Consider the following 53,010-nt stretch of genomic DNA (forward strand, 5'->3'; position numbering starts at 1 on the left):
TCGCTCTCACCGTGTCGCACAAGCACCAAAGTCGCCATGCGGACAAGCCTATCGAGCGGGCTTGCGTGCCACACCACACAGGAAATAGGGGCCCACGTCCTTGAAGGGAACGAGGTCGGGGTGGTCGGGGCGCCATTCGGGCAGGTTGACCACGCCTGGCTCGACCAGGTCGAGACCGTCGAACAGCGCGGCGACCTCCGTCGAGTGCCGTGCGGTGAACTGGGCGGAGGCGCCCTGGTAGACCCGTTCGACGGCCGGGGCCGCTTCCGGCCGCAGATCGTGGCAGACGTGCGAGATCGCCAGGTAGCCGCCGGGCACGAGGGCGTCGGTCAGGGTGGCGACGACGGGGGCGGGGTCGTCCTTGACGAAATGGACGATCGCCAGCAGCAGCACCGCGACCGGCCGGGAGAAGTCCAGGTGGGTGGCGGCGTCGGCGAGGACGGCGGCGGGCGCCCGCAGGTCGCCCCGCACGATCCTGACCTGCGGGGTGTCCTCCAGGAGGGCGCGGGCGTGCACGAGCACCTGGGGATCGTTGTCGACGTAGACGACCCTGGCGCCGGGGCCGGCAATCTCGTGGACGTTGCTCCGCGTCGGCAGGCCGGTGCCGATGTCGAGGAACTGGGTGATCCCCTGCTCCCGCAGGAATCGGACGGCGCGGCCGAGAAAGGCGCGGTTCTCCCGGGCTCCGACGGGAATGTGCGGCACGATCTCCAGCACCTTCTCCGCGGCCGCACGGTCGGCGGCGAAATTGTCCTTGCCGCCGAGAAAATAGTCGTACATTCGCGCGACATTCGGAATATTCGGATCAAAGCTCACAGGCTCGGCCACAAATCTTGATCGTACGATATTCAAGCATCATGATCACCCCTGGCGCGTGCCTCGCCCCACGCTTCTCCACGACGAACCTTGTGGGCCTGCTGGTCGCTCGGCCGGTGTTCGCGCTGGGCGCGACGGGCCGCGGTGCCGTTCGTGGTCTCGGGCGTGGCGGGACCGCGCGTGGCCGCCTTCGGCCTGGCGATCAGGACGCGGGTGGTGCCGAACTCGCGGGCGACCGCTCAGGATCGGCGAAACGAGCGAACGCCCGCAGGTTGGCCAGCGACTCGCCGCGCTTGGCCCGCCACTCCCACTCACGCCTGATCGAGGAGGCGAAGCCGAGCTCCAGCGCGCGGTCGAACCACTCGTCGGCGTAGGTGAGCACGCAGCCGAGCACCGTGTCGATCTCCTCGTCGCCGACCGCGGACAGCGGGATCCTGCCGACGAGGTAGACGTCGCCGACGGGGTCGACGGCGAAGTGCACGCCGTACATGGCGCCGTTCCTGCCGAGCAGCCACTTGTAGAACTCGGCGTGGTTCTCGTCGGGCCGGCGGCAGAAGAACGCCTCCACGTGGAGGGCGTGGTCGCCGACGATCAGCCAGGTCATCGTGGCCAGCTTGTGCTGTCCGGGCAGCTTCACCAGGAAGGCGCCCTCGCGCGGCTCCTCGAAGGAGACCTCGGCGGCCCTGAGCGCGGCTTCGACCACATCCCTCATACGGCAAGCCTAGACATCGCGTGCAGATGCGACACCGCGCCGCCGTAGACGTCCATGAGCCGCGCGGCCGTGGCCGACCAGCCGAAGGCGTTGGCGTGGTCCCTGGCTCCCCGCGACAACTCGTCGCGCCAGCGCGGCTCGGTGACGAACCTGCGCAGGACACCGGCCCAGTCGCCGGGGTCGTGGCCGTCGACGAGCACCCCCGACACCCCGTCGCGGACGGCGGTGCGCAGCCCGCCCACCGACGCGGCCGCCACGGGCGTGCCGCACGCCTGCGACTCCAGCGCGACCAGCCCGAACGACTCGCTGTAGGAGGGCACGACCGTCACGTCGGCCGCGCGGTACCAGTCGGCCAGCTCCTGCTGGGGCGCGGGCGGGACCAGCCGGACGACGTCGGAGATGCCCAGCTCGGCGGCCATCTCGGTGAGAAGCGACGGGCGCGCCAGGCCGTTGCCTGAAGGTCCGCCGACGGCGGCGACGACGAGCCTGCCGCGCAGCGACGGGTCCTCGATCAGCATCCTGGCCGCGGCGCGCAGCAGCACGTCGGGGGCCTTGAGCGGCTGGATCCGGCCGACGAACAGCAGCACCCGGGCATCCTGCGGCAGGCCGAGGCGGTGGCGCGCGGCGCCCTGGGAGGCGGGCTGGAAGACGGTCAGGTTGACGCCGGGGTTGACGACGGCGACGTGGTCGGAATGCGCGCCGTACAGGTCGATGAGCTCGCCCGCCTCGGCCTCGGTGTTGGCGACCAGGCGGTCGGCGACCTGCACGACCTGCTCCTCGCCCAGCACCCTGGCCTGCGGCTCGGGCTTGTCGTCCTCGGCCAGGAGCAGGTTCTTCACCTTGGCCATGGTGTGCATGGTGTGCACGAGTGGCACGCCCCACCGCTCCTTGGCCAGCCAGCCGACCTGGCCCGACAGCCAGTAGTGGGAGTGGATGAGGTCGTAGTGGCCGGGATCGTACATCGCCTCGGTGCGCAGCACGCCGGAGAGGAACGCGCACAGCTGGCCGGGAAGTTCGGCCCGGTCGAGCTCCTCGTAGGGACCCGCGGTGATGTGCCTGACGAGGACGCCTGGAGCAAGCTCGGCCACCGGCGGCAGATCACGCGCCGTCTGCCTGGTGAAGATCTCCACCTCGACGCCGAGCTGAGCGAGTCGCTTGGCCGTCTCGACGATGTAGACGTTCATCCCGCCGGCGTCGCCGGTGCCCGGCTGGTCCAGGGGGGACGTGTGCATGCTCACCGTCGCGACTCTGTTGACGCGTCGCCTCAACAGATATCACCTCCAGAGCGCATACAACGGGCGGAAACCTTCCGACATTCCCGCCGCGCGTCCGGCTTTCGCCGTGCTGGCAGGATGAGCCCATGACGAAGACGGCAGTGGTGACCGGTGCGAGCAGCGGCATCGGGGAGGCGACCGCGCGGCGGCTGGCCGCCGAGGGGTACGAGGTCGTGGCCGGCGCCCGGCGCCGGGACCGGCTCGACAAGCTGGCCGCGGAGGTCGGCGGCATCACGCCCGTGACGCTCGACGTCACCTCCCAGGAGTCGGTCGACGCGCTCGCGGCGACGCTGGAGCGGTGCGACGTGCTGGTCAACAACGCGGGCGGCGCGCTCGGCATGGAGACGGTGGCCGAGGGCCTGGTCGAGGACTGGCAGCGGATGTACGACACGAACGTGCTCGGGTCGCTGCGCGTGACGAAGGCGCTGCTGCCGAAGCTGATCGACTCCGGCGACGGCGTGCTGGTGATGCTGACCTCGACCGCGGGCCTGGTCTCCTACGAGGGCGGCGGCGGGTACGCCGCGGCCAAGCACGCCCAGACCGCCATGGTGGAGACGCTGCGGCTGGAGCTCGTCGCCCAGCCGGTCAGGGTGGTGGAGATCGCGCCGGGCATGGTGCGCAGCGAGGGCTTCGCGGTGACCCGCTTCCGCGGCGACGCCGAGGCGGCCGCGAAGGTCTACGAAGGCGTCGCCAACCCGCTGACCGCCGACGACGTGGCCGACGCCATCGCCTGGAGCGTCACCAGGCCCCCGCACTTCAACGTCGACAGGATGGTGATCCGCCCCCGCGCCCAGGCCGCCCAGCACAAGGTCCACCGGGTCCTCGACCGGTGAGAGGCGTGTCCCGGGGACCGGGAAGCGCGCGCGTGGTGGCGGTTCGGTGAGACCGGTCGGCAACGTCACCAGGGGGACGACGGGCGTCAACCGGCTCCGTCGCGCCGACAGGTGGCTGGCCGCCGTCCACGGCCGCCTGCTGCGCGGCGCCGACCGCCCCCTGGTCGTCGACCTGGGGTACGGCGCGTCGCACACCACGACGCTCGAGCTGTTCACCCGCCTGCGGCGGGTCTCCCCCACGGTGGAGGTCATCGGCCTCGAGATAGAGCCCGCCCGCGTGGCGCTGGCCAAGCCCTACGAGCGCGAAGGGCTGTCCTTCGCGCTGGGCGGCTTCGAGCTCCCTGTCCCCCGCCCGCCCACGGTGATCAGGGCCTTCAACGTGCTCAGGCAGTACGGCGAGGCGGAGGCCTGGCGCTACTGGGACGTCCTGACGTCGCGGCTGGCACCGGGCGGGATCCTCGTGGAGGGGACGTGCTCGGAGGTCGGGCACCGGGCGGTGTGGGTGTGCCTGTCGGCGGAGGGGCCGCGGACGCTGACCCTGTCGGCCCGGTTCAACGCCTTCGCCACCCCCTCGGACCTGGCCGACCGGCTGCCGAAGACCCTCATCCACCGCAACGTTCCCGGCCAGCCCGTTCACGCGTTCCTCCGCGACTTCGACAGGGCCTGGGCGATCGCCGCGCCGTACGGGGCGAACGGGCTGCGCCAGCGGTGGCTGAAGGCGGTCGAGCTCCTCGCGGACGGCTGGCCGGTCTGTCGCACGCCGCCGCTGGGCGGAACGGCGCGGTGGCGACTGGGTGAACTGTCGATCCCGTGGTCGGCGGTGAATCCGGTCGGCCGATAACCTTCCCCTCATGCCGCGTTTCGTGATTTCTCCGGAAATTTCGCCCGAGTTGTTCGACGACCTTCTCGAGTGCTGGGTCGACGTCACCAACGCGGGCGGCGCGGTCGGCTGGGTGCCGCCGGTGACGGCCGACGACATCAGGCCCACCGCCACCACGACGTTCGCCGCGTGCGCGGAGGGCGGCCCCGACACGTTGGTGGCCGGCTTCGACGACGACGGGCGGGTGGCCTGCTGGGCGGTCCTGGTCTCCACGGGCCACTCGCTGATGACGCACTGGCGCACCGTGATGCGGGTGATGGTGCATCCCAAGCACCAGGGCAAGGGCTACGGCGGCGAGCTCATGCGCGCCGTGGCCGAGGCGGGCACGCGGCTGGGCCTGGAGTCGCTCCGGCTGACCGCCAGGGGCGGGCTCGGCCTCGAGCACTTCTACGCCAGGCACGGCTACCGCGAGGTCGGCCGGGTGCCGCGAGCGATCAGGGTGGCCGACGGCGACGAGCGCGACGAGATCTTCATGGTGACGTTCCTGCCGGAGAACGCGTGACGTCCCTCTCATCCTCGGGCCGGATCCCAGCTCGACAGCGTGTAGTACTACGCTGGTGAGTGTGAAGGGTCTTGGCGAGCTCGAACGCAGCATCATGGACATCCTCTGGGCGCAGAACGCCCCGCTGACCGCCCGCGAGGTGGGCAGGCTCATAGAGGATCGCGACCTGGCCCCCACCACCGTCATGACCGTGCTCGACCGGCTCACCCGCAAGGGGTTCCTCGAGCGGACGCGCGACGGCCGGGCATGGAGATACGAACCAGCCGAAACCCGTGACAGCTACGTCGCCGAGCTTATGCTGGAGGCGTTGGACATGACGGGCGACCGCTCGGCCGCCCTCACCAGGTTCGCCCAGGCCGTCTCGGGGTCCGAGGCGGAGATCCTGCGCAAGGCCCTCACGGAGCTGGAGGAAGAGTGATCACGGCGGCGGCGTTGGCAGCGCTCGCCGCGGCGTGCGCGATCGGCGCCTGGCGCTTCACCGCCGCCCGCTGGACCTCCCGCGCTCCCCGCCTCGCCATCGCCCTGTGGCAGTCGCTCGGCGTCGCCTGGGGTCTGGCCAGCACCGGGGCGCTGCTCGCCTTCGCCGTCATGCCGTACGACAGGGGTGTGATCCAGGGGCTGCTCGCCTTCGCCGCCGGTGAGCGGCCCGGCGTGCCGTGGGACCCGTTCCACGCGCTCGCCATGGTCGCGGGGCTGACCATGCTGGCCGTCCTGGTCGCCGTGCTGCTCGCAGCCGGCGTGCAGACGCTGCGCGCCAGGCGCCGCCACCGCACGCTGCTCGCGCTGATCGCCCGCGAGGAGCCGCGCATCCCTGGGGTGCGCATCCTCGACCATCCCGGCGCCGCCGCCTACTGCGTGCCGGGCCTGCGCTCGCACGTCGTGGTCAGCTCGGGCACGCTCGAACTGCTGTCGGAGGACGAGCTGACCGCGGTGCTCGCCCACGAGTCGGCCCACGTCCGCGAGCGCCACGACCTGGTGCTGCTGCCGTTCGGGGCGCTGCGCAGGGCGCTGCCGTTCTCGAAGGTCGTGCGCGACGCGCAGGCCCAGGTGGAACTGCTGGTCGAGATGGCCGCCGACGACCGGGCCCGCCGCTACTGCTCGCCGCGCCGCCTGGCCACCGCCCTGCTCCGTTTCGGTACGGCAGGCGCCATCCCGGCACCCCACGGCATGCTCGGCGCCGCCCACTCCCAGGTGATGGCCAGGGTCGACCGGCTGATCAAGCCGGCTCCCGACCTGCCGCGCTCCGGGCGTTTCGGGCTGATCGCCCTGAGTGTGATGTTGGCCACCTCCGCCCCCTTCCTGTGGGCGTTGCCCTTCTAACCTCGCCGTTTCCTGCTTGCAGGTGTTAGCCGCTTCGTTTGCAATTGCAAGCACATCGGGGCAGACTGACGGTATGGCACTACCCAACGTCGGCTCGATCGGTGAGTACATCCGCGAGCAACGGCAGCAGGCGAAGATCTCGCTGCGCCAGCTCGCGGCGGCGGCAGGGGTCTCCAACCCCTACCTCAGCCAGATCGAGCGGGGCCTGCGCAAGCCGAGCGCCGAGATCCTGAACCAGATCGCCAAGGGGCTGCACATCTCGTCGCAGGCGCTCTACGTGCAGGCGGGGCTGATCGAGGACCGCGAGCCCCCGAGCGACGTGATCACCGCGATCAGGGCCGACAACCTCATCACCGAGCGGCAACGCCAGGTGCTGATCGACATCTACGAGTCGTTCCGCAAGGAGAACCGCGCCGGGGACGAGCAGACCTCCCAGAATGCTCGCCCCCAGCACGATTCCGCGACGGACGACGAGCAGCCGCTGCCAGAGGAATTCCTCGCCGCGCTCGCTCCATACGCGGCGGATTCATCCAGCTCCTCGAACAACGGCACCGTCACCCAGGAAACCAAGGAAGGTTAACCCATGACGCTCGCCACCGAGGTCAAGAAGCTCACCGACTCCAAGCCGTTCTACGCGGTCGCCGGTGCCGGCGACTACGCCGTCGAGAAGCTCCGCGAGCTGCCCGAGCGGCTGCAGAAGCTGGAGTCGCGCCGCTCCGACTTCACCAAGGACCTGCCGGAGCGGGCGCGCGAGGCCCGGCTCAAGGCCGAGGATTTCGCCCGCGAGTTCCCCGAGAAGGCCCGCGACTACGCCGACCAGCTGAGCGCCAGGGCCACCGAGGTCTACGAGGAGTTCGCCACGCGCGGCCGCAAGGTCGTCAGCAAGGTGAGCGGCGAGGCCGCGCTGGAGCTCGAGGAGGTCTCCGAGGCCGCCGAGCCGCCGGTCGCCACGCCGGTCAAGAAGACCACCCGCGCCCCCAAGGCCGCCCCGAAGGCCTGACCCCGCGTGTTCAGGACCCCCGCCCGTCCCCGGGCGGGGGTCCTCGCGTTCCCTGGGCCGGTCAGCATTCCCCGGACGTCCGGGCGCCTTGGGCGGCTTGCCGTACTGGAAACAGGTTTCAGGGTGAATGGACTAGGGTGGTTGGCGACATCGCGGCACTGGGCGGAGTGGACATGATCACCTTTGGCCTTGACCTCATCTTCGCGATTCTCGCGATCATCGCGTTCGGCATGTCGGTGTGGGCGCTCGTCCACGCGCTCCGCACCCCGACCAACGCCTTCATCGCGGCGGGCAAGCTCCAGAAGAAGTGGTGGCTGCTGATCCTCGGCCTCGGCACGCTGTTCTCCTTCGCCACGGCCTGGGGCTACTTCGGCGCCAGCGGGCTGGCCAGGCTCAACATCTTCGCGATCGCCTCGGTGATCGCCGCCGGCGTCTACCTCGCCGACGTCAAGCCCGCCGTCCAGGGCATGGGCAAGGGCGGCGGCAACGGCCCCTACGGTCCCTGGTAGAGCGGCGGGCGCCCGGCTCCCGGTCCACCGCTTCCACGAAGGTCGCATGTCCAGAGAACTGATCGGTGCCGAGATGCAGGCCTTCCAGTCCGCCGTCGACGACTTCGACGCGGCCGCCGCCCGCGCCCTGGGCGTCAACAGGACCGACATCCGCTGCCTGGAGATCCTGCTGCGGCACGGCGAGATCACCCCCGGCATCCTCGGCCCCGAGCTCGGGCTGACGACCGGCAGCGTCACCGCCATGCTCGACCGGCTGGAGAAGCTCGGCTACCTGACCCGCTCCCCCGATCCCGGCGACCGCCGCAGGGTGGTCGTCCGGCCCACCGAGAAGGTCGCGGCCATCGCGGAGGAGCTCTACGGCCCCTTCGCCGTCGAGGGCGAGACGATCCTGTCCCGGTACACCGACGAGCAACTGGAGACGATCGCCCGCTTCCTGCGGGAGTCGCGCGAGCTCTACCAGCGGCACGTCACGAGGGCACGGGAGTGGCCCGCAGGGCGTTGACCAGCCACTGCGCCAGCCTGTCGTGCCCTTCGAGCGTGGGGTGCACGCCGTCGGGCAGCAGCACGTCGGCCCGGTCGCCGGAGATCCAGCGCTGCCGGAGCGGGTCGAGGAAGGTCACCTGTTCGCGGCCCGCCACGTCGGCGAGGGCGTCGCGGACCAGGTAGGCCTTGCGCGGGGCGCGGTCGATCCAGATGGGGCCGATCATGACGATCCTGGTGCGGGGCCAGACGGCCTTGACGGACCCCACGAGCCTGGCGGCGGCCCGCCGTACCGAGGAGGCGGCCCATCGGTGGTCGTTGTGGCCGCCCGAGATGATCAGCACGTCGGGGGCGGGCCGCCAGGCCAGCTCCGCCGTGAACGACTGCGCGAAGCTGCGGCCCACCCGGCCAGGATTGACGAAGCCGGTGCCGCCGGCGCCCGCGACCACCGGCTGCCAGCCCAGCCGCCGCGCCGCCTCGGTGGCGTAGGTCTCCCATGGGTGCACGGGCCCGGATCCGACGGTGAAGCTGTCGCCGACGACCATCATCACGGGTGTCGTGTCCTGCACGACGGGCACGCGCGCGGGCGGCTGCGAAGCCGCAGCACCATTGCACCCCGCAATAGCGGGACATATCCCGATTACCGTGGCGGCCGATGCGAGCAGACGACGACGCAGCAGGCCGCGCATGACCACCTCAGGGGTTCTAGGCTGCCGACATGACCTTCGATCTCCACGGGCGCACGCAACGGCTCGAACTCTCCGACCAGAACCTGCGCTCGTTCGAGGCGGTCGTCCTGGACTCGTCGCCAGAGGGGATCGTCTTGAGCAAGTCGGCATTCTATCCGGGCGGCGGCGGCCAGCCGGCCGATCAGGGAGTTCTTCTCTGGCAGGGGGTGGAAACCCGGATCGCCGGGGTACGCAAAGGCGACGATCTCTACCTGATCCCGGCAGAGGGCGATCCCGTCCCACCCGTCGGCACGGTCGTCGCCGGAGCCGTGGCGGACGAGCGGCGCTCGGCGCTCATGCGCACCCACTCCGGGCTCCACGTGCTGTGCGGGGTGGTCTTCCGCGACTACGGCGCGCTGGTCACCGGCGGCAACATGGAGGAGTTCTCCGCCCGGATGGACTTCAACCTGCCCGAGGTGCCACCGGGCTTCAAGGAGGCGGTCGAGGCCGCCTGCAACACCGAGATCGGCGCCGACCGGCGCATCGACGTGCGGGTGCTGCCGCGCGCGCAGGCGTTCGCGATTCCCGACATCATCCGCACGGCCACCAACCTGGTGCCCGAGCACGTGCAGGACGTCCGCATCGTCGACATCGTCGGCCTCGACACCCAGGCCGACGGCGGCACCCACGTCGCCTCCACCAAGCAGATCGGCCGGATCAAGGTGGCGAAGATCGAGAGCAAGGGCAGGGGCTTCCGCCGCCTGCGGATCACGATCTCCGACTGAGCCGGTCGGCCAGCTCGCCAAACCCGTTGCGCCTGGCCGCCCCCGCCGCGTCCAGCGGCTCCCAGTCGGGCAACCAGGCCGGGTCGGCGCCGCGGTGGAGGAGATACTCGGCGATGTCGCGCTGCCCTCCGTGGGCGGCGAACCAGAAGGCCAGGTCGAGATCGTACGGCTCGACCATCCGGTCGAGCAGCCCGAGCGCCGCCGCCTCGTGCGCCGCCACGGACGCGCCGCGTTCGACCAGGCGCCGCGCGGCCTTCCACTGCCCGAAGGCCACCGCGTCGGTGATCGGCGTGCCGTCCGCGATGACCGCGCCCGTGGCCTCGATGTCGGCGCCCGCGTCGAGCAGCGCGTCGAGGGCCTCGACGTCGTCGTTGCTGGCCGCCCAGTGCAGCGGCGTCTCGGTGTGCGGGCCGGCGAAGCGCGCGCCGACGTCGGCCCCGTGCGCGACGAGCAGCTCGATCGTGCGCCGGACGCCGGGGCGATTGCCGGGCCAGTCGGTGGCCACGTGCAGCAGCGAACGCCTGGTCCCGTCGCGCCCTTCCAGCCACTCGCGGGCGAGCCCCTCATGGGCGGTCAGCAGGCGCTCCAGCTCGGCGGCCTCACCGGCGTGGATCGCCGCGACGACGGCGACGGCGATCGGGTCGTCAACGTCCATGCCGGCCATTCTCGATCATGACGGGTGTCCCGTCGAGCCCCGGCCCGGGCCGTCAGAGGGAGCGGAACTGGCGGGTCGAGGAGATCGCGCCCGACGTCGTGGTGGTGAAGGTCCGCATCGAGCCCGCGAACTTCGACAGGTCCCACTCCGCCGGCCCGTGGTACCAGTAGAGGTTGTCGGCCTCCTGCCCGTCGCCCGTGACCGAGGCGACCACCCGCGACCAGTGCTCGACCCCGTCGAAGATCACCGCGTACGGCAGGTAGCGGGAGAACAGCTCGACCCGGTGCTGCTCGGGCACGGCGCCGAGGTCGCCCGCCAGCAGGTACTGCCGGAACCCCAGCGTGTGGGCCAGCGCGGCCGACCCCTTGGCGGTCTTGGCCGGCATCGACTGCCCGCCCACCGCCAGGGCCGCCCCCGCGATGACGACCGCCAGCCCCAGCAGGCCGTACGTGGTGAACCAGGCCAGCGCCACGGTCGCGGCCACGCCCAGGAAGCAGAGCACGAGGCCGATCGTGGTCCAGCGGGTGCGGACGGCGTCGGGACGGCGCGCGAACCAGCCCTGCTGCACGACGTCGGCGTAGAGGGCGTCGCGCACCTCGCCGAGGTGGGCGTGGAAGGAGCCGGACAGCTGCGACAGCAGCACCACGTCACGCCCGTCGAAGATCGCGTCGTACAGCGCCTTCTCGTACGGCATGAGCGAGCCGACGGGCGCGTTCGGCAGCCTGACCAGCAGCCAGTCGGGCGCGTCGTAGGTCTGGCGGGGCTGCTCGTCGATGCGCAGGTAGCCGCGGACCGCGAGGTCGACGATGGTGGCCGTCACGTCGATCACGTCGGCCTGCTCGTCGATCAGCGTGCCGATCTGGCCGGGCCGTACGCCGTCGGGCGGGGTGAAGTGGCCGTCCTGGACGGCGGCGACCGCGCCCCCTTCGTGGCCGACGACGCGGGCGTCGCGGCCGCGCGTCCACCACAGCAGGCCCACCCCGCCCAGCAGCAGCACCAGCAGCCCGGCCAGGGCGCCCCCGGTGACCAGGTCGAGCGTGAACGCCGAGGCCAGCGTCCAGCGCCGCGCCAGGATCGGCTCGCCGCCGCTGGAGCCCTGGGGGAAGCCGACGACGACGGTCAGCGCCTGGCCGGCGTTGAGCCGCTGCTGCTCGAAGTCGGCGCGCGCCCCGGTGTGGTCCATGGAGGCGGACGTGCAGCCGATCGCCGAGGTCAGGTCGCCGGCGAAGCACGACAGGTTCTGGATCGAGGCCGGGCCTGTGACCTTGACCGTGGCCTTCTCCACCGGGACGTTCCAGCCGCCGACGGCGAACCAGCGCAGCTCCTCGTCGCCGCCGGCCTGGGTGACGGCGCCGGTCACGTCGTAGGAGACGGTGCCGTCGCCCTTCATGGTCAGCACGTCGCCCGCGAGCGTGCCGCCCTTGACGTTGGAGATCCGGTAGAGCCGGTCGAAGGAGTCGTCGTAGCGGGTGCGGCTCAGGAAGGTCCGCTTGACCTCGCCGCCCGCGCCGCTGATCTTCTCGCTCACATGGAGCACGCCGCCCTTGCCGAGCTCGATCGTCACCTCGTCGGTGATCGCCCCCGACGGCGCCGTCATGGAGAGCGCGCCGAGCAGGAAAGCGGCCAAGGCGACCTTGATACCCGTCATGGCGGCCGATCGTAGCGGTTGGCACAGACGCTCTGAATGGGTACGCCCTGACCAGGGGGAATGCGATGGTTCGGGGTGTGAGGGCGATTCACGGCGCCGCGCGGCAGGCCTGTACGCGCGGGCCCGGACGGGGTTTCATCGTCGGTACGGCACGACCGCCCACGCCGGAGGTGTCCCGATGACACTCCCGCCCTACCAGCCGATGCTCGCCAAGGCCGGATCGCTGCCGGTCGCCGGCGACTGGGGCTACGAGATGAAGTGGGACGGGGTCAGGGCGGTGGCCTACGTCGAGGACAGGGCGGTCAGGCTGGTCTCGCGCAACGGCAAGGACGTCACCGTGGCCTACCCAGAACTGCGCATGCTGGGCGGCGCGGTGGGCGGCCACGACCTGGTCCTCGACGGGGAGATCGTCGCCTTCGACGCCGCGGGCCGCCCTTCGTTCGCCGCCTTGCAGCCGCGGATGCACCAGCGCCACCCGGCGAAGATCGCGGAGCTGGTCAGGTCGGTGCCCGTGACGTTCATGCTGTTCGACCTGCTGCACATCAACGCGGTCAGCGTGGTCGGCCTGCCGTACACGCAGCGCCGGGAGGTGCTGGAGGAGACGGTCACGCCGGGTGCGCGCTGGCAGGTGCCCGTGTGGTTCCACGGCGCCGGCCAGGACGCGGTGGCGGCCAGCAAGTCACTCGGACTCGAAGGCGTGGTGGCCAAGCGGCTCGGCTCGCCCTACCGGCCGGGGCAGCGCTCGGCCGACTGGACCAAGGTGAAGAACTTCGCCACGCTCGAGGTCGTCATCTGCGGCTGGAAGCCGGGTGAGGGCCGCCGGGCGGGGACCATCGGATCCCTGCTGCTCGGCGTGCACGACGCCGAGGGGCGGCTGGTCTTCGCCGGGCACGTGGGCACCGGCTTCACCGACCGCATGCTGGCCGATCTGGAGGCGCGGCTGCGGCCGCTGGAGCGGCCCGACCCGCCCGTGGCCGGGGTGCCGCCCGAGCACGCCCGGGGCGCGCACTGGGTGGAGGCGGCGCTGGTCGGGGAGGTCCGCTACGCGGAGTGGACGCCGGACGGGCGGGTGCGGCACCCCTCGTGGCGCGGCCTGCGCGAGGACAAGCGGCCGGAGGAGGTGCGGGTCCCCCAGGCCTCGTAGGAGGAGTTCGCGGGAGGCCGCGCGGGGTGGTTCACAGCCGGATCAGGCCGCGCTCGACCGCCGCCGTGACGGCCGCCGTGCGGGTGTCGACGCCGAGCTTGCCGTACACGTGGACCAGGTGGGTCTTGACGGTCGCCTCGGTGATGAACAGCGCCTTGGCGATCTCCTTGTTGCCCGCCCCCTTGGCCAGCAGCCCGAGGATCTCGATCTCCCTGGCGGTGAGGGCGGGCCCGGGGTCGCGCATGCGGCGCATCATCCGCGTCGCCACCTTCGGCGACAGGACGGTCTCGCCCCTGGCCGCCGCCTTGATGGCCTGGAACAGCTCGTCGGGCGGGCAGGCCTTGAGCACGTAGCCGGTCGCCCCGGCGTCGATGGCCCTGACGATGTCCGCCTCGGTCTCGTAGGTGGTCAGCACGAGTACCTGCGGGGCGTTGGGTAGCGCGCGGACCAGCCGCGTGGTCTCCACGCCGTCGGCTCCTTCGCCGAGCTGCAGGTCCATCAGCACGACGTCGGGCTGCCTGAGGGCGATCCCCCTGACCGCCTCCTGCGACGTGCCGGCCTCACCGACGATCTCCATGTCGGGCTCACCGCCGACCAGGGCCGCGATTCCCGCCCGCACCACGGGGTGGTCGTCCACCAGGAAGAGCTTCACAGCGGAATCCTCGCAGCCACGGCCGTGCCCTCGCCCGGCACGCTCTCGACGACCAGGGTGCCGCCCACCTCGGCCAGCCGGTCGCGCATGGCGCGCAGGCCGTACCCGCGCCCCGGCCCGGAGACGGCCTGGTCGAAGCCCACACCGTCGTCGAACACGTCGAGCGTCACCTCGCCCTCCAGGTAGGACAGCGTGACGACCACCCTGCTCGCGTGGGCGTGCTCGCGCGCGTTGGCCAGCGCTCCCTGCGCCACTCTGAGCAGGACGGCCTGCGTCTTGGGGTCGAGGGGATACTCGGCCCCCTCCTGGCGGAAGTCGTCGCTGATCGCCTTGAGCGCGTCGGGCAGCGACCGCGAGGCCAGTTCGGCGGGACCGAGGTCTCTGACGAGGCGCCGCGCCTCCTCCAGGTTGTCGCCCGCCAGGGCCATGGCCTGGCGCAGGTACCCGCGGGCACGGTCGGGGTCGGCCGTCCACGCCCGGTCGGCGGCCTGCAGCAGCATGCGCTGGCTGGTCAGGCCCTGGGCGATCGTGTCGTGGATCTCGCGGCTGAGCCGTTCCCTCTCCTCCAGGACGCCCGCGCGCCGCAGTTCCCAGAAGATGACCACGGTCATCGCGGCCACCGCGACGGGCGCGAGCACCTGGCTCGGATCGAACCGGTCGGCCAGGTAGATCTGGGAGACGATCACCGCGGCCGTCAGCACGGTGGCGGCCACGATCGCCAGCGGCGGCGACAGCAGCCGCAGGCACATGAAGAACAGCGGGATCGCGCACCACGAGAACGACGGCGCCATCTCGACCAGCACCAGCCAGAGCAGGAGCACGGCGGCGAGCCAGACCAGCCGGCCGCGCTGGCCGAGCGGCCGCCAGAACACCACGCCCGCGGCGTAGACGGCGCCGAGGACGGCGGCCAGGCTCACGTTCGTGATGCTCTCGCCGTTGAGCCCGTGCCTGACCAGCAGCCTGGAGGCCGAGGCGGCCAGCAGAAGGAAGAACCCGACGTGCATGGCCCTGTTCAGCCAGACGCGTTCCACCGCTCCTCCTGTCGTCACATCAGCCTTTCGGTTGACGTACGGCTCCGCCGTTTTCTTCCCCCGGTGCCGACCGTTCGCGGGATGAGCCGCCCTTTTCCGGGAGGCATGGTGGTGGTATGGACCCAGTTGTGTGGTTGAGCCGGCGAGCGGTGCTGGCCGCGGCGGCCGCCCTCGGGCTCGCGGCGTGCGGCGCGGAATCCCGACCACAATCCTCGCGTCCTTGCATGAAAGGATCAAATGTGCTCAACGGACAACTGCTCACCGCCGCCGCCACGGGTGACGCCGCCGCCGTCAGAGAGGCCGTCACCGAGGGGGCCGACCTGGAGGCGCGCGACAGCCAGCGGCGCACCGCCCTGCTGCTGGCAAGCGCCGCCGACCACGTGGAGGTCGCCGAGATCCTGGTCGCCGCGGGCGCCGACCCGAACGCCCTCGACGCCCAGCACGACACCCCGTGGCTGGTCACCGGCGTGACGGGCAGCGTGGCCATGATGCGGGCGCTGCTGCCCGCCAAGCCCGACCTGACGGTCAGGAACCGCTACGGCGGCGTCTCGCTCATCCCCGCGTGCGAGCGGGGGCACGTCGACTACGTGCGCGAGGTGCTCAAGACGGGCATCGACGTCAACCACGTCAACGACCTCGGGTGGACCGGACTGCTGGAGGCGGTCATCCTGGGCGACGGCGGGCCGCCGTACCAGGAGATCGTCAGGCTGCTGCTGGCCGCGGGCGCCGACCCCGAGCTGGCCGACCGCGACGGCGTGACCGCGTTGCGGCACGCCGAGAAGAAGGGGCAGCACGAGGTGGCGGAACTCCTCCGGCAGGCCTGACCTCGGCAGCGGCGGCCGCTCAGGCGCGCAGCCGTACCTCGCCGACGGGACGCCCGCCGCCCAGCAGCGGCGGGACCGCCAGCGCGTCGAGCTCGGGCGCCTCGAGACCGAGGGCGCGCAGCGCGGCCACGGTGACCGGCACCCGCGCCCGCGACGTCCCGTCCTCGACCTTGACGGTGCCCGCGCGGCCGTCGGCGAAGGCGAAGGCGTCGAAACCCTCGGCGCCCGCCTTCACCATCAGCCCCGGTACGGCCCGCATCAGCGCCACCTCCGGCCGGGTGGTGCCCGAGGTCCACTCGGGATGGGCGATCACGGCCTCGTAGACGCGCCGCTCCGGCGAGCCGGGACCGCCCAGCGGGAAGGCCCTGAACGCCCTGGCCACGCCCACCATCGAGACGAAGAACAGCGGCGCGCCGCAGCCGTCCACGCCGGTCGCGGCCACGCGCTCGCCCGTCAGCTCCTCGACCGTCTCCCTGACGGCCCGCTGCAGCGGATGCGCGGGGTCCAGGTAGGTCTCCACCGGCCAGCCGTTGACGGCGCAGGTGGCGAGCATGGCGGCGTGCTTGCCCGAGCAGTTCATGTAGACGCGCGCCTTGCCGGTCACGCTCCTGTCCTCGGGGTGGTCCTCGGGGCAGAGAAGGGCGCTCTCGTCGAGCCCCGCGCCGGCGAGGATCTTCCTGACCCCGTCGACGTGGAAGGGCTCGCCCGCATGGGAGGCACAGGCCAGCGCGAGCAGCTCGCCGTCCAGGTCGAGGCCGCGGCGCAGCATGCCGAGCGCCTGGAGCGGCTTCATCGAGGAGCGCGGCGAGGCCAGCGCGTCGACGGCGCCATGGACACGGACCGGGGTCCCGTCGGCGGCCACCGCCAGCATCCGGACCTGGTGCGTGGACTCCACGAACCCAGACCGGACAACCTCCACAACAAGCGACATTTCCCCTCCCTTTCGCGACGAGTGTAGCCGCGGCCCCGCCGGGCGCGCGGAGGGCCGCGCTCCTGGACGCCACGGCGGTGGGCCACAATGGGGTGTCATGCGAGCAGTCGTCCAGCGGGTCAGCCACGCCTCCGTCGTCGTCGAGGGCCGGACGGTCGGCGCGATCGACGAGCCCGGCCTGATGGTCCTGGTCGGCGCGACCCACACCGACACCCCCGCCGAAGCGCGCAAGCTGGCCGCCAAGCTGTGGGGCCTGCGCATCCTCGACGGCGAGAAGTCCTGCTCGGACATCGGCGCCCCGCTGCTGGTCATCAGCCAGTTCACCCTGTACGGCGACACGCGCAAGGGCCGCCGCCCCACCTGGCAGGCCGCCGCGCCGGGACCGGTCGCCGAGCCGCTGGTCCAGGCGGTCGTCGACGAGCTGAGGGCGCTCGGCGCACACGTGGAGACCGGCAGCTTCGGCGCCGACATGAAGGTCTCCCTCCTCAACGACGGCCCGATCACGCTGGTCATCGACCTGTGAGCAGGTAGGGCCAGCCTCACCTTTTTCCCGGATGGCTCGCCCATGTCCGGAAGGCGCCCCTCCCCCTACCGTTGATCGCATGACCATCTGGCAACGGATCCGCTCCTTATGGGGAGCGGCGACCTGGCTGCGCACCCTGCACGTGGCGATGGGCCTGCTGGCCGGGGCCCTCACGGCAGGCGTGATCATCGCCCTGGTCTTCGCGTCGGTGCTGCTGGTCTGGACCGTGGTCGTGCCGGTGATCGCCGTCGGCGTGCTGTTCTGGGCGCTGCCGTACCTCACCGCCCTGCAGCGGTCCCGCTTCTCCGCCTACCTGGACGTCACGATCGCGCCGGTGCCGCGGGCGTGGCCGCCCCGCAACCCGCTCACCTGGCTGGTCGGCCAGGCCAAGGCGCTCAGCACGTGGCGGCAGATCGCCTACCACCTGCTCTGCCCGCTGCTCAACGGCCTGGGCGCGACCGCCCTGCTCATCGCCTGGGGCGGCACCATCACCCTGGCCATCCTGTCGGCCCGCACCTTCGCCCTGGCGGCCTACTGGTGGCTCGGCGTGCTGTTCGCGGTGATCGCCGTCGGCCTGTTCGTCGCCGGACCCCTCGTGGCCAGGGCGTTCGCCTGGGTCGACATCATCGCGGGCAAGGCGCTGCTCGGCCCGAGCATCAGCGACGAGCTGGCACAGCGGGTGGAGACGCTGCGGGAGAGCCGCGCCGAGGTGATCGACGCGGCCGACGCCGAGCGCCGCCGCATCGAGCGCGACCTGCACGACGGTACCCAGCAGCGCCTCGTCTGGCTCGCCATGAACCTCGGCATGGCCCGCGCCACCCTCACCGACCTGCCGGAACCGGCCCGCCAGGTGATCGCCCAGGCCCACGAGGAGGCCAAGCAGGCGCTCAAGGAGCTGCGCGACCTCGTCCGCGGCCTGCACCCCGCCGTCCTGACCGACGAGGGCCTCGACGCGGCCCTGTCCGGCCTGGCCGCCCGCGCGCCCCTCCCCGTACGGCTCAGCGTCGACGTCGCGGACCGTGCCTCGCCCACGATCGAGGCGGTGGCGTTCTTCGTCGTGTCGGAGGCGCTCACCAACATCGCCAAGCACGCCGAGGCGGCCGACGCCGCGATCACGGTCGTCCGCAGAGGTGATCGGTTGCGGGTGACCGTCCAGGACGACGGGAAGGGCGGGGCCGCGCCCGAGCGCGGCACCGGCCTGCGCGGCCTGGCGCAGCGGGTCGGCTCCGTGGACGGACGGCTGCGAATCGACAGCCCGGCGGGCGGACCGACGACGATCGAAGTGGAGCTTCCATGCGAGTAGTGCTGGCCGAGGACTCGGTGCTGCTGAGGGAGGGCCTGACCTGGGTGCTCGGCTCGGCGGGCATGCAGGTCGTGGCCGCGGTGGCCGACGCCGAGGAGTTGCTGCGCGCGGTCGAGCAGCACGCGCCCGACCTGGTGATCACCGACGTGCGGATGCCGCCCTCGCACAGGGACGAGGGGCTGCGCGCGGCCCTCGTGCTGCGCCGCCAGCGGCCGGGGCAGCCGATCGTCGTGCTGTCGCAGTACGTCGAGGAGCGCTACGCCAGCCAGCTGCTGTCGACCGAGACGACCGGGGTCGGCTACCTGCTCAAGGACCGGGTCGCCGACGTCACCGAGTTCGTCGCCGCGCTGCGCAGGGTCGAGGCGGGCGGCACCGCGCTCGACCCCGAGGTGGTCGCCCAGCTTCTGCTGCGCGGCCGCAGCGACCCGCTCGACCAGCTCACCCGCAGGGAGCGCGAGGTGCTCGCGCTCATCGCGGAGGGCCGCTCCAACACCGGCATCGCCGAGGCGCTGGTCGTCTCGGAGGGCGCGGTCGGCAAGCACATCAACAACATCTTCGCCAAGCTCGGCCTGTCCGGCGCCGACGACAAGGACCACCGGCGGGTCCTGGCCGTCCTGCGCTTCCTCAAGGTCTGAAGGGGGCTCGCCCATGCGGAAGCCGTGGTCATCGAAGTCGGACGAAGGCTCGTCAACGCGCACGGTGTGGCTGGTCGTCGGCGGTCTGTTCGCCTTCGGCTCGATCGTCGGCGTCGGGACGGCGTTCGGCCTCAACATCCCCGCGCCCGACGCGTCGGCCGAGACCTCCCTGATCTCCACCCGCACCAGGGAGGTCACCGAGAACGTCTACGAGCTCACCACGCCGGAGGTGGTCCTCGACGCGTCGGGCGAGGTCGACGTCAAGGTCGTCCAGGGCAAGCACGGGGAGCTGGCGATCAGGCGGGAGTCCACGTGGAGCGTGGGCTCCCGCCACCAGGAGGAGTCGTGGAACGGCCGGTGGTTACGGGCCGTCTTCGTCTGCGAGACGCCGGGGTGCGGCGCCGTCTACACGCTCGCGGTCCCCGAGGGCACCACGGTGATGCTGAACGGCACGCCCCGCTCGCTCACCTGCCCGGCCGGCAAGTGCGTCCAGCTGTGACACCGTGCGCGCGTGCGGCCCGCCCGTGCCGGACCGGGAGGGCCGGGCACGGCGCGCCGTACCGGACAGGGCGGGCGGTCAGCGGATGCGGCGGCGGAGCGCCGGGTCGATCGACACGTTGCGGCCCGCGTCCGGCGGCACGACGACCTCCTGGCCGGCTGCGACGCCGCCGGCCAGCAGCGGCGCGTCGACCGGCACCGTCCGCTTGACCAGGGCCAGCGCGATCGGCCCCAGCTCGTGGTGGCGGGCCGAGGACCCGACGAAGCCCACGTCCTGCCCGTCGAGCACCACCGGCGCGCCGTGCGGCGGCAGGGTGTCGACGCTGCCGTCGAGGTGCAGGAACACCAGGCGGCGCGGCGGGTGCCCCAGGTTGTGGACGCGGGCGACCGTCTCCTGCCCGCGGTAGCAGCCCTTGGTCAGGTGGACGGCCGCGCCGATCCAGCCCACCTCGTGCGGGATCGTCTTGTGGTCGGTGTCGAGCCCGAGCCGCGGCCGGTGCCGCTCGATGCGCAACGCCTCGTAGGCCCACAGCCCGGCCAGCGGCCTGCCCAGATGGTCGCCGAGCTCGGCACGCGGCACGAGGACGTCCTCGTCGGCGGTCGACAGGACGGCCAGCTCGTCGGCGAGCGACACCTCGACCCTGAGCATGAACCGCATGCGGTCGAGATAGTCGATCAACGCGGCCGACGCGCCAGGCTCCACGTGGGCGAGCACGGCCGCGCCGTCGTCGACGAGCGTCAGGTGCTGCTCCACCCTTCCCTGCAGGTCGAGGAGCAGCGTCTGGGTCCACACGCCCGGCTGCAGGGTGTCGAGCTTCTGCGAGGTGAGGTCGTTGAGCCATTTCAGCCGGTCGGCACCGGCGATCCGCACGATCTCACGGTTGCTGCGGTCGACGACCGCCTCGCCCTTCAGCAGCGCGCGCTGCTCGGCGAACAGGTCACCGTAGTGGGCGGCCACGTCGGCGTCGGGGGCCTCGGCCGCGACGGCGCCGGGGAGATCCAGCAGAGGGCTACGCATGCCGTCAGGCTACCCGGCAGGTGCGGCACCGGCCGAAGACGGTCAGGTGCCGGATGTCGGTCTCGAACCCCATCTCGTGGTCGAGCCCCTTGACCAGGCCGTCGGTCAGCTCCAGGCGGACCTCGCTGACCTCGCCGCAGACCCTGCACACCAGGTGGAAGTGGTCGGCCTCGGTGGCCAGGTGGTAGGTCGGGGCGCCGTGGTTGAGATGGGTGTGGGTGACCATGCCGAGCTCTTCGAGCAGTTCGAGGGTGCGGTAGACGGTGGAGATGTTGACCCCGCGAGCCGTCTGCCGGACCTTCGCGCAGATCTCCTCGGGCGTGCCGTGCTCGAGCGCCTTGACCGCCTCGAGGACCAGCTGACGTTGCGGAGTCACGCGGTAGCCCTTGGCCCGGAGCTCCTCGTGCCATGCGGTCTCGGTCATGTCCCGAGTCTACGGCCGCCGGATAATCGCTTGCCCGTTACCGAAGCCGCCGCATAACTTGAAGGCACGCGGAAAGGAGGTGGTCCAAACAATGGTGATTCATAGTTGGGCTAGCGAGGTGGCTGTCCGCTAGCGACGCGGAACCATCCGGACCAGGTCTGGAGGTCTCGCGACGCGAAGGCGAATCCGAGGCAGCCACCGGGGCTCCGAGCAGCCGGACGGCAGGGTGCGGCCCTGCCTGTGGTCCATCCGGCCCGCCTGACCGCAGGCGGAGAAGGCTCGGGGCCCTTTCCCATGTCCGGGCCCGCGAGCCGTCGTCCTCCGCGAACGCGTCAGTGCTCGCCGCGCGGCTGGACGCCCATCCTGGCGCACGCCTCGTTGTAGAGCCTGACCACCGCGAGCCGTACCTGGGGGCGCTCGGTCAGCGTCTCACCCCACGGCACCCGCACCCGCTCGCCGCCGTCGATCGTGAACTCGATCGCCTCGGCGTCCACGTCACTGGTCGTCGCCGTCGTCGCCGCCGGACGCCCGCCGAGCGCCCGCACGATCAGCAGGCCGTCGGCGGCGTGGTCGTCGTTCATGTGCCGCTTGATCGCCTCGACGACGTCAGGGGTGAAAGGGCCGCTCATGCCACCTTCTTCAGCTCGGCCGACATGTGAGAGGTCAGCGCGACCCCCTCGGCGGCCATGTCGTAGGCCCACATGAGGTTGCCGTTGACCAGGCCGTAGAGGCGGTGCCCCGCGGTGTACTCCTTCGCGGTCGCGGTGCGGGCGACCACGTCGGTGCGCAGCTCGATCTTGTGGAACACGACCTCGCCGACGTAGATCTCGACGATGCCCGTCGGGTGGGAGAGCAGCACCTCCAGCTGGCGGTCGGGCTGCTGGCGCCAGTAGCCGGTCTCGGTGGCCAGCGGGCGCACCTTCCCGCCCGACTCGTCCAGCAGCCACGTACGGCTGACGTAGGTCAGGAACGGCTTGCCGTTGTGGCCGAACTCGATCTCCTGGCCGAAGTTGAAGCTCTCGATCGTCGGGTAGCCGCCGACTCCCGCGCCCTCCCACCTGCCGAGCAGCCAGGCGATGGGCTCGAGGTCGGGATGCACTTCAGGTTCTTCCATGTCTCGCAAGCCTAGGCCGTCCACGGGGTGTCCCGCCTGCGCCGGCGTACCGGGTGCGGACGTCCGGGGCGCTTCGGTCTAGGCTGACCCTCATGGCACGATCACTGGTCATCAAGGTCACCGCGGGAGCCGACGCCCCCGAGCGATGCAACCAGGCCTTCACGGTCGCGGCCGCCGCGCTGGCGAGCGGTGTCCCCGTCTCGCTGTGGCTGACGGGCGAGGCGTCCTGGTTCGCCCTTCCCGGCAGGGCCAAGGAGTTCAGCCTGCCGCACGCCGCCCCGCTGGAGGACCTGCTCGACGCCGTGCTCGCGGCGGGCCGCGTCACGGTCTGCACCCAGTGCGCGGCCAGGCGCGACATCACCGTCGACGATCTCATCGACGGCGTGCGGATCGCGGGAGCGCCCACGTTCGTCGAGGAGGCCGTGGCCGAGGGCGCGCAGGCCCTCGTCTACTGACCGCCGGCGCCCCCGCGCGCCGTCAGCGCGACATGACCGCGTCGAGCCGCTCCTTGCGCAGCCGGTCGTACCAGGTGTCGTCGATCGGCGCCAGCGAGCCGCCCGTCGCCCAGCCGAGCAGCAGGTCGGCCAGCGCCGGGTTGCGGGCCAGCGCCGGCCCGTGCAGGTAGGTGCCGACGACGTGCCCGGCGAAGCAGCCCTCGAACCCGTCGCCGTTGCCGGTGCCGGCCAGCGTCCGCGACAGCGGCTTGACGCCGGGGCCGAGGCGGGTGACGCCCATGTGGTTCTCGAACCCGGTCAGCGTCGGCAGGTTGAGCGAGGTGTCGACCTCGGCCACCAGCTCGCCCACCGCCCGTGCGGGGCCGCGGGTGCTGGCGATGTCGAGCAGCCCGATGCCGTCGACCGGCTGCCCCTCCTCGCCGCCGAACGTGCTGCCCATGATCTGGTAGCCGGCGCAGACCGCCAGCATGGCCGCGCCGCGGGCGATCGCCCGGTGCAGGCCGCCGTCCTTGCGCAGCCGCTGGGCCGCGAGGATCTGCGGCCGGTCCTCGCCGCCGCCGATGAGGTAGATGTCGCCGCTCTCGGGGACCGGGTCGGACGAGCGGACGTGGATCGTCTCGACCGTCATGCCCCTCTTGCGGGCCCGCTGCTCGAGGACGAGCACGTTGCCCTGGTCACCGTACGTGCTGAGCAGGTCGGGGTAGATCCAGACCACGCGCAGGGCGCTGTCAGACGGCACGGCCGAACTCCGATCGGATCTGCTGGAAGGCGGTGTAGTTGGCGATCACGTCGAGCCGCCCCGGCGGCATCGCGTCGAACGCCTGGGCGAAGCTGTCGTACAGCTGGAACGGCACCTCGGCGACGTCGAGCCGGAGCGCCAGGTCGAGACGGCGCTCGCCGGTGACGTGGACGGGACGGCCGCGCAGGATGCGGTAGTCGACGTCCCACAGCCAGGAGGTGTCGCGTCCGTCGGGGCCCTGCGCGTTGACCGACAGGATGATCGGCAGCGAGGGGTCGGAGACGTCGAACGCCTCCAGCCAGCCCGCCGGGTTCTTCGACAGCAGCAGCCGCGCCGCCCTGCCGTCACGCTCGACCGTGGTGTAGCGGCCCGCGACCGAGGTGACCTCGCGCAGCCTGGGCAGCGCCGACTGCACGTGCAGCCCGAACGCCTCGGCCACCGCGAGCGCCATCGCGCCGTTGGAACGGTTGGCGAGACCGGGCAGCTGCAGGTCGAGCACCCAGCGGTGGCCGCGCGGGTCGATCACCGCGTCGTCGTCGAGCACCCAGTGGGGCTCGGGCCGGTGGAAGGTGCACTCCCGGCACGCCCAGTCGGCGCCCTTCCTGTCGAGCGGACCGCCGCACTCGGGGCAGCTCCAGGAGTCCTCCTTCCAGCGCTGGCCGCCGGCGACCCAGGTGACCTTGGCGGCCGTGGAGGCGCCCCAGGTGACCAGCGGGTCGTCGCAGTTGGCGATCACGTGGGTGGGCTTGCCCGACAGCGCCCTGCGCCACTTCTGGGCCAGCAGCCAGATCTCGGCCGCCCGGTCCATCTGGTCGCGGCTGAGGTTCATCAGGCACACGACGCCTGCCCCGGTGGTCTCGAGCACCTCGGGGAGGTACTTCTCGTCCACCTCGAGCACGCCGTACGGCGCCGACTTGTGGGCAGACAGCGCCGAGACGTGGCCGGCCGGCATGTTGGCGCCGAACGCGTTGGTGGCCACCTCGCCCAGCTCGGTCAGCGCCGAGGTGATGAGACGGGTGGTGGTCGTCTTGCCGTTGGTCGCGCTGACGAGCACGAGCTTGCGGTCCCTGGCCAGCTGTCTGAGCAGGTCGGGCTCGAGGACCAGGCCGACGCGCCCGCCGATCACGGACCCGTCACCACGCCCGGTGACCCTCGACAAGGTGGCGGCGGTGCGCCCCAGGGCACTCGCGAGCTGGGCCCGCAGCGGAAGCTGGGTCATGCTGACCGATCCTAGTCGAACCGCGTCCGCCGTCACCCTACGGACGGCGGACGCCTTCGTTCCCCGGACCGGGCGTCAGGCGGGCGGCTGCACGGGGAGACGTCAGGCGGGCGGCTGCACGGGGAAGGCGATCTCCGCGGGCCCGTCGCCGTCGAAGGGCAGCACGAAGCGGCGCGGCCAGGACAGCACGCCCTCCAGCCACCCCGCGCCCATCGTCTGCCCCACGTGCCTGAGCCGCGCCGCAGGCTCCACCCCGACCGCGACCGTGCCGATGTCCCGCTGCAGCCCCGCGTTCTCGTCGTCGCCCAGGATGACCCGCCAGGCCAGCGCCCTGTTGTGGTCCATCTCCATCGACAGCGGATGGTGCCGCAGCGCCTTGGCCCGATGCCCGAGCAGCTCGCCCGCCGAAGGGCCGCCGAGCAGCGCGTACTCCATCGGCGGCGCGGGGGTGCGCAGGTCGGGCGCGGGCCTGCCGTACGGGAAGAGCCGGTCGACCTCGTGCAGCCACCGCACCTGCGGGATGACCCACGAGGGTCCGGGCCGCTCCCCTCCCGGCTCGACCGCGCCGAGCAGCCGGCCGGCGCTCTCGGCCGCCTTCTCGGTCAGCAGCGCGGGGTCGAACCAGCTGCGCAGCGACCAGGCCCGCCGGGTGACGGACCGCTCGACCAGCGTCGCCAGCAGGCACTCCCTGCGCCTGGCGGGCAGCTCGTTCCACGCCGCCGCCAGGTGGCGCGGCACCCCCGGCAGCGGCCGGTTGGTGACGTAGGCGAGCACGACGGTGTCGCTCCACAGGCGCAGCCACGCCCATTCGGGCGCGTCCGCCAGCAGGTCGGCCTCCCGCAGCTCGACCAGCGTGCACGCCTGACCGGTACGGCACTGCGCCCCGCACGCCGCCGACCTGCGGCCCCTGATGGGCGGCGGCGGCCCCGCGACGGTGTGCTCCCTGTCCTCGCCCAGCGGCACCTGGATGCGCAGCGGCCGGTCCATGCCGTCGGCGAAGACGGCGGCGACGCCCGGCCGCAGGGAGACGACCTGGCGCGACTGCTCGTCGTCGAGGTTCATCGCCGCCCCGACCAGGGCCCGGTCGTCGGCGGCGGGCAGCCGGTGGACGACCTTCAGCGCGGTGTTCTTGACCACGTCGGGGATGAGCTTGGTGGGGATCTGCTCGGCCACGACCAGCCCGGAACCGTAGGCCCTGATCTCGGCGAGCATGCCCGCCAGCAGCTCCACCGCGTGGGTGGCGGCCCGCCCCGTGCCCCGGTCGCGCAGCAACCGGTGCGCCTCCTCGATCACGATGACGTGCCGGAGACCGCCGGCCTTCTCGTGCCGGGCGCGCATGCGCAGGTGCTCGACGATCCTGATGATCAGCGTGCCCATGAGGAACGCCTTGTCCTCGTCGTTGGCCACGTCCTCGATGGCGAGCACGACGTTGCGCCGCAGGAGCCCGCCGATGTCGGCGGGATGCCCGCCCTCGAAGAAGCGCCCGGCCGAACCCACCCGCAGCGAGCGCAGCCGCAGCGAGATGAAGCCCTCGACGTCGGCCTGGACCTCCCGCCCGTAGCCGATCTCCTGGATGACGTCCATGGCGTGCTGCTGGAGCTGTTCGAGCGTCGGGACCGAGGGCGGCACCTTCGAGCCCGGCACCGCGCCGCCGGTGACGACGTCCCAGCCGTTGGCCTCGTAGACGCGCTGCAGGGCCATGGACATGATCTGCGGGAACGGCTCCTCGGCGTCGAAGGCGGCCATGAACAGGGCCCTGACCATGTCGATGTGCGCCTGCACCGGGTAACCCGGCTCGGGTTCGAGCGGGTTGACGCTGAACGGCACGGCGTCGGGAGCCGACGGGTTGATCACCGTGACGGGCTCGGCCACGCGTCCGGCCATGGCGGCGTACTCGGACTTGGCCGGTTCGATGGCCAGCCAGGGGATCTTCACCGCGCTCAGCCGTTCGAGCAGGTGCCGCACGGTCTGCGACTTGCCCGAGCCCGTCGCGCCGGTGACGAACGCGTGCCGGTTGAGCGTGGCGAGCGGCACCCCGAACGAGCCCACCGCCCGGTCCTGCCCGTCGAGGACGGCGCCCAGGTCGAGCTCCCCGGTGGCCTCGGAGGTCACGTCGAAGTACCCGGCGTCCAGCACGCGCACGCCGGGCACCTCGCGCCTGGGCAGCCCGGCGAGCGCCGCCAGCGTCCCCGCCGTCGCCGCGAACGGCACGGCCGCGCCGTCGCCGGCGTCCTGCGTGGTCGCCGCGAGCGCCTCCCGCAGCGCGCAGGCGGCGGGCAGGGCGCTGCGCAGCCGGTAGGGGTGGTGGCCCAGCTCCACCGAGCCGACCAGCACGGGGGCGATCTGCCGCAGGTCGTCGGGGGTGGCCGCGCCGGCCAACACCCTGACGTTCCACAACCCCGCCTCGCGGAAGGCGTCGAGCTCCTGCATGCGGCGCTCGGCCCGCTCCACGTCGAACCTGGAGCGCTCGGAGGCCTCGCCGTACTGCCTGAGCACGTTGAGCTGGGTACGCAGGTGCGCGACCTCGGTGTCGAGCAGGCCGGTCGGCTCGGCGACCACCAGCCAGGCGAACGGCCTGGCCATCAGCGTGACCAGCGTCGACTCGAACAGCGTCGGCTCGGCGGGGCCTGCCTCCCGCCGGTTGTGCAGCGGCGGCGCCTGGCGTCCAGGGCACGGCACCCACACCAGGTCGCCGAGATCGGCCAGGTAGTCCTCGGCCAGGCGCTCACCGCGCGCCCCTCCGGGGAACAGCAGCGGCTCGACGGAGGCGCGCGGCGACAGCGGGCCCGCGTTGGTGACCAGTTCGAGGGGGGCACCGCCGCCGCGCGACACCCAGCCGATCACGAAGGGCCGGTCCTGCTGCGCGGCCGAGAGCACGGCGGGCAGCACGGCGACGAAATCGGACTCCGCCGAGGAGACCCGGGCGGGTGCGGCGATGGACTGGATGCGATACCACGGACCACTCAGCACGTCGTTACCTCCTGGGCTGAGAAACGTGTGCGTGGAACCGTTGCGGGTTCCTTGGGACGACAGAGAAGGAGGAGGGTCTACGGCACACGTTTCCCTTGAGAAAGTCCGCCGATGATCAAGAGGTCACCCGGCACTTGACCATCCCCTTACCCCTTCTTCCGCCAGTCGAGGCGTGGCGGCGGCGGGCCCAGGTTGGGCGGCGGCTCGTCGGGCGTGGCGGCCTCGCCCATGTCGAGCACCGCGTCACGGGCCTCCTCGAGCTCGGCGAGCGTCGTCCTGGGGAAGGTGAGGATGGCCGGGTTCGCGTCAGCCAGCCGTACGCGGCGGCCGTCGGCGGTGGCGTCGGTGACGATCACGGACGTGGTGGGCAGCTGCTGCAGCTGGTGCGGTTCGACGAGGAACTCGCGCGAGCGCTGCAGGACGCGCTCGGTCTCGCCGATCTTGTCGGCGGTCCTGCCCCACTCGGTGGACTCGGTGATGTCCTCCTTCAGATCCGTACGGCTCTCGCCCCGCTCCTCGACCCCCTCCTCCACCTGGTCGATCGTGGAGGTGTAGCGGGCGCCGTCGAGACCGGCCACCGACGCGCTGATCGTCTCGGTGAGCTGGGCCAGCTCCAGGCGGTGCTCGGTGCCGACGTGCTCGCTGGCCACCCGGGCGTCCTCGGCGTTGCCCAGGCGCATGAACGCCACGGCCGCGTGCCCTCGGCCCAGCCGTTCCCGCACGGTCGGCGTCAGCGACCGGTAGGTCAGCACCAGCCCGGTCCGCGACGTCTCGCAGGCGTCCATGAGGCGGTCGAGCACGTCGCCGCGCAGCTTGTCGGCGCCCGCGACGATGATCGTGTGGTACCAGGGGCGGTCGGAGGCGGGCGACTGGCGCAGGATGTGGGTGAGCGCGGTGGCCACGTAGGTGCCTAACACGCGGTTGCCGAACACCCCCGCCTGCCGGTCCATGCTCACCACCCGCAGGCGGGCCGGCGGGAGCCGTACCGCCTCGGTGCCGAGGGTCTCGAGCTTGCGCAGCTGCGACTCCAGCGCCCACGCCCGCTCGATGACCACCCTGTCGCTGACCCCGCGCCCGAACATCGTGCCGATGCGCTCCAGCTGCTCGGCGGTGATCAGCCCGTACTTGAGGTCGTCGCGCGGGTCGCCCACCTGGGCCAGCGCCCGCAGTGCGGCCGTCACCTGGGCGATCGTGGCGTGCTCGCCGAGCACGTCGAGCACCCGCTCGAGGATCGCGTTGTCGAAGCTGAGGTCGCGCGTCGTGCGGTGCTCCTCGCTGACGCTCACCACGTGGGCCAGCACGTCGGCGAACGCCTCGGGTTTGAGCGTCGCCCCCAGGTCGAGCTTGGGCAGGTCGACGGGCAGCACCCACACCAGCGGGTCGTCGCCGCCCCTGCGGGCCAGCTCGATCAGGTCCTTGGCGATCGCCCCCTCGGACAGGTCGAGAACGGTCAGGTGCCCGCCGCTGTAGAGGCGCGTCGCGCCCAGCAGCGTCACCAGCGCCGACCAGCCGGGCAGCGTGCCGCCCGCCACGTCGACGCGGTCGATCTCGTCGGGTACGGCGACGCCGTACCAGGTCAGCTGCCTGTCGTGGCGGTCCTTCAGCTCCTGCCAGTCGCGGTAGCGCTCGGCGTGCTCCTCCTGGGCCCTGAACAGCTCCTTGTCACGTTCCTGCCGGAGCCGGTCGTCCCTGGCCTGCCGCTCGCGCACCCGGTAGCGGACCGCCCTGTCGCCCTGGAGGACGGCGTAGCTGCAGATGCCCGCGACGCCGCCGGTCGCCACCAACCCGATGATCGCGAACGACCAGCCCAGCGCCCCCGCTAAGGCCGCGACCAGGATGACGACGGCCAGGACGGCCATGAACGTCCGGAAGATCTTCACGGGCCGGTTGAGCAGGTCCTCCTGCATCCGTTCCCTGCGTACGAGCTCGGGGTCGGGCGTGGACTCCCGCGGCGGCTCCTCGGCGGGCGAGGGACGCTTGGGCGGCTCTCCCGGGTCTGGGTGCAGCAGCATGTACTGCCAGCCCAGGTAGATGCGATCCGCCTGCAACTGCGCCTGCTCGGGATGCACGTCCGCCACGTGACCCTCCGGCCGCCCTATCTCGTTAGTAGTGCCCCAGCCTACGAGTTCGGCCGCCGGTTCCGGCACGGTTCCCGGCAATTCAACCAGCAGATGGGAGTATTGCGGCGGATGGTGCAAGCGTGACCTATTACCATCGTTGCCCATGACGGAACCCTCCCCCGAGGACGACCGGCCACGACGCCCGATCCTGGTGCCCGCGGTGGGGTTGGTCCTGGCCACCGGACTGGGCATCACCGCCCTTCTCGGCGGGCTGAACGAGGCTCCCGACCCCAACCCGCCCGCCCTCAAGCCGGCCACCGACATCGACCAGGGCCAGTTCAAGACCAGGTTCGTGGAGAGCAGGGTCACCGTCGTCCAGCCCGACGTCTCCTTCGAGGACCCCAAGCGCTTCCTCGAAGTGGAGGCGACGGTGACCAACGAAGGCGACGAGACCGCCCTCGCGGGGTCGTCCTTCACGTCGACGCTGCTGAAGATCACACCGGAGATCAAGCCGAAGTACGGCGTCATCACGCTCGTGCCCACCCAGAGCGGGCCGAGCGAGCAGCTCCAGCCGGGAGTCCCGACGAAGGTGCTGGTCCGCTACGAGCTGGAGCCGGGCGCGAAGGTGCCCGACAAGATCACGCTCGACGTCGGCACACGGCACTACGCGACAGGCGAGTACACACCTGCCTACGGCTGGATGCCGGAGACAGAGGAGAAGGACGACAAGCAGGTGCCCGTCGTCCTGGGCCGGATCACGCTCCCCGTGCGGCCGGAGGGCTCATGACCGCCGTCGACCAGCACAGCTCCGTGCCGGCGCGCCAGTCCCGCCGCGCCGCCCGCCGGGGCGGCGGCTCCAAGGTGCTCAACGCCGTCGTCGGGCTCGCGCTGGCGGGCGGTGCGATCGGCCTCCAGACCCTCATGCCGACCTACGAGGACCTCGGCGCCCCCCTCACCTACACCGGCGCCGTCAAGGACGACGTCGACGCCGGCCGCTTCTCGGCCAGGGTCGAGGCCGTCTCCTCCGCCCGCGCGATCGAGGTGGGCGAGAAGAAGATCGAGGCAGGCAAGGACCAGGTCTTCCTCGTCGTGCAGGCGGCCGCCACGGCGCCGAAGGAGCCGCTGCACCTCAACCCCGCCGAGCTGCTCACGGCCGAGGACAAGCGCTTCACGGCCACCGACCGGATCGAGAAGACCAAGTCGCTGGCCTACCCGTGGATCCAGCCCGGCTGGTGGACGCCGGGCGTCTTCGTCTTCGAGGTGCCCGCTGCGGCCCTGCCCGGCGCCAGGGTGGTGTTCTCCATTCCGGACGGCGGCCTCTACGGCGAGCCGCACCTGCCGGAGGCCGAGGTGGACCTCGGTCTGGACGACGCGGCGGCCCAGCGGCTCTTCACCGCGCCCAAGGACGTCTACCCGCTGGGGGACAAGCGATGACCGACTGGTTCTCCCCCGCCTCGGGGCGGCAGCAACCCCAGCAGCCCCAACCCGGTCAACAACCCCAGCCGCAGCAGCCCCAGCCCCCGCAGCCCCAGCCGCTGTCACGGCCGCGGCGTCGGCAGGCGCGGCCGCAGCAGTATCCCCAGCCGCAGCAGCACCGGCCCGTCCACCCCGATCATCAGGTGTGGCCGCCGGTTCCGCCGACCCGCGAGCCGGCGGGAAGCTCGACGCAGCCGCTGCCCGCCGTGCCGAGCGCCGGCCCGGTGCCGCATCGGCAGCCCCAGCCGCCCGCCCAGCCCGGTGCTTTCCCGGCGGGCCCTCCGTCGGACCCACCGGCGGACCCGGCGGCCACCGGCACGGGAGAGGCACAGCCGCCCAGGCGCCCCCGCCTGCTGTTGCAGGGTGTGGGCGCGGTCGTCGCGCTCGCCGTGGCCATCGGCGCCCCGACCGTCGACCGCTACCTGTTCTTCAAGAACGGCCAGCCCGACGACCAGGTGCACCCGGTCGCGGCCGGGCAGGAGATCACCTTCGAGCACGTCAGGTGGAAGGTGGACTACGACACGATGGCGGCACCCGCCGGCAGCAGGCACAACACGCCGGACAAGCAGTGGCTCAGGATCGCCGTCACCCGGACGGCCGTCGACAAGGACGGCGCGCAGCTGACGGGGAAGCCGGACGTGCTGCTCAAGGACCGCGCGGGCCGCGCGTGGCGGCTGGAAGACCTGCCGCCCGACAGGACACCGGCGGACCACGTCGTGGGTGAGAGCTACGTGACCACCAAGGTCGCCGTCGTGCCGTCCGCCGTGGCCAAGGAGGTGGAGCTGGAGCTGCGCCCCAGCTCCTACCGGTCGGACACGCCGGTCGAGGACCTCATGAAGCCGACCGAGGACGACAACCGCGACGTCCTGCGGTTCAGACGTTGACGGCCTGACCGCTGAGCCTGGCCCTGGTGGCCGCGATGTCGAACGTCGCGGCCAGCAGGCACATCGTCAGCGTGGTCACCAGCAGATCCTTCACGAACTCGATCGGTTCGCTGATGACGAGCCACCAGTACGGCGTCTCCGAACCGATGAGCGTGCGCACGCCCCTGTCCGCGTAGTCGGCGCCCAGGCGCAGCGCCACGTACAGCACGCACATGAGGCCGAACAGCGCGGCGCCGCCCTTGATGACCAGCCGGAAGGTGTTGACCAGCGGGACCCAGCGCTCCATGAAGCTTCCGGTCACGCGGTTGAACGACTGCTGGGTCATGTCGTGGGACTGCTCCAGCCGGTCGACGCCCGTTTCGAGACGGCGGATGCCGCGCACCGCCGAGCGGGTGTCCTCGCTGAAGGCGCCGAAGACGAGGATCGCGACGGTGAGCCAGGTGAGCGGCACGATCAGGGCGTCGACCAGGTAGGGCGTGATCTCGCCGACCGTGCCCCAGAAGGCCTCCCAGCCGGGCACGTTCTCCTTGGCCTGCTTCCAGAGCTCGCCGGACTCCGCGACGACCTGCCGGTGTCCCACCCAGTCGGAGCGCAACGCCGCGAGGGTCAGCGTCGCGTTCAGGCCGAAGAAGAACAGCGCGAACTCCGACATGGCCGACGCCACGCCCGCGGACCTGCCCTCGCCCCGCTCCACCATGCGGTTGAAGAACCAGCGCAGGCCCATCGCCACGACCATGGCGCCCAGCGAGACACGCCAGTCGAGATCGATGAGACCGGTCCCGGCGGTGGTCTCGGCCTTCTTGCCCTCGGCCGTCGCGGTCAAGATCGGGTCATAGAAGTTGTCGTCGAGGTTGTGCAGCCAGTCGAGGCCGCTGAAGTCGAGCGCGTCACGCCTGACGAAGTTCCACGTCAGGTAGATGGCGGCGAAGGCCGGCGCGATGCGGTCGAGTGCGGCGAAGAACCGCTCGGGCTCGTCGCCGCGCGCCGCCGTCTCCCACAGCGCCCCGCGCAGGCTGTACAGCATGCCCGCGGTCGTCACCATGGCCAGCATGACGACGAGCGTCATCACCGCGATGGTCGCGACCAGGCGGGCTTGGCGGTAGTCGCCGTGGGAGATCTCGGTGCCGAGGTAGAGCAGGCCGAACCGGGCGGCCTCCCCCACCGAGAACCACATGATCAAGGGCAGCGCGCACCTGCCCGCGAGGCGAAGCGCGTGCAGGGGAAGCGAGAACGGCGACGGCATCCGCTGGGCCGGCGTGGGCGCAGGTCGGGGTGGTGCCGCCACACCAGACGATCCTGACATCTGGTGAATCGTAGCGTCACAGGGTTAACACCGGGAATGCGATGCATGTAGTTGAGTGTTCAATCACACCATGGACGAGATCGAGCGCTACCGCTTCGCCGAGCGCCTGCTGGGGATGCGAGACCCCCTGGGCGCCCTCATGATGCTGGAGCCGCTGCTCGACGAGCACGGCGACGACCACGGCCTGCAGTTGCTGACCGCCCGCGCCTACTACCACTCCGCCCAGCTGCGCAGGGCAGAGCAGGCCCTCGACGGGCTGCTGGAGCGCGACCCCAGCGACCACTACGCCCGTTTCCTCCTCGGCAGGACGCTGGAGCGCGCCAGCCGGCTCGAGGAGGCGCTGCCGCACCTGCGCATGGCCGCGGCCATGCACGCCGACCCCGACTACCTGGAGTCGGTCGGCAGGGTGGAGCGCAAGCTGGCGGCCTGAGGCCGCCGGAACAGCAGCAGGTGCATGAGCCCGCCCGCCACCAGGCCCCAGAAGGCCGAGCCGACACCCAGCCAGCTCACGCCCGAGGCGGTGACCGCGAAGGTGACGACCGCGCCCTCCCTGCCGTGGGCCTCGGTGAAGGCGGAGGAGAGCGCGGAGCCGAGCGCACCGAACAGAGCGAGCCCGGCCACCGCGGTCACCAGGACGGGCGGTGACAGCAGGACCAGGGCGGCGGCCGCGCTGGACAGCAGGCCGAGGCCGATCATGGAGGCGCCGGCGGTGACCGAGGCGATCCACCGGCGGGCGGGGTCGGGCGCCGCCTCGGGCGAGGCGGCCAGCGCGGCGGTGATGGCGGCCAGGTTGACGGCGTGCCCGCCGAAGGGCGCGCCGAGCGCCGAGGCCGCCCCCGTCGCCAGCAGCACGCCGCGCAGCGGCGGGCGGTAGCCGTACCCGGAAAGGACGGCCATGCCGGGGATGTTCTGGGCGGCCATCGTGACCAGGAACAGCGGCACGCCGATGCCCGCCACCGCCGAGACGCTGAAGACGGGCGCGGTGAACTCGACCACGGGCACCAGGCTGAGCTGTCCGGGAGGGTTGGTGACCGCGATGACCGCCACCGCGGCGGCCAGCGCCCCCGGCACCGCCCAGGTGCGGGCGAAGCGGTAGAGCAGCGCCCAGACCAGGATCACCGGCCCGGCGAGGTACGGCACGTCGAGCATGGCCTGCACCGGCGCGAGGCACAGCTTGAGCAGCACCCCCGCGAGCATGGCGGCGGCGATCGAACCGGGGATCGCCGCGATGGCGCGACCCAGCCACGGCACCAGCCCCGCCGCCATGACGAGCAACCCGCAGACGACGAACGCGCCCACCGCCTCGGCGAACGACCCGCCCGCGGTCAGCAGGAGCGCGGCGCCGGGAGTGGACCACGCGATGGTGATGGGCATCCGGTGCCGCAGGCCCAGCGCGATCGACACGACGCCGACGGCGACGCACAGGGCCATCAGCCCTGAGGCGGCCTGCCGTTCGTCGGCTCCGACGGCGCGTAATCCGGCGAGGACGACGGTGAAGGAGCTGGCGAAGCCGACCAGCGCGGTCACCACTCCGGCGACGAGGGGTTGCGTCCGTTCCATATACGGAACACTACAGGGTCGGGCAAGATGGCCTCATGACAGCCGTGAGCGGCGACCCACGCGAGGTCGGCAGGAAGGTGCGGCGGCTCCGGCAGGAGCGCGGGATCTCGCTGTCGGAGCTGGCCAGAAGGGCCGGCGTGGGCAAGGCCACGCTGTCCGGCCTGGAGACGGGCGTCCGCAATCCCACCCTCGACACGCTGTGGGCCGTCACGGCCCAGCTCGGCGTGCCCATCGCGGCCGTCCTCGACGACGCCCCCGCCACCCCTGTCCAGGTGCGCGGCACGGCGGTCGAGGCCACGTTGCTGCAGGTGTTCGACGACGCGGGCGTGACCTACGAGCTGTACCGGATGCGGGTGCCGCCGGGCGCCACCCAGACCTCACCCGCCCACCACGAAGGCGTGAGCGAGCACATCACCGTCTTCTCCGGCACGCTCAGCGCGGGCCCCCTGGACGCGCCGCTGGTGGCGGGCCCCGGCGGCTACCTGAGCTGGCGGTCCGACGTCCCGCACGGCTACGCGGCCGTGGGCACCGAGCCGGTCCACGCCTCCCTGCTCATCCGCTACCCGGCCACCGGCTGACCCCACTCGGCCACCGCCCTACCGGCTGACCGCCGCGAGCCCGCCGCTCGGCTACCCGGCCACCAGCTGACCGTCGCGCACCAGCCAGAGACCTCCGTCGGCGCGGGCGCCGCGCAGCCCCTCCGTGGCCTCCGGCCCCGCCACGCCGGGCAGATCGGGTACGGCCAGCCCCGCGAAGGCGATGGTCCTGCTCGGCCGCCACACGCCCGTCGCCACCAGCCGCCTGCCCATGCCCTTCCAGCCCTCCGGCTCGTCGGCCACCACCCACAGGTCGGGATGGCCCGCCACCAGCCGGCAGGCCGGACGCAGCCACGACGCCGCCTCCTCAGGCCACGAGACCACCGCCCCGATGTGCCCGCCCACCGCCTCCCACGCCGCCACGAACGCGCGTGCCCGGTCCGCGCAGGCCGCCGAACGTCCGTGGCCCACGTTGACCAGCAGCGGATGCTGCTGGCTCACCAGCCGCAACACCGCGGTCAGCTCCGCCTGCGCGCCGCCGCCTCCCGCCGGCGCCGCCGCGCCGCGCACGTGCGCGCGCCGCCACTCCGTGAACGCGTTCACGCCGCCACCCCCGGCCGGCAGGTCCGGCACGCGCGGTAGCCCTCCGCCTCCGCCTGCGCCACGCTGCGGAAGCCGTGCCGGTGCCGCGGCGTGATGCGCCGGGCGTTGTGGCAGGTGGGGAAGCACACGATGCCCGTGGTGTCGCTGGCCAGGTAGAAGACGTTCTCCCCGGCCAGCGTGCGCAGCCCGTCGAGGTCGACGCCCTCCTCCCGCAGCAGCCGCTCCTTGGCGGCGCCGCCGAAGACGTAGTCGCCGGTCACGCCGTCCGACCTGATCACCCGATGGCACGGCACCAGCAGCGGCACCGGGTTGCGGGCGAGCGCGGTGCCGACCGCGCGAACGGCGCCCGGACTGCCGATCTGGCGGGCGATCCACCCGTAGGGCCGCACCTCCCCTCGCGGGATGCGCTGGGCGGTGGTCAGCACGGCCCGCTGGAAGTCGCTCAGCTCCCGCAGGTCGAGCCGGACCCCCGTGGCCTTCCCCGTGCGCAGGGCGGGCAGCAGGCCGGCGGGCGGGCGGTCGCCCGGCAGCAGCGGCCTGCCGAAGCGGGCCCTGAACTCCGCGGCGAAGCCGTCCCCGTCGTCGGGGTCCTCGTGCCGGCGCAGGAAGGCGATTCCGTGGTCGGTGCTGGCGACCGACACCTCGCCGAGCGGGCTGGACACGCGCACCCAGCGGGCGGCGATCCGGTCGAGCAGCCCGGCGGGCGCGTCGGTGGACAGTGCGGCGAGCCCGGCGAGCAACGGATCCTGGTTCATCTGGCCATCTCCCTCAGACGCTTGAGCCCCCGCGACACGTGCGACTTGACGGTGCCCTGCGGGAGGCCGAGCACCGTGGCCACCTCGCTGACGGGCAGATCCACCACATGCCTGAGCACCACCGCGGCCCGCTGGTCCTCCGGCAGCCGGCGCAGCAGGTCGGCGAGCTCGCCGCCGGTCTCCCGCCGCTCGGCCGCCGCCTCCACGTCCTCGCCGGTGTCCGCCGTGTCCACCGGCTCCTCCAGCAGGTCGGGCGGCGGCTGGCGAACCCTGGAGCGGACGCAGTTGCGCCACACGTTCATGAGGATCGTCATCAGCCACGGACGCGGCTGCAGCGCTGCGATGCGCGCGCGATCATAGCCCGCCACCGCCCGGTACGCGCGGAGGAACGCCTCCGCGGTCAGGTCCTCGGCGTCGGCCCAGCGTCCGCTCAGCCGCAGGGCCGTGGAGAACACCAGACCCCGGTAGGTCTCGTACAGCTCGGCGAAGCCTCCGTCGAGGTCGTCGACCAGCGCCTTCCTGACCGGGTCCAGGCAGTCGAGTTGGTTCACGTCCTCTATAACACCGACGCGCCCGAGTCCGTTGCGGGAAGACGAGAAGGGGCCGCGTCCCGTGGGACGCGACCCCTTCTGATGTGTCGGATCGGTCAGACCGCGACGGCGAGCTGGGCGACCTCGCCGAGCTTGGCCTGGACGGCCACGTCGCGGGTGATGCCGCCACCGGCGATGATGCGGACGGTCCAGTCACCCGGAGCGGCGAAGAAGCGGAAGACGCCCTCGTCGGACACCACGACCTCGCCGGTGAACTCACCCGAGTGGTCGAGCAGGCGCGCGTAGGCGGTGCCGGCGCCGGTCACCACGCCCTGGATGACGGCCTGGGTCGACAGGTCGATCCCGGCCGGCAGCGCGATGGTCTGCTCCGGAGCGCCGCATCCCTGAGTCGAAACAGTCATTAGCGGGCCTCCCCCAGCTCGATCGGCACGCCCACGAGCGAGCCGTACTCGGTCCACGAACCGTCGTAGTTCTTCACGTTGGCCTGGTCGAGGATCTCGTGCAGCACGAACCACGTGTGCGCCGAGCGCTCCCCGATCCGGCAGTAGGCGATGGTGTCCTTGCCGAAGTCGACACCCGCGCCCGCGTAGAGGTTCTTCAACTCCTCGTCGGACTTGAACGTGCCGTCGTCGTTGGCCGCCTTCGACCACGGGATGTTGCGCGCCGTCGGCACGTGCCCCGCCCGCTGCGCCTGCTCCTGCGGAAGGTGCGCCGGGGCCAGCAGCTTGCCGGTGAACTCGTCGGGCGAGCGCACGTCGACCAGGTTGAGCTTGCCGATGGCCGCCACCACGTCGTCGCGGAAGGCGCGGATCGCCGCGTCCTGCTCCTGCGCCACGTAGCCGGTCTTCGCCCGCTGGGGAGCGTCGGTCACCAGCTCGCGCGAGTCCAGCTCCCACTTCTTGCGGCCGCCGTCCAGCAGCTTGACGTTGGAGTGACCGTAGAGCTTGAAGTACCAGTACGCGTACGACGCGAACCAGTTGTTGTTACCCCCGTAGAGCACCACGAGGTCGTCGTTCGAGATGCCGCGCTCCGACAGCAGCGCCTCGAAGCCGGCCTTGTCGACGAAGTCACGGCGGACGGGGTCCTGCAGGTCGGCCTTCCAGTCGATCTTGACGGCGTTACGGATGTGGCCCTTGTCGTAGGCGCTGGTGTCCTCGTCGACCTCGACGATCACGACACCCGGGGTGTCGAGGTTGGCCTCGACCCAGTCAGCATCCACCAGGGCGGCGGAGCGGCTCATGTGTGAACCTCCATTGTGGCGGCGGGCAGTAGACGGCGAATCATCAGGTACATCTCGCAGCCGAGGCAGAGACCGAAGGCTGCGTTGAGGAAGGCGGCGAGGAGAGCCGCCGCCGTCGCCCCGAGGGCGATCGGCGTGATCCCGGTGACGAATCCGACCAGCCCCGCGACCGCGAAGGTCAGGCCGACCGCCTGCGCGAACCGCGGCGGGCGGGCGTCCTCCGTCGTCGACGGAGGACTCCTGAAGAGCACCCTGTACGGCGAGCGACCGGCCACACCGAACGCGAACACCACCGCCTGGACGGCCAGCAGCCAGCCGCTTCCCGTCAGCAGGACGAGAGCGAGGACGATTGTGGTGACAGCCGCGCCGAGACGCAGCACTCGAGGGTCGGCACGCATCGAGGGATGCTCCTGAAGGGTCGGAAGGGGGCGGATCAGATGTCCGCGCGAGACCGTCCTCAGGCAGCGCGACAGAGCGCGGTGGTCACGCGGCAGAAATCAACCGCGCGCCGCTTCGTCAGCAGCTCTGTCGTGGGGTTCATGGCGATGACACTACCTGTCGTCTCGCCGTCTGTCACATCTCGTCCGGCTCCTGAGACACGATCGTGCCCAGGACCGCGATGACGTCCGCCTTCCTGGGCTGGCCTGAGGCCCTCTTCACGACGTTGCCCGCCCCGTCGAGCACCAGGACGGTCGGCGTGCGCATGATGTCGAGCCGGCGCACGAGGTCGAGCCGTGACTCGGCGTCGATCTCCACGTGCCTGACCCCCGGCACCAGGCCGCTCACGTCGGCCAGCACCCGGCGCGTCGCCCGGCACGGCTGGCAGAACGCCGTGGAGAACTGCACCAGGGTCGCGCGCTCGCCCAGCTCGGCGCCGAGCGCGTCGGCCGTGAGCGTCCGGCCCGCGTCGCGCATGCGTCCGTCGCGGCGCAGCTTCACCACCCCGATCACCGTGCCCAGCGCCAGCGTCGCCAACGCCACCCACCAGCCTGCCATCGCCTGGTGCAACCGGCGCCGGGCCGGGATTCTTCCCTACTTGGCGTCGACCGTGACCAGGACCCGGTCGGCGGCGTCCCTGATCTCGAAGGCGCGGATGGCCGCCAGCGGCGTGCGGCTCGCCACGTGGTAGACCTCCGAGCCCTCCTCGTAGCGGTTCGCCGTGACCTTCCACGACCTGGTGACCTCGCGCCCGCCGCTCTTGCGCACCACGACCAGCGTGCACTCGGTGTCCGCGGGAACGCCGCTGACCTGCACCTGGAGGGGCATGCCCGGCGTCACGGTGACCGTGGCGCTGACCCCGTTCCTGCTCCCCTGGAAGGCCGTCCCCTGGGACTTGAGCGCGGCCGACGGGGACTCCGTGGGCACGGCTCTGGTGTCGGCCCGCGGGAGGTCCTGAGCGAGCTGTTCAGGGGTGTTGGCGTTGGGCGCCTTCGTGGCCGCCGGGGCGTGCTCGGGCGCGGCGCCCTGCCCCATGTCGGCCTGCGTGGTCGCGGGCGCCGCCGCCGTGGACTGCGACGCGCGCTGCTGGATCCCGGTCCAGACCGTGCCGCCCACCGCGAGCACCGCGACCGAGGCCGCGACGGCCAGCAGCAGCCGGGTCCGCCGGTGCCGCTTCACCCGGTCGTTCAGCAGCCGGTCGAGCACCTCACGAGGAGGGCTCGCGACCAGCACCACATCCTGCTCCGACACCTTCGCCAGGAACGAGGAGACCCCCTCGAGCTCCATCAGCTCGTCGGTGCACCCCTCGCACGAGGCCAGGTGGACCTCGACCTCCAGCGCCTCCTCGGGGTCGAGCGCCCCGAGCGTGTAGGCGCCGAGCGACAGCCGTACCTCCTCGCACGTCACGGCGCCAGCCCCCGCTCTTCCAGGGCGAGCTTCAGCGCCCGCAGCGCGTAGTAGGTCCGCGACTTCACGGTGCCGGCCGGGATGCCCAGCGTCTCCGCCGCCTCCTTCACCGATCGCCCCCGATAGTAGACCTCCAGCAGCACGTCACGGTGCTCCGGCCGCAGCGCGGCCAGCGCCTCCGCCACCGCCCACGACTCGACGGCCTTCTCGAGCTCGTCGTCGGCGGGGATGACGGCGAGCGCCTCGTCCCCTGTCTCCTGGGGTCTGGCCTTTCTCGCGCGATGCTGGTCGACGACGAGGTTGCGAGCCACTGTGAACAGCCACGCCCTGATCGGACGCCCCGAGACCGCCTCAGGATGCCGCCATGCCCGCAGCAGCGTCTCCTGCACGACATCCTCCGCTCGGCCAGGGTCCCCGGTCAGTCGCAGTACGTAACCGTAGAGCGGCCCCGCGTGCTCGTCGAAGAGGGTTCTCACGAGTTCCTCGTCGGCTGTGCCTGCTGGGCTCACCCCCTCATCACGTACGGCGCGCCGTACCGGTTCGAAGTCAGCCACGGAGAGGTACGTCACTTGCCTCGGCGGTGATCTCCAGCCCGGCGGGGACGGTCTTCACGCCCGTCACCTTCACGTCGAACGGGAGCTTGGCCTTGAGCGGGATCGTGTAGCTCAGCAGGCCGGCGGCCTTGGCCGGCATGCCGTTGACCTTCTCGGCCGTCACCTTGATGCCGCCGTCGACGAGCTCGACCCGCATGTCGGCGGTGAACTTCACCTTCGTCACGCCGAGGTTGACCTGGCCGGAGGCGGTCAGGGTGTCACCCGTGCCGCCGATCTTCACCCCGCGTGGCGCGAACCTGTCGACGGTGGACCTGGACAGGGTGCCGCGCACGCTCACCCGGCCCGCGACGATCTGCGCCTTGTTCTGGATGACGTCGGCGAGCGGGGCCCGGACGTCGTAGGCGGCGCCGCTCAGGTTCTCCACCTTGACACTGTTGTACGTCAGCGTGCCCAGGTCGAAGCGAACCTCCTGATAGCGGCCCGCGATCGCCTGGGTGAGGAACGGGATCCCCTCGATCGTGACGGTCGGGGTGCCCGACAGGTCGGAGGCGGCCGCGATCCTGTTGGCGATGTCGCGCTGCACGCCGGAAACCGCCACCCGGTCCACGGCCACGAGCAGGACGATCAGCACGATCAGCAGGATGATCAGCTTGCGCATCGGGCTCCTTCGGGGGGGTGCCTGGGCGCTACCTTATCCTCCGGCGAAGGGAGGAAGGATCTCCACAACGGCCCCTTCGGGCAGGATCACCGAGGAATGCTCGCGTTTGCCGACAGGGTCGCCGTTCACCAGGAATGACGAGCGGCGCACCACTCTGGCGAGTTCGTCCCGATCCGCTGTGATTCTTGTCATGAGCCGATCCAGCGTGTCGGCCTCGAAAACCTCCTCCGCCACACCGGCCGCTTCCTTCGCCGCGGCCCAATAGCGAACTTTTCCGGTGGCCATGGCTACCTCACAATCAATTCCGTTCCATTGTGCGGGTTCGTTAACGAAGATGTTTCATACGAACGCCTGCTCACCAGGTGGACACCACCAGGTCGCGGCAATCACGTGGGTTATCCTCACCTACGAAGGGATCCGGGCGACGCAGCCCCCGGGTCCCACATGTGTTTGTACGGCACGACACACGCACGACGAACACGCAGGCCCTACCAGAGGAGTCGAAATGAGCAACCTGCTCCTGCTGACCAACGCCCTGGAACCCTCCGCCGAGGTGCTGCCTGCACTGGGCCTGCTGCTCCACTCCGTCCGTGTCGCGCCCGCCGAGGCCTCCGCCCTCATCGACGCGCCACCGGCCGACGCCGTGCTCGTCGACGCCAGACGCGAACTCGTCCACGCGAAGAGCCTGTGCCGGCTGATCCGCACCACGGGCGTCGACTGCCCGCTTCTCGTGATCGTCACCGAGGGCGGCCTGGCGGCGATGACCGCCGAGTGGGGCGTCGACGACGTCCTGCTCGACAGCGCCGGCCCGGCCGAGGTGGAGGCCCGGCTGCGCCTGGCCACCGGGCGGCTGTCCCTGGCGGCGGCCGACGAGGTCCCCGACGAGATCCGCAGCGGCGACCTGGCCATCGACGAGGCGACCTACACCGCCAGGCTGCGGGGGCGCGCCCTCGACCTCACCTTCAAGGAGTTCGAGCTGCTGAAGTACCTCGCCCAGCACCCGGGCCGGGTCTTCACCAGGGCCCAGCTGCTGCAGGAGGTGTGGGGCTACGACTACTTCGGCGGCACCAGGACCGTCGACGTGCACGTGCGGCGGCTGCGGGCGAAGCTGGGGCCCGAGTACGAGTCGCTGATCGGAACGGTGCGGAACGTCGGCTACCGCTTCGTGCCCGACCGCGGCAGCGCCGACGCCGACAGCCCGGCCCACGTCTAGCCGGCCCTCCCCCTCGTTCGGATCCCCCGGCGTTCGGATCCGCCGGCGTTCAGACCCCCGGCGTTCAGACCCCGGCCGAGAGGGGCGCTCTCGAGTGTCTCCAGGCGGATGCCCGTGCCGGTGTACACGGCCTGCGCGATCTCGGCGGCGGCGAACTCCGCGACCCCGACCCGCACGCCGGACCGCTCGTCGCACCAGGCGGCGATCCGCTCGGGCGCCGTCACCGGGCTCGCGAAGTGAGCCAGGCTGACGTACCAGATGTCGCGCGTCCAGTCCTCGAAGGCGCCCCACGTCCCGAGTTCGCGCGCGAACCTCCGCTGCAGCGTGACGAGCGTGTCGTCGAGGGGCGTGCCCCAGACCAGGACCCCGCCGTGGTGCGGGATCACCCCTCGCAGCTCCAGCCGGACGGCCGGCAGGCCCTCGGCCGCCGCCGCCAGGGCCGCGCCGTAGACCCGCCGCTCGGCGACCTCCCGCCGGTACGGCTCCAGCGAGCGCAGCGTGACGTGCAGCGCGTCGCCGCCGTGGACCCAGTGGCCGGGCCCCACCGCGGCGGCGAGCTCCGCCGCCAGGCCGGCCAGCCGGTCGAGGGCCGGAGCCGAGGGCCTGAGCACCGCCGCGGCGCCCCACCGGGGCGAGCCCTCCACCGGAGGCCGGTCGAACGTGGTCTTTCCGCCGAGGAGCGCCGCCCGGCCGCCGGCCGCGAACGCGGAGAAGGGCGGCATCAGTAGCGCGGGTCCGTTTCGAGGAGACCCATGATGATCATGTCGGCGTCGCCCGGCTCCATGGCGCGCAGGCGGACAAGGGTTCCGGTCAGCATGCGTGTACCCGATCAGATCGGGGCCAGGGCCCGCAACCGGATAGTCGGCGCGGGCCCTGGACGGTCGAGTGTCAGTCCACGACCGTGATGCGGTTGGTCGCGGGCGGGGCGACGGGGCTGTGGCCGCCCAGGTACGCGACGAAGGCGTCGATGTCCAGCGGACCGCTCCACAGGTCGGTGCCGTTCTTGAACTCGGCGAAGGCGTCACCGCCGCCGACGAGGAAGTTGTTCACCGCCACGCGGATCGACTGGGTGTCGGTCACCGCGACGCCGTCGATCTTCATGTTCGACACCTTCGAGCCCCACGGGGCGCTCTTGCTGTAGGTGTAGGTGAAGTTCGCCGACGGCTGGAGGATCCTGGTGAACGGCTGGTTGTTCGGCCCGCCGACGAACTGCTGCTCCAGCACCGTCTTGAGCTGGGCGCCGGTCAGCGTGATCACCTGGGTGAGGTTGTTGAACGGCTGGACGGCGAACGCCTCGCCGTACGTCACCACACCGTCGCCCTCGTTGGCGGGCGAGCCGGCGTAGGTGAGCGGCATGCGCACGCCACCCGGGTTCATGAACGCGATCTGCGCGTTGCCGCCCGTCCTGGTCGCCTCGAGCTGGCTGTCGGCGATCAGGTCGCCGAGCGGCGTCTCGCCGGAGGGGGCGGCACCGGTGCCGACGTCGGCGCTGATCCTGCCGACCGGCTTGTTCGCGATGGCCTCGCTGCGGGCTCTCCACTTGGTGACCGTGTCGCCGACCGGCTGGTCCGGGGTGACGTCACGGGTGACGACGTGGTTGCCCGCCACGACAGAGGACCGTACGACGTCACCCGAGCGCCGGTCGACCTTGAAGTCGATCTGCGTGAGCACGCGGCCGAAGGACGAGCCCTGCGTGTAGACGCGCGGCTGCCCCGCGGGGTCGGTCGCCTTGCAGATGTAGGCCTGGTGGGAGTGGCCGCTGACGACCACGTCGACCTGCGGGTCCAGGCCGGAGGCGATGCGCGAGCCGGCGCCGGGGGTGACCGAGCAGGCGCTCGGGTCCTGGTTCGGGGTGATCTGGTCACCCTCGTGGACCAGCACGACCTGCGCCTTGACGCCGGCGCGGGCCAGCATCCTGGACACCTTGTTGGCCGCGGCGACCTCCTCGGTGAACTTCAGGCCCTGGATGCCGCCGGAGGAGACGATGGTCGGGGTCGTGGCCGTCACCAGGCCGATGAAGCCCACCTTGACGCCGTTGACCCTCTTGATGAAGTACGGCGGGAGCGCGTACCTGCCGCTGCGCTCCTTCACCACGTTCGCGGCGAGGAAGTCGAAGTCGGTGCCGGCCCACGGGCTGTCGGGGTGGCAGCCGTCGACGGGGTGGCACCCGCCGTTCATCAGGCGCTTCAGCTCGGTGTAGCCTTCGTCGAACTCGTGGTTGCCCGCCGAGGAGGCCGCGAGCCCCATCTGGCCGAGCACCTCGAGGGTCGGCTCGTCGTGGTAGGCGGCCGAGATCAGCGGAGAGGCGCCGATCAGATCGCCGGCCGCCACCAGCAGGGTGTTGGCGTCCGCGCGCTGCTTGACGTGCGCGGCCAGGAAGGCGGCTCCACCGGCGATCGAGTACTTGCCGCCCACGATCCCGGTCAGCTTGCCGTCGACGTCGACGAGCGGGCCGTTGGGGTCGAGGATGCGGCTGCTGGACCCGCTCGGCGGCTCCAGGTTGCCGTGGAGATCGTTGATCGTCAGCAGGCGGACGGGAACCGTCCGCTCGGGCCTGGCCGCTTCGGCGGGCCCGGCGACGAGCGCTAACCCGCCCAGGCCGACGGCACCCGCGACAGCGAGCGGGAGGAAGGAGCGAGAGATCATGCCTGCAGACGTTACGGCGGCAAACTATGCAACAGACGTCTGAAAGGTAACGATTCGTCGGGCCACCACATGGCGTTATTTGCCAGTCAGCCGCCTAGAGTTCGATCCATGACTGTGCGCGTGGTCGAGCGGGGACGTCTCGATGACCAGGAAATCGCCGACGTGCTGGGTGTCGTTGAGGCGGCCACGGAAGCCGACGGGGTCCGCCCGCTCAACGAGCACGTGATGCTCCACCTGCGCTACGGCGGTGACGAGCGGGCCCGCTCCCTGCTGCTCTACGACGGCGACGCGCCGGCCGGCTACGCGCACGTGGACCCGACCGACGAGGTCGCGGGGCCGAGCGGCGAACTGGTCGTCCACCCGGCCTTCCGCCGCAGGGGGCACGGCAGGACGTTGCTGCGGGCCGTACTGGAGGTGGCGGGCGGGCGGTTGCGGCTGTGGGCCCACGGCGACCACACCGGCGCGGCGGCCCTGGCCGCCTCGCTCGGCTTCGAGCGGATGCGGTCGCTGTGGCAGATGCGCCGCTCCCTGTTCGCGCCGCTGCCGGCCGCGCCGCTGCCCGACGGGGTACGGCTGCGCACGTTCGTGCCCGGCGAGGACGAGGAGGCGTGGCTCAAGGTGAACGCCGCCTCGTTCGCCCAGCACCCGGAGCAGGGCGCGTGGACGCTTGACGACGTCCTGCGGCGCGAGGCCGAACCCTGGTTCGACCCGTCCGGATTTTTCCTAGCTTTTCGTGATTCGCGGCTGGTGGGCTTCCACTGGACGAAGATCCACGGATCCTCCTCCGAGGAGCACGGCCACGAACCGCTCGGCGAGGTCTACGTCGTCGGCGTCGACCCGTCCCAGCAGGGCACCGGCCTGGGCCGGGCGCTCACCCTCGCCGGCCTGCGCCACCTGCGCTCGCGCGGCCTCGCCCAGGCGATGCTGTACGTGGACGAGGCCAACACGGCGGCCATCCGGCTGTACGAGTCCCTCGGGTTCAACCGCTGGGACATCGACGTGATGTACGCGGCGACGCGATGAGCGCCGCCCACGCGGCGAGCGGCCGCCCGGCTTGACGAGGGTCACTCGACTCGGCGGGAAGCGCTCGACGCGGTGAGCGGCCCCTCGACGTGACGAGGAGCGCTCGACGCGCCGAGGGCTGCTCGACGCGATGAGGGCTGCTCGATCGGGGCTACTCGGTCAGGGCTACTCGATCAGGGCGTGCAGAGCGAAGTACGACAGCGCCGCCACCAGCGCCGCCGCCGGAATCGTCAGGATCCACGCGGTCACGATGTTGCCCGCCACTCCCCACCGCACGGCCGACAGCCGCTTGGTGGCGCCCACGCCCATGATCGCGCTGGTGATCGTGTGCGTGGTCGAGATGGGAGCGCCGAAACCGATCGCCGCGACGTACAGAACCGTGGCGGCGGCGGACTCGGCGGCGAAACCCTGCGGCGGGTCGAGGGCGATGATCCTGCGGCCCAGCGTGCGCATGATGCGCCAGCCACCGGCGTACGTCCCCAGCGAGATCGCGCCGGCCGCCGACAGGATCACCCACTGCGGGATCGGGTCGGTGGGTGCGGCGTAACCGCCGACGACCAGCGCCAGGAAGATCACACCCATCGTCTTCTGCGCGTCCTGCAGACCGTGGCCCAGCGCCATCGCGGCGGCCGAGACGGTCTGCGCGTAACGGAAGCCTCTGTTGGTGCGAGCGGGTTGCGCGTTCCGGAAGATCCAGTAGATTGCGATCATGATCGCTGCGGCGAGCGAGAACCCGACCAGGGGCGACAGGATCATCGGGATGACGACCTTGTCCACGACGCCGTCCCAGTGCACCACACTGGCCGCCGCCAGCGCGGACCCCACCAGGCCGCCGATGAGCGCGTGACTGGAGGAGGAGGGCAGACCGAAGTACCAGGTCACGAGGTTCCAGGTGATCGCGCCGATGAGCCCCGCGGCCACGACGACCAGGCCGTGAGTGCCCTCCGGCGCGTCGATGATGCCCTTGCCGACGGTCTGCGCCACCTGGGTGCCCAGGTGGGCGCCGATGAAGTTCATCGCCGCGGCCAGGAACAGCGCCGCGCGCGGAGTGAGCGCGCGCGTTGACACCGACGTCGCGATGGCGTTCGCCGCGTCGTGGAAACCGTTGGTGTAGTCGAACACCAACGCCACGACCACCACGCCGATGACGAGGACGAGCGTGAGGTCCACTTAGCTTTCCTTGACCGCGATCGACTCGACGGTGTTGGCCACGTGCTCGAACGCGTCCGCGGCCTCCTCCAGGCGGTCGATGACCTCCTTCATCTTCATGACGGTGAGAGCGTCGTACTCACCGCTGAAGAGCTTGGCCAGCAGCTTTCTGTAGACCTGGTCGCCCTGGTTCTCCAGGCGGTTGACCTCGATCCAGTACTCGTTCAGGTTCTTCATCGAGCGCAGGCGCGGCATGGCCTCCGCGGTCAACTCCGCGGCCCGCTCCAACACCTCCACCTGGCGGACGACGTCCTTCGGCAGATGGTCGATCTTGTAAAGGACGATGAGGTCGGAAGCCTCTTCCATGGCGTCCATCACGTCATCCAGGTTCGAGGCGAGACGGTAGATGTCCTCGCGGTCGAAAGGCGTGATGAAACTCTCATTCAGCCGGTTCATGATCGCATGAGTGCGTTCGTCACCGGCGTGCTCGCAGGCGCGCATCTTCTCGGCCAGCGCTTCCCTGTCCGAGCCGTCGCTGATGATCTCCACCAGCAAACGCGATGCCGTGACCAGGTTGTTCGCGGAGTCGGCGAACAGGTCGTAGTAGCTGTCCTCACGAGGCGTGAGACGCAGGCGCACGTCGTTCTCCACATGTGCGGGGATGGTCCGCAGAGAAGGGTACGGGTTACCAGCGGAAATGCGAACTTCATGGTGCGCACACCTACTCTTCCCCTTCTCGCTACCCGCCGTATGAACTGTGACACCGGGGTCGGGGGTAGTTTGAAGACCATTTTGTCCGTGGCCGCTTTGACAGGGGTTGACGGCTTGGCAGGGGTATGGGCCGCCGGTTGCGGAGTGATGAGGGATGATTGGTGCGGCGGGTGTGACGGCCTGGACATGAGCGACCACGCCATGGGGACGAACCCGGATACGCCGCGCAGGCGGACAGCCAACCCCGCCATCCAGATCTGACCTCTCGACCTCGGGCCGGCACCTGTCCCTTCTCCGGATCCGACCCCGGCCTCTCCTGCCGACGACGCCCGCCCCGGCTTCCTGCCGGGGCCTGACCCGGCTTCCCTACCGGCGCCCGCCCTGGCTTCCCTTGCCGGCTCCTGATCCGGCTTTCCTGGCCGACGCCCGCCCCGGCTTCCCGCGCCTGGTCCGGCTTCCCTGCCGGCACCTGCCCCGGCTTCCCTGGCCGACATCAACCCGGCTTCCCTTGCCGATGCCAGCCCGACTTCCGTCGATGCCGGCCGGACTGGATGGCAGATTCGGCCACGCCCGGACCTCGCCTGGCGCACCGGAGACTGACCTGTCGCACCACGAGCCGACGCCTCGCTCATCACGCTGGGCCCTCATGGGCTTCCCCGGCCCTGGCGGATCGACGCCTGGCCCCGGCCGCGCCGTACCCTCAGCCGACCCCCGGCACGGGGAACTGACCCGACGGCTGCCCTGCCACAGGGGACCTGCCCTCTCGCGGTGAACGCCCGCCGCGCACGGCCACCCCCACCACCGGCCCCACGAACGACATCGCCGGCCGTCCGGCCATGAGCAGCCGACCCGGCGCCGACCGCCGGAGATGACCAACCGCCCTCGTGGATGACCGTCCGCCCCCGTGGATGACCACCAGCCCTCATGGATGACCGTCCGGCCGGCCCCGCAGATGGCTGCCTGGACTCCCAGCCAGACAGCCGCCCGGGCCCTCAGACAGCCGTCAGGCCCCTCGGATGACCGTCCGGGCCCGCGGACGACCCCGGGCCCTCGGATGACCGTCCGGGCCCTCGCAGGACAGCCGTCCGGACCCTCAGACAGCCGTCCGGTGGAAGTTCCTGAACGACCGCGAGGGCGTAGGCCCACGCTGCCCCTGGTAGCGGGAGCCGTACTTCTCCGACCCGTAGGGATGCTCCGCCGGAGAGCTCAACCGGAACATGCACAGCTGTCCGATCTTCATCCCCGGCCACAGCTTGATCGGCAACGTGGCGACATTGGACAGCTCCAACGTCACGTGCCCCGAGAACCCCGGATCGATGAACCCCGCCGTCGAGTGCGTCAGCAACCCCAGCCGGCCCAGCGAGCTCTTGCCCTCCAACCGGCTCGCCAGGTCGTCGGGCAGCGTGATCACCTCGTACGTGCTGGCCAGCACGAACTCCCCCGGGTGCAGGATGAAGGGCTCGTCCCCCTCGGGCTCCACCATCCGGGTCAGATCAGGCTGCTCCACAGCGGGATCGATGTGCGGGTACCGGTGGTTCTCGAACACCCTGAAGTACCGGTCGAGCCGTACGTCGATGCTGGACGGTTGGATCATGTCCTTGTCGAACGGGTCCAGCTTGACACGCCCGGACTCGATTTCGGCAAGGATGTCTCTGTCAGAAAGCAGCACGCTGAGCAACTTACCGTGTGCTACGGGAGACTCAGCGCCTGCGGGGTTGCTGAAGTGGGCCAGATTTCCGCTACAGTGGTGGGCGCGGCTCCGGCCGATGCGGGTGTAGTTCAATGGCAGAACATCAGCTTCCCAAGCTGACAGCGCGGGTTCGATTCCCGTCACCCGCTCTCACTGCGAAAAGCCAGGTCAGGGATGATTTCCCGACCTGGCTTCTGATCTTTCTACCGCCTAGTTCGATCTTCCGTGCCCGTTACGCGCCCGATCCCTCCTGAGCTTCGTTCTTCAGAGCGTCTTCAGTGAGCTTGCCCATGCTGTCGGCGATCATCTTGTCTCGCTCCGGCAGGAGCGCCCCGGCTCCGGGATGATCGCCAGGGGTACGCAGGTGCGCTACCGAGGCAAGAACGGCGCCGTGGACATCATCCAGACGTCAGCCGACGTGATCACGGTTAGCCTCGAACCTGACGATGTCCTTGCGATCAGTAACGCGCTCAACGAGATCTGCAACGGCGTCCATCTCGACGATTGGGACTTCCAGACCCGAATAGGAGTCGAGCGCGAGCAGGTGCAGGCCGTGCTGGACGTGATCAACTCCGCGATGGCCACGATGGCCGCCCGCCGCCACGCCGAGGGAAAGGAGCGGTAGACGGCCAGGTGGGCCCGTGATCGCCGTGCGATCAGCGTGCAATTAGCCAGGGGAACAAGGGGTCAATCACGGTTGCTCAGGACCGGCTTCCCGCCCAGGTCAGCGCCTCCACATGGGGTGATCGTTGCAGTTCCCAATCTGACAGCGCGGGTTCAATTCTTGCCACCCGCTCCACACGCGATGCCGTCGTCATGATGGCGTCGAAGAGTCAAACGTATTGACCCCCTGCGGGATATCTCCGTCGCTCCTTCCCGGCCAACCTGGCAGCATCAGCAGGGGAGGGAGACATCATGAACTTCGATCGGATCACCGTCGAGCCTGACAAGCTCGAAGGCAAGCCCGCCGTCCGTGGTCTGCGCATCACGGTTGAGACGGTGGTACGGCTCGTCGCCGGCGGATGGACCTTCGACGAGATCCTCTCGGACTATCCGGGCTTGGAGCGGGAGGACATCAAGCAGGCGCTCGAGTACGCAGCGGCGTCCACGAATGTCCACTTCTACCGTCTCCGCGAGCCAGCGTGAACTTTCTGGTCGATGAGAACCCCTCACCCCGCGTTGCCGAGCTGCTGACCAAAGCTGGTCACAACGCGACCCATGTGCGCGATCTCCAGGCAACGAGCGCCCCCGACACCACGATCATGGAACTCGCCATCGTGGACGGTCGGACCATCATCTCCGCCGACACCGACTTCGGCGCGCTCCTGGCCCACGCCCGCGCGACCGAACCCTCCGTATTCTCGTACGAGAGCTGGTAGAGCTTCGTCCACCCGACTTGGTCAACATCATCTTGGCTAATCTCGAGGTTCTCGAGCAGCACCTTCAAACAGGCGTGATCGCCGCTTCCACCACCGGAGGCATCCGCGTCCGGGCGCTCCCTCTGCGCTGAAGCCGACATGATCCACGCGCCAGATCCGTGCCAGAGCGGACGGGCAGCCGAGGTAACTCACGGATACTCACGGTCACTCGACTCACTCTGACCTGTACCCCCGTCTTCCCAGCTCAGCACAGCGAGATCAGTAGATGGTTCCCACGCTGACAGCGCGGGTTCGATTCCCGTCACCCGCTCCACACACGAAAGCCCAGGTCATCCGACGGATTCGGAACCTGGGCTTTGATCTTGTTCAGGCTTGTTGATCTCTCCGTGCCATTAGCGTGCCATTAGGGTCAGCGATCACCCAGCGGGAACGAGCACGCCAGGCGGGTCGTCTTCATCACCTTCGTCTTCATCATGCGGCGGCTCCGCCGCCGCAGCCCGCGCGGCCCTCCCCGTGCGAGCTGCGGCCTGGGGGCCGGTCTCGCGCGGGGAACCGCACGGGTCAGGCCAGCCAGGCCATTGAACAATCCAGTAGCCCGGCACCCCTGGACTTCATTAGCGTGACCAGGTGCTCAGCTACAACGATCTTGTCGAACAAGCCCTGCACGCGTCCCTGCTCGGATGGGACTTCAGCTGGCTACGCGACCGAACGAGTGGCGGGAGCCCATCATGGCGATACACCGAGCGGGCCTCAGCGCTTCTCTCAGTGGCACCGCGACTGCTCGACCTAGACACCGGCGGTGGCGAAGTCCTGGCCTCCCTAGCTCCACTGCCTCGTCACACTGTCGCAATGGAAGCGTGGCAACCAAACATCCCCATCGCCGCCAAGCGGCTTCGACCGCTTAATGCCACTGTGCTCGGCGGTACGGCGGATGCCATCCCCGTGAGCGAAGCCACTTTCGATCTCGTGCTCAACAGGCACGGCGCGTTGAACGCTGCCGAGGTCGCCCGAGTTCTCACCCCCGGCGGCCTACTTCTCACCCAACAGGTCGGCACCCGCAATGATTTGGAGCTGAACATTGCCCTTGGCGCCCCTTCCCCCGATCCAGAGGCATGGACGCTGGCCATCGCAGTAGATCGCCTTCGCCGCTACGGGTTTCGTGTCCTGGACGCTCGTGAAGAGATGATCGACTATGTCTTCCATGACATAGGTGCCGTGGTCTTCCAACTACGAGCCGTCCCGTGGCAAATTCGCGACTTCGATCTCAAACGCTATGAGCAGCCGCTACAGCGGCTCCATGAGCGCATCTGCTCAGAGGGCGCATTCACCGCTCGTAACCACCGCTTTCTCATCGAGGCCGCATTGCCTGACATCTGACGGCCAAGCATCCCGCATGCCGAATAGCGCCCCACAACAATCACGCCTCTGGCGGGGCGCTCCGGCTCCGGGGATGATCGCGGCTCTCTCGCCGGGGCCCGTAGTTGGCTGAGGTGAGCCCGATCGTCCCGCCCGCCGTCGTCCCAGACAAGTCGAGCGGGACGGCGGCAGACGGAGACGCCTTCTACTGCCATCGCAGGATCGAGCACATACCGCACGACGATCGCCATGCGGT

At 71.0% G+C, this 53,010-nt stretch carries 64 protein-coding genes and 1 tRNA gene (1 of these 65 running past the window's edge); 29 read left to right on the top strand and 36 right to left on the bottom strand.

The genetic code is table 11. The features are described from left to right. The 4 genes from ACWEVS_RS33755 to mshA all read right to left on the bottom strand — a co-directional run. Nucleotides 1-38: the 5' end (the start) of a phosphoglyceromutase gene (locus ACWEVS_RS33755; protein WP_449914408.1), read on the bottom strand. It extends 706 nt beyond the left edge of the window; 38 of the gene's 744 nt are visible here — the first part of the coding sequence; its start codon is at nucleotides 36-38; its stop codon lies off the left edge, out of view. Nucleotides 39-48: 10 nt separating this feature from the next. Beyond that, entirely contained in the window at nucleotides 49-828 is a 780-nt protein-coding gene (locus ACWEVS_RS33760; RefSeq protein WP_452554752.1) for an SAM-dependent methyltransferase, read from the bottom strand. 190 nt (nucleotides 829-1,018) lie between these two features. Then, nucleotides 1,019-1,528, bottom strand: a complete 510-nt coding sequence (locus tag ACWEVS_RS33765; RefSeq protein ID WP_354914038.1) for a type III secretion system chaperone family protein — start codon at nucleotides 1,526-1,528, stop codon at nucleotides 1,019-1,021. Beyond that, nucleotides 1,525-2,766, bottom strand: a complete 1,242-nt coding sequence (gene mshA, locus ACWEVS_RS33770) for a D-inositol-3-phosphate glycosyltransferase (protein ID WP_452554754.1) — start codon at nucleotides 2,764-2,766, stop codon at nucleotides 1,525-1,527. Before mshA ends, ACWEVS_RS33765 begins: the two co-directional genes overlap by 4 nt. Nucleotides 2,767-2,888: 122 nt before the next feature. On the opposite strand from mshA, the gene ACWEVS_RS33775 reads away from it, so the two are divergent. The 9 genes from ACWEVS_RS33775 (at nucleotide 2,889) to ACWEVS_RS33815 (ending at nucleotide 8,348) form a co-directional block, all read left to right on the top strand. Then, a complete protein-coding gene (locus tag ACWEVS_RS33775) occupies nucleotides 2,889-3,635 on the top strand; it encodes an SDR family NAD(P)-dependent oxidoreductase (protein ID WP_452418045.1) in 747 nt (248 codons plus the stop codon). Nucleotides 3,636-3,681: 46 nt separating this feature from the next. Further along, nucleotides 3,682-4,476, top strand: coding sequence for a class I SAM-dependent methyltransferase (locus tag ACWEVS_RS33780; protein WP_449914417.1), 795 nt, complete (start codon nucleotides 3,682-3,684; stop codon nucleotides 4,474-4,476). Between the two features lie 10 nt (nucleotides 4,477-4,486). After that, nucleotides 4,487-5,017, top strand: a complete 531-nt coding sequence (locus ACWEVS_RS33785; protein ID WP_354914044.1) for a GNAT family N-acetyltransferase — start codon at nucleotides 4,487-4,489, stop codon at nucleotides 5,015-5,017. Nucleotides 5,018-5,078: 61 nt separating this feature from the next. Then, nucleotides 5,079-5,435: a BlaI/MecI/CopY family transcriptional regulator gene (locus tag ACWEVS_RS33790; RefSeq protein WP_354914046.1), complete on the top strand. Its 357-nt coding sequence runs from the start codon at nucleotides 5,079-5,081 to the stop codon at nucleotides 5,433-5,435. Further along, nucleotides 5,432-6,337, top strand: coding sequence for a M56 family metallopeptidase (locus ACWEVS_RS33795; RefSeq protein ID WP_452554757.1), 906 nt, complete (start codon nucleotides 5,432-5,434; stop codon nucleotides 6,335-6,337). Before ACWEVS_RS33790 ends, ACWEVS_RS33795 begins: the two co-directional genes overlap by 4 nt. 73 nt (nucleotides 6,338-6,410) lie before the next feature. Next, the gene (locus tag ACWEVS_RS33800; protein ID WP_354914049.1) at nucleotides 6,411-6,917 is read left to right on the top strand and encodes a helix-turn-helix domain-containing protein; all 507 of its coding nucleotides are present in this window, start codon (nucleotides 6,411-6,413) and stop codon (nucleotides 6,915-6,917) included. Between the two features lie 3 nt (nucleotides 6,918-6,920). Beyond that, nucleotides 6,921-7,337: a hypothetical protein gene (locus tag ACWEVS_RS33805; protein ID WP_354914051.1), complete on the top strand. Its 417-nt coding sequence runs from the start codon at nucleotides 6,921-6,923 to the stop codon at nucleotides 7,335-7,337. Between the two features lie 173 nt (nucleotides 7,338-7,510). Further along, nucleotides 7,511-7,846 carry a DUF2516 family protein gene (locus ACWEVS_RS33810; RefSeq protein ID WP_452418051.1) on the top strand — a complete coding sequence of 112 codons (336 nt, stop codon included), beginning with the start codon at nucleotides 7,511-7,513 and terminating at the stop codon, nucleotides 7,844-7,846. A 46-nt stretch (nucleotides 7,847-7,892) separates the two neighbouring features. After that, on the top strand, nucleotides 7,893-8,348 hold the full coding sequence (locus tag ACWEVS_RS33815; RefSeq protein WP_452554759.1) for a MarR family winged helix-turn-helix transcriptional regulator: 456 nt from the start codon (nucleotides 7,893-7,895) through the stop codon (nucleotides 8,346-8,348). Here ACWEVS_RS33815 and ACWEVS_RS33820 read toward each other — a convergent pair. Continuing rightward, nucleotides 8,314-8,904 carry an SGNH/GDSL hydrolase family protein gene (locus ACWEVS_RS33820; RefSeq protein ID WP_452554761.1) on the bottom strand — a complete coding sequence of 197 codons (591 nt, stop codon included), beginning with the start codon at nucleotides 8,902-8,904 and terminating at the stop codon, nucleotides 8,314-8,316. The two genes, ACWEVS_RS33815 and ACWEVS_RS33820, sit on opposite strands and share 35 nt — an antisense overlap. A gap of 140 nt (nucleotides 8,905-9,044) precedes the next feature. On the opposite strand from ACWEVS_RS33820, the gene ACWEVS_RS33825 reads away from it, so the two are divergent. After that, nucleotides 9,045-9,779: an alanyl-tRNA editing protein gene (locus tag ACWEVS_RS33825; protein ID WP_354914058.1), complete on the top strand. Its 735-nt coding sequence runs from the start codon at nucleotides 9,045-9,047 to the stop codon at nucleotides 9,777-9,779. Here ACWEVS_RS33825 and ACWEVS_RS33830 read toward each other — a convergent pair. Further along, the gene (locus ACWEVS_RS33830) at nucleotides 9,763-10,434 is read right to left on the bottom strand and encodes an ankyrin repeat domain-containing protein (protein WP_449914429.1); all 672 of its coding nucleotides are present in this window, start codon (nucleotides 10,432-10,434) and stop codon (nucleotides 9,763-9,765) included. The genes ACWEVS_RS33825 and ACWEVS_RS33830 overlap by 17 nt on opposite strands. 52 nt (nucleotides 10,435-10,486) lie before the next feature. Next, on the bottom strand, nucleotides 10,487-12,082 hold the full coding sequence (locus ACWEVS_RS33835; protein WP_452554764.1) for a DUF2207 domain-containing protein: 1,596 nt from the start codon (nucleotides 12,080-12,082) through the stop codon (nucleotides 10,487-10,489). A 178-nt stretch (nucleotides 12,083-12,260) separates the two neighbouring features. On the opposite strand from ACWEVS_RS33835, the gene ligD reads away from it, so the two are divergent. Further along, entirely contained in the window at nucleotides 12,261-13,226 is a 966-nt protein-coding gene (ligD, locus tag ACWEVS_RS33840; RefSeq protein ID WP_449914432.1) for a non-homologous end-joining DNA ligase, read from the top strand. A gap of 31 nt (nucleotides 13,227-13,257) precedes the next feature. Here the strand turns inward: ligD and ACWEVS_RS33845 are convergent, their stop codons facing one another. Both ACWEVS_RS33845 and ACWEVS_RS33850 read right to left on the bottom strand, forming a co-directional pair. Then, nucleotides 13,258-13,878, bottom strand: coding sequence for a response regulator transcription factor (locus tag ACWEVS_RS33845; protein WP_354914065.1), 621 nt, complete (start codon nucleotides 13,876-13,878; stop codon nucleotides 13,258-13,260). Continuing rightward, nucleotides 13,875-14,909, bottom strand: coding sequence for a sensor histidine kinase (locus ACWEVS_RS33850; protein ID WP_449914434.1), 1,035 nt, complete (start codon nucleotides 14,907-14,909; stop codon nucleotides 13,875-13,877). The genes ACWEVS_RS33845 and ACWEVS_RS33850 overlap by 4 nt, the downstream gene beginning before the upstream one ends. Nucleotides 14,910-15,148: 239 nt before the next feature. Between ACWEVS_RS33850 and ACWEVS_RS33855 the strand changes: the two genes are divergently transcribed. Next, entirely contained in the window at nucleotides 15,149-15,733 is a 585-nt protein-coding gene (locus tag ACWEVS_RS33855) for an ankyrin repeat domain-containing protein (RefSeq protein WP_354914069.1), read from the top strand. Nucleotides 15,734-15,752: 19 nt separating this feature from the next. Here ACWEVS_RS33855 and ACWEVS_RS33860 read toward each other — a convergent pair whose 3' ends face one another. After that, a complete protein-coding gene (locus ACWEVS_RS33860; RefSeq protein ID WP_452418064.1) occupies nucleotides 15,753-16,664 on the bottom strand; it encodes an asparaginase in 912 nt (303 codons plus the stop codon). Nucleotides 16,665-16,761: 97 nt separating this feature from the next. Here ACWEVS_RS33860 and dtd point away from each other — a divergent pair, with 97 nt between their 5' ends. The 4 genes from dtd (at nucleotide 16,762) to ACWEVS_RS33880 (ending at nucleotide 19,624) form a co-directional block, all read left to right on the top strand. Continuing rightward, complete coding sequence (gene dtd / locus ACWEVS_RS33865) at nucleotides 16,762-17,187, top strand: D-aminoacyl-tRNA deacylase (RefSeq protein ID WP_452554767.1); 426 nt, start codon at nucleotides 16,762-16,764, stop codon at nucleotides 17,185-17,187. A gap of 79 nt (nucleotides 17,188-17,266) precedes the next feature. Then, entirely contained in the window at nucleotides 17,267-18,490 is a 1,224-nt protein-coding gene (locus ACWEVS_RS33870) for a histidine kinase (protein WP_452554769.1), read from the top strand. Further along, nucleotides 18,481-19,125 (top strand): response regulator transcription factor, encoded by a 645-nt coding sequence (locus tag ACWEVS_RS33875; protein WP_354914077.1) that lies wholly within the window; start codon nucleotides 18,481-18,483, stop codon nucleotides 19,123-19,125. Before ACWEVS_RS33870 ends, ACWEVS_RS33875 begins: the two co-directional genes overlap by 10 nt. A gap of 13 nt (nucleotides 19,126-19,138) precedes the next feature. Further along, nucleotides 19,139-19,624 carry a hypothetical protein gene (locus ACWEVS_RS33880; protein WP_449914443.1) on the top strand — a complete coding sequence of 162 codons (486 nt, stop codon included), beginning with the start codon at nucleotides 19,139-19,141 and terminating at the stop codon, nucleotides 19,622-19,624. A gap of 78 nt (nucleotides 19,625-19,702) precedes the next feature. Here the strand turns inward: ACWEVS_RS33880 and ygfZ are convergent, their stop codons facing one another. The 4 genes from ygfZ to ACWEVS_RS33900 all read right to left on the bottom strand — a co-directional run bounded on the left by ygfZ (nucleotide 19,703) and on the right by ACWEVS_RS33900 (nucleotide 22,179). After that, on the bottom strand, nucleotides 19,703-20,641 hold the full coding sequence (ygfZ, locus tag ACWEVS_RS33885; protein WP_449914446.1) for a CAF17-like 4Fe-4S cluster assembly/insertion protein YgfZ: 939 nt from the start codon (nucleotides 20,639-20,641) through the stop codon (nucleotides 19,703-19,705). A gap of 4 nt (nucleotides 20,642-20,645) precedes the next feature. Then, a complete protein-coding gene (locus tag ACWEVS_RS33890) occupies nucleotides 20,646-21,065 on the bottom strand; it encodes a Fur family transcriptional regulator (RefSeq protein WP_449914448.1) in 420 nt (139 codons plus the stop codon). 332 nt (nucleotides 21,066-21,397) lie between these two features. Beyond that, nucleotides 21,398-21,694, bottom strand: coding sequence for a DUF2470 domain-containing protein (locus tag ACWEVS_RS33895; RefSeq protein WP_449914449.1), 297 nt, complete (start codon nucleotides 21,692-21,694; stop codon nucleotides 21,398-21,400). Next, nucleotides 21,691-22,179: an FABP family protein gene (locus ACWEVS_RS33900; protein ID WP_354914087.1), complete on the bottom strand. Its 489-nt coding sequence runs from the start codon at nucleotides 22,177-22,179 to the stop codon at nucleotides 21,691-21,693. Before ACWEVS_RS33900 ends, ACWEVS_RS33895 begins: the two co-directional genes overlap by 4 nt. A 92-nt stretch (nucleotides 22,180-22,271) precedes the next feature. Here ACWEVS_RS33900 and ACWEVS_RS33905 point away from each other — a divergent pair, with 92 nt between their 5' ends. Continuing rightward, nucleotides 22,272-22,634 carry a DsrE family protein gene (locus tag ACWEVS_RS33905; protein WP_449914454.1) on the top strand — a complete coding sequence of 121 codons (363 nt, stop codon included), beginning with the start codon at nucleotides 22,272-22,274 and terminating at the stop codon, nucleotides 22,632-22,634. Nucleotides 22,635-22,656: 22 nt separating this feature from the next. Here ACWEVS_RS33905 and ACWEVS_RS33910 read toward each other — a convergent pair whose 3' ends face one another. The 4 genes from ACWEVS_RS33910 to ACWEVS_RS33925 form a co-directional block, all read right to left on the bottom strand. After that, complete coding sequence (locus ACWEVS_RS33910) at nucleotides 22,657-23,373, bottom strand: type 1 glutamine amidotransferase (protein ID WP_449914456.1); 717 nt, start codon at nucleotides 23,371-23,373, stop codon at nucleotides 22,657-22,659. Continuing rightward, nucleotides 23,363-24,592, bottom strand: coding sequence for a MurT ligase domain-containing protein (locus tag ACWEVS_RS33915; RefSeq protein ID WP_449914459.1), 1,230 nt, complete (start codon nucleotides 24,590-24,592; stop codon nucleotides 23,363-23,365). Before ACWEVS_RS33915 ends, ACWEVS_RS33910 begins: the two co-directional genes overlap by 11 nt. Nucleotides 24,593-24,694: 102 nt before the next feature. Beyond that, nucleotides 24,695-27,562, bottom strand: a complete 2,868-nt coding sequence (locus tag ACWEVS_RS33920; protein WP_452554772.1) for an ATP-binding protein — start codon at nucleotides 27,560-27,562, stop codon at nucleotides 24,695-24,697. Between the two features lie 146 nt (nucleotides 27,563-27,708). Continuing rightward, complete coding sequence (locus tag ACWEVS_RS33925; protein WP_449914465.1) at nucleotides 27,709-29,640, bottom strand: hypothetical protein; 1,932 nt, start codon at nucleotides 29,638-29,640, stop codon at nucleotides 27,709-27,711. Nucleotides 29,641-29,785: 145 nt separating this feature from the next. Between ACWEVS_RS33925 and ACWEVS_RS33930 the strand changes: the two genes are divergently transcribed. From ACWEVS_RS33930 to ACWEVS_RS33940, 3 genes are read left to right on the top strand one after another with little or no spacing between them, the layout of a single operon-like run. Next, nucleotides 29,786-30,409 carry a hypothetical protein gene (locus tag ACWEVS_RS33930; RefSeq protein ID WP_452554774.1) on the top strand — a complete coding sequence of 208 codons (624 nt, stop codon included), beginning with the start codon at nucleotides 29,786-29,788 and terminating at the stop codon, nucleotides 30,407-30,409. Then, nucleotides 30,406-31,056 (top strand): hypothetical protein, encoded by a 651-nt coding sequence (locus ACWEVS_RS33935; protein WP_449914471.1) that lies wholly within the window; start codon nucleotides 30,406-30,408, stop codon nucleotides 31,054-31,056. The genes ACWEVS_RS33930 and ACWEVS_RS33935 overlap by 4 nt, the downstream gene beginning before the upstream one ends. Next, nucleotides 31,053-31,982 carry a hypothetical protein gene (locus tag ACWEVS_RS33940; protein WP_452554776.1) on the top strand — a complete coding sequence of 310 codons (930 nt, stop codon included), beginning with the start codon at nucleotides 31,053-31,055 and terminating at the stop codon, nucleotides 31,980-31,982. Before ACWEVS_RS33935 ends, ACWEVS_RS33940 begins: the two co-directional genes overlap by 4 nt. On the opposite strand, the gene ACWEVS_RS33945 is transcribed toward ACWEVS_RS33940, so the two are convergent. Continuing rightward, nucleotides 31,972-33,285 (bottom strand): hypothetical protein, encoded by a 1,314-nt coding sequence (locus ACWEVS_RS33945; RefSeq protein ID WP_449914476.1) that lies wholly within the window; start codon nucleotides 33,283-33,285, stop codon nucleotides 31,972-31,974. The two genes, ACWEVS_RS33940 and ACWEVS_RS33945, sit on opposite strands and share 11 nt — an antisense overlap. A gap of 70 nt (nucleotides 33,286-33,355) precedes the next feature. Between ACWEVS_RS33945 and ACWEVS_RS33950 the strand changes: the two genes are divergently transcribed. Continuing rightward, nucleotides 33,356-33,715 (top strand): tetratricopeptide repeat protein, encoded by a 360-nt coding sequence (locus tag ACWEVS_RS33950; RefSeq protein WP_452554778.1) that lies wholly within the window; start codon nucleotides 33,356-33,358, stop codon nucleotides 33,713-33,715. On the opposite strand, the gene ACWEVS_RS33955 is transcribed toward ACWEVS_RS33950, so the two are convergent. Further along, nucleotides 33,670-34,845, bottom strand: a complete 1,176-nt coding sequence (locus ACWEVS_RS33955) for a benzoate/H(+) symporter BenE family transporter (protein ID WP_452554780.1) — start codon at nucleotides 34,843-34,845, stop codon at nucleotides 33,670-33,672. The two genes, ACWEVS_RS33950 and ACWEVS_RS33955, sit on opposite strands and share 46 nt — an antisense overlap. A 35-nt stretch (nucleotides 34,846-34,880) precedes the next feature. Between ACWEVS_RS33955 and ACWEVS_RS33960 the strand changes: the two genes are divergently transcribed. Next, nucleotides 34,881-35,423, top strand: coding sequence for a helix-turn-helix domain-containing protein (locus ACWEVS_RS33960; protein ID WP_452418075.1), 543 nt, complete (start codon nucleotides 34,881-34,883; stop codon nucleotides 35,421-35,423). Between the two features lie 51 nt (nucleotides 35,424-35,474). On the opposite strand, the gene ACWEVS_RS33965 is transcribed toward ACWEVS_RS33960, so the two are convergent. The 11 genes from ACWEVS_RS33965 to ACWEVS_RS34015 form a co-directional block, all read right to left on the bottom strand. Beyond that, complete coding sequence (locus ACWEVS_RS33965; protein ID WP_449914486.1) at nucleotides 35,475-35,984, bottom strand: hypothetical protein; 510 nt, start codon at nucleotides 35,982-35,984, stop codon at nucleotides 35,475-35,477. After that, a complete protein-coding gene (locus tag ACWEVS_RS33970) occupies nucleotides 35,981-36,739 on the bottom strand; it encodes a methylated-DNA--[protein]-cysteine S-methyltransferase (protein ID WP_452554782.1) in 759 nt (252 codons plus the stop codon). Before ACWEVS_RS33970 ends, ACWEVS_RS33965 begins: the two co-directional genes overlap by 4 nt. After that, the gene (locus tag ACWEVS_RS33975; RefSeq protein WP_354914112.1) at nucleotides 36,736-37,290 is read right to left on the bottom strand and encodes an RNA polymerase sigma factor; all 555 of its coding nucleotides are present in this window, start codon (nucleotides 37,288-37,290) and stop codon (nucleotides 36,736-36,738) included. Before ACWEVS_RS33975 ends, ACWEVS_RS33970 begins: the two co-directional genes overlap by 4 nt. Before the next feature lie 95 nt (nucleotides 37,291-37,385). Then, nucleotides 37,386-37,691 carry a DUF1416 domain-containing protein gene (locus ACWEVS_RS33980; protein ID WP_449914491.1) on the bottom strand — a complete coding sequence of 102 codons (306 nt, stop codon included), beginning with the start codon at nucleotides 37,689-37,691 and terminating at the stop codon, nucleotides 37,386-37,388. Continuing rightward, nucleotides 37,691-38,530: a sulfurtransferase gene (locus ACWEVS_RS33985; protein ID WP_449914494.1), complete on the bottom strand. Its 840-nt coding sequence runs from the start codon at nucleotides 38,528-38,530 to the stop codon at nucleotides 37,691-37,693. Before ACWEVS_RS33985 ends, ACWEVS_RS33980 begins: the two co-directional genes overlap by 1 nt. Next, entirely contained in the window at nucleotides 38,527-38,928 is a 402-nt protein-coding gene (locus tag ACWEVS_RS33990; RefSeq protein ID WP_452554784.1) for a DUF4395 domain-containing protein, read from the bottom strand. The genes ACWEVS_RS33985 and ACWEVS_RS33990 overlap by 4 nt, the downstream gene beginning before the upstream one ends. Nucleotides 38,929-39,103: 175 nt before the next feature. Then, nucleotides 39,104-39,526 carry a thioredoxin family protein gene (locus ACWEVS_RS33995; RefSeq protein ID WP_449914499.1) on the bottom strand — a complete coding sequence of 141 codons (423 nt, stop codon included), beginning with the start codon at nucleotides 39,524-39,526 and terminating at the stop codon, nucleotides 39,104-39,106. 36 nt (nucleotides 39,527-39,562) lie between these two features. Continuing rightward, complete coding sequence (locus ACWEVS_RS34000) at nucleotides 39,563-40,375, bottom strand: anti-sigma factor family protein (protein WP_452554786.1); 813 nt, start codon at nucleotides 40,373-40,375, stop codon at nucleotides 39,563-39,565. Next, complete coding sequence (locus ACWEVS_RS34005; RefSeq protein WP_354914188.1) at nucleotides 40,372-40,884, bottom strand: sigma-70 family RNA polymerase sigma factor; 513 nt, start codon at nucleotides 40,882-40,884, stop codon at nucleotides 40,372-40,374. The genes ACWEVS_RS34000 and ACWEVS_RS34005 overlap by 4 nt, the downstream gene beginning before the upstream one ends. A 37-nt stretch (nucleotides 40,885-40,921) precedes the next feature. Continuing rightward, a complete protein-coding gene (locus ACWEVS_RS34010) occupies nucleotides 40,922-41,587 on the bottom strand; it encodes an LmeA family phospholipid-binding protein (protein ID WP_452554788.1) in 666 nt (221 codons plus the stop codon). Between the two features lie 33 nt (nucleotides 41,588-41,620). Beyond that, a complete protein-coding gene (locus ACWEVS_RS34015) occupies nucleotides 41,621-41,872 on the bottom strand; it encodes a MoaD/ThiS family protein (protein ID WP_449914506.1) in 252 nt (83 codons plus the stop codon). Nucleotides 41,873-42,092: 220 nt separating this feature from the next. Between ACWEVS_RS34015 and ACWEVS_RS34020 the strand changes: the two genes are divergently transcribed. Continuing rightward, the gene (locus ACWEVS_RS34020) at nucleotides 42,093-42,800 is read left to right on the top strand and encodes a response regulator transcription factor (protein ID WP_449914509.1); all 708 of its coding nucleotides are present in this window, start codon (nucleotides 42,093-42,095) and stop codon (nucleotides 42,798-42,800) included. On the opposite strand, the gene ACWEVS_RS34025 is transcribed toward ACWEVS_RS34020, so the two are convergent. Further along, complete coding sequence (locus tag ACWEVS_RS34025; protein WP_452554790.1) at nucleotides 42,797-43,522, bottom strand: hypothetical protein; 726 nt, start codon at nucleotides 43,520-43,522, stop codon at nucleotides 42,797-42,799. The two genes, ACWEVS_RS34020 and ACWEVS_RS34025, sit on opposite strands and share 4 nt — an antisense overlap. A 166-nt stretch (nucleotides 43,523-43,688) precedes the next feature. Further along, complete coding sequence (locus tag ACWEVS_RS34030; RefSeq protein ID WP_449914514.1) at nucleotides 43,689-45,446, bottom strand: bifunctional metallophosphatase/5'-nucleotidase; 1,758 nt, start codon at nucleotides 45,444-45,446, stop codon at nucleotides 43,689-43,691. Between the two features lie 108 nt (nucleotides 45,447-45,554). Here ACWEVS_RS34030 and mshD point away from each other — a divergent pair, with 108 nt between their 5' ends. Beyond that, nucleotides 45,555-46,469 carry a mycothiol synthase gene (gene mshD / locus ACWEVS_RS34035; RefSeq protein ID WP_449914515.1) on the top strand — a complete coding sequence of 305 codons (915 nt, stop codon included), beginning with the start codon at nucleotides 45,555-45,557 and terminating at the stop codon, nucleotides 46,467-46,469. A gap of 165 nt (nucleotides 46,470-46,634) precedes the next feature. On the opposite strand, the gene ACWEVS_RS34040 is transcribed toward mshD, so the two are convergent. From ACWEVS_RS34040 to dcd, 3 genes are all read right to left on the bottom strand, one after another. After that, a complete protein-coding gene (locus ACWEVS_RS34040) occupies nucleotides 46,635-47,639 on the bottom strand; it encodes an anion permease (RefSeq protein ID WP_449914518.1) in 1,005 nt (334 codons plus the stop codon). Then, nucleotides 47,640-48,257, bottom strand: a complete 618-nt coding sequence (locus ACWEVS_RS34045) for a DUF47 domain-containing protein (protein WP_354914137.1) — start codon at nucleotides 48,255-48,257, stop codon at nucleotides 47,640-47,642. Nucleotides 48,258-49,422: 1,165 nt separating this feature from the next. Beyond that, nucleotides 49,423-49,998 (bottom strand): dCTP deaminase, encoded by a 576-nt coding sequence (gene dcd, locus ACWEVS_RS34050; RefSeq protein ID WP_354914139.1) that lies wholly within the window; start codon nucleotides 49,996-49,998, stop codon nucleotides 49,423-49,425. 99 nt (nucleotides 49,999-50,097) lie between these two features. Between dcd and ACWEVS_RS34055 the strand changes: the two genes are divergently transcribed. The 5 genes from ACWEVS_RS34055 (at nucleotide 50,098) to ACWEVS_RS34075 (ending at nucleotide 52,775) form a co-directional block, all read left to right on the top strand. Further along, nucleotides 50,098-50,168, top strand: a tRNA-Gly gene (locus tag ACWEVS_RS34055). Nucleotides 50,169-50,410: 242 nt separating this feature from the next. After that, on the top strand, nucleotides 50,411-50,644 hold the full coding sequence (locus tag ACWEVS_RS34060; protein WP_452418082.1) for a hypothetical protein: 234 nt from the start codon (nucleotides 50,411-50,413) through the stop codon (nucleotides 50,642-50,644). A 290-nt stretch (nucleotides 50,645-50,934) separates the two neighbouring features. After that, entirely contained in the window at nucleotides 50,935-51,165 is a 231-nt protein-coding gene (locus ACWEVS_RS34065) for a DUF433 domain-containing protein (RefSeq protein ID WP_452418084.1), read from the top strand. Next, the gene (locus ACWEVS_RS34070; RefSeq protein WP_452418085.1) at nucleotides 51,162-51,398 is read left to right on the top strand and encodes a DUF5615 family PIN-like protein; all 237 of its coding nucleotides are present in this window, start codon (nucleotides 51,162-51,164) and stop codon (nucleotides 51,396-51,398) included. The genes ACWEVS_RS34065 and ACWEVS_RS34070 overlap by 4 nt, the downstream gene beginning before the upstream one ends. Before the next feature lie 765 nt (nucleotides 51,399-52,163). Further along, nucleotides 52,164-52,775 (top strand): class I SAM-dependent methyltransferase, encoded by a 612-nt coding sequence (locus ACWEVS_RS34075; protein ID WP_452554795.1) that lies wholly within the window; start codon nucleotides 52,164-52,166, stop codon nucleotides 52,773-52,775. Nucleotides 52,776-53,010: the final 235 nt, after the last annotated feature.

Source organism: Nonomuraea sp. NPDC003754, assembly GCF_053605785.1.

Excerpts from the sequence above, each read along its gene's own strand:
- ACWEVS_RS33765 (WP_354914038.1), bottom strand. The coding sequence starts at position 1,528 with ATGAGGGATGTGGTCGAAGCCGCGCTCAGGGCCGCCGAGGTCTCCTTC.
- ACWEVS_RS33775 (WP_452418045.1), top strand. The coding sequence starts at position 2,889 with ATGACGAAGACGGCAGTGGTGACCGGTGCGAGCAGCGGCATCGGGGAG.
- ACWEVS_RS33785 (WP_354914044.1), top strand. The coding sequence starts at position 4,487 with ATGCCGCGTTTCGTGATTTCTCCGGAAATTTCGCCCGAGTTGTTCGAC.
- ACWEVS_RS33800 (WP_354914049.1), top strand. The coding sequence starts at position 6,411 with ATGGCACTACCCAACGTCGGCTCGATCGGTGAGTACATCCGCGAGCAA.
- ACWEVS_RS33805 (WP_354914051.1), top strand. The coding sequence starts at position 6,921 with ATGACGCTCGCCACCGAGGTCAAGAAGCTCACCGACTCCAAGCCGTTC.
- ACWEVS_RS33810 (WP_452418051.1), top strand. The coding sequence starts at position 7,511 with ATGATCACCTTTGGCCTTGACCTCATCTTCGCGATTCTCGCGATCATC.
- ACWEVS_RS33815 (WP_452554759.1), top strand. The coding sequence starts at position 7,893 with ATGTCCAGAGAACTGATCGGTGCCGAGATGCAGGCCTTCCAGTCCGCC.
- ACWEVS_RS33825 (WP_354914058.1), top strand. The coding sequence starts at position 9,045 with ATGACCTTCGATCTCCACGGGCGCACGCAACGGCTCGAACTCTCCGAC.
- ACWEVS_RS33830 (WP_449914429.1), bottom strand. The coding sequence starts at position 10,434 with ATGGACGTTGACGACCCGATCGCCGTCGCCGTCGTCGCGGCGATCCAC.
- ACWEVS_RS33835 (WP_452554764.1), bottom strand. The coding sequence starts at position 12,082 with ATGACGGGTATCAAGGTCGCCTTGGCCGCTTTCCTGCTCGGCGCGCTC.
- ligD (WP_449914432.1), top strand. The coding sequence starts at position 12,261 with ATGACACTCCCGCCCTACCAGCCGATGCTCGCCAAGGCCGGATCGCTG.
- ACWEVS_RS33860 (WP_452418064.1), bottom strand. The coding sequence starts at position 16,664 with ATGTCGCTTGTTGTGGAGGTTGTCCGGTCTGGGTTCGTGGAGTCCACG.
- dtd (WP_452554767.1), top strand. The coding sequence starts at position 16,762 with ATGCGAGCAGTCGTCCAGCGGGTCAGCCACGCCTCCGTCGTCGTCGAG.
- ACWEVS_RS33870 (WP_452554769.1), top strand. The coding sequence starts at position 17,267 with ATGACCATCTGGCAACGGATCCGCTCCTTATGGGGAGCGGCGACCTGG.
- ACWEVS_RS33875 (WP_354914077.1), top strand. The coding sequence starts at position 18,481 with ATGCGAGTAGTGCTGGCCGAGGACTCGGTGCTGCTGAGGGAGGGCCTG.
- ACWEVS_RS33880 (WP_449914443.1), top strand. The coding sequence starts at position 19,139 with ATGCGGAAGCCGTGGTCATCGAAGTCGGACGAAGGCTCGTCAACGCGC.
- ygfZ (WP_449914446.1), bottom strand. The coding sequence starts at position 20,641 with ATGCGTAGCCCTCTGCTGGATCTCCCCGGCGCCGTCGCGGCCGAGGCC.
- ACWEVS_RS33890 (WP_449914448.1), bottom strand. The coding sequence starts at position 21,065 with ATGACCGAGACCGCATGGCACGAGGAGCTCCGGGCCAAGGGCTACCGC.
- ACWEVS_RS33895 (WP_449914449.1), bottom strand. The coding sequence starts at position 21,694 with ATGAGCGGCCCTTTCACCCCTGACGTCGTCGAGGCGATCAAGCGGCAC.
- ACWEVS_RS33900 (WP_354914087.1), bottom strand. The coding sequence starts at position 22,179 with ATGGAAGAACCTGAAGTGCATCCCGACCTCGAGCCCATCGCCTGGCTG.
- ACWEVS_RS33905 (WP_449914454.1), top strand. The coding sequence starts at position 22,272 with ATGGCACGATCACTGGTCATCAAGGTCACCGCGGGAGCCGACGCCCCC.
- ACWEVS_RS33915 (WP_449914459.1), bottom strand. The coding sequence starts at position 24,592 with ATGACCCAGCTTCCGCTGCGGGCCCAGCTCGCGAGTGCCCTGGGGCGC.
- ACWEVS_RS33930 (WP_452554774.1), top strand. The coding sequence starts at position 29,786 with ATGACGGAACCCTCCCCCGAGGACGACCGGCCACGACGCCCGATCCTG.
- ACWEVS_RS33935 (WP_449914471.1), top strand. The coding sequence starts at position 30,406 with ATGACCGCCGTCGACCAGCACAGCTCCGTGCCGGCGCGCCAGTCCCGC.
- ACWEVS_RS33940 (WP_452554776.1), top strand. The coding sequence starts at position 31,053 with ATGACCGACTGGTTCTCCCCCGCCTCGGGGCGGCAGCAACCCCAGCAG.
- ACWEVS_RS33945 (WP_449914476.1), bottom strand. The coding sequence starts at position 33,285 with ATGTCAGGATCGTCTGGTGTGGCGGCACCACCCCGACCTGCGCCCACG.
- ACWEVS_RS33950 (WP_452554778.1), top strand. The coding sequence starts at position 33,356 with ATGGACGAGATCGAGCGCTACCGCTTCGCCGAGCGCCTGCTGGGGATG.
- ACWEVS_RS33955 (WP_452554780.1), bottom strand. The coding sequence starts at position 34,845 with ATGGAACGGACGCAACCCCTCGTCGCCGGAGTGGTGACCGCGCTGGTC.
- ACWEVS_RS33960 (WP_452418075.1), top strand. The coding sequence starts at position 34,881 with ATGACAGCCGTGAGCGGCGACCCACGCGAGGTCGGCAGGAAGGTGCGG.
- ACWEVS_RS33970 (WP_452554782.1), bottom strand. The coding sequence starts at position 36,739 with ATGAACCAGGATCCGTTGCTCGCCGGGCTCGCCGCACTGTCCACCGAC.
- ACWEVS_RS33980 (WP_449914491.1), bottom strand. The coding sequence starts at position 37,691 with ATGACTGTTTCGACTCAGGGATGCGGCGCTCCGGAGCAGACCATCGCG.
- ACWEVS_RS33985 (WP_449914494.1), bottom strand. The coding sequence starts at position 38,530 with ATGAGCCGCTCCGCCGCCCTGGTGGATGCTGACTGGGTCGAGGCCAAC.
- ACWEVS_RS33990 (WP_452554784.1), bottom strand. The coding sequence starts at position 38,928 with ATGCGTGCCGACCCTCGAGTGCTGCGTCTCGGCGCGGCTGTCACCACA.
- ACWEVS_RS33995 (WP_449914499.1), bottom strand. The coding sequence starts at position 39,526 with ATGGCAGGCTGGTGGGTGGCGTTGGCGACGCTGGCGCTGGGCACGGTG.
- ACWEVS_RS34010 (WP_452554788.1), bottom strand. The coding sequence starts at position 41,587 with ATGCGCAAGCTGATCATCCTGCTGATCGTGCTGATCGTCCTGCTCGTG.
- ACWEVS_RS34015 (WP_449914506.1), bottom strand. The coding sequence starts at position 41,872 with ATGGCCACCGGAAAAGTTCGCTATTGGGCCGCGGCGAAGGAAGCGGCC.
- ACWEVS_RS34020 (WP_449914509.1), top strand. The coding sequence starts at position 42,093 with ATGAGCAACCTGCTCCTGCTGACCAACGCCCTGGAACCCTCCGCCGAG.
- ACWEVS_RS34025 (WP_452554790.1), bottom strand. The coding sequence starts at position 43,522 with ATGCCGCCCTTCTCCGCGTTCGCGGCCGGCGGCCGGGCGGCGCTCCTC.
- ACWEVS_RS34030 (WP_449914514.1), bottom strand. The coding sequence starts at position 45,446 with ATGATCTCTCGCTCCTTCCTCCCGCTCGCTGTCGCGGGTGCCGTCGGC.
- mshD (WP_449914515.1), top strand. The coding sequence starts at position 45,555 with ATGACTGTGCGCGTGGTCGAGCGGGGACGTCTCGATGACCAGGAAATC.
- ACWEVS_RS34065 (WP_452418084.1), top strand. The coding sequence starts at position 50,935 with ATGAACTTCGATCGGATCACCGTCGAGCCTGACAAGCTCGAAGGCAAG.